Annotated in this window: 50 protein-coding genes and 1 pseudogene (1 of these 51 only partly in view); 35 read left to right on the top strand and 16 right to left on the bottom strand. The window is 70.5% G+C overall.

Features of this window, described 5'->3' with window-relative positions; translation table 11 throughout:
• The 6 genes from ABZ564_RS20225 to ABZ564_RS20200 form a co-directional block, all read left to right on the top strand.
• A protein-coding gene (locus ABZ564_RS20225) for a family 2B encapsulin nanocompartment shell protein (RefSeq protein ID WP_360858032.1) crosses the window boundary here: on the top strand, positions 1-391 show its 3' portion. 1016 nt of this gene lie to the left of the window's left edge; only the last 391 of its 1407 coding nucleotides appear in the window; the start codon falls outside the window, past its left edge; its stop codon occupies positions 389-391.
• A 130-nt stretch (positions 392-521) separates the two neighbouring features.
• Complete coding sequence (locus ABZ564_RS20220; protein WP_360858029.1) at positions 522-1565, top strand: family 2 encapsulin nanocompartment cargo protein polyprenyl transferase; 1044 nt, start codon at positions 522-524, stop codon at positions 1563-1565.
• A gap of 82 nt (positions 1566-1647) precedes the next feature.
• Positions 1648-2325 carry a DUF6304 family protein gene (locus ABZ564_RS20215; RefSeq protein ID WP_360858026.1) on the top strand — a complete coding sequence of 226 codons (678 nt, stop codon included), beginning with the start codon at positions 1648-1650 and terminating at the stop codon, positions 2323-2325.
• 313 nt (positions 2326-2638) lie between these two features.
• Positions 2639-3640 (top strand): NAD-dependent epimerase/dehydratase family protein, encoded by a 1002-nt coding sequence (locus ABZ564_RS20210; RefSeq protein WP_360858084.1) that lies wholly within the window; start codon positions 2639-2641, stop codon positions 3638-3640.
• Between the two features lie 174 nt (positions 3641-3814).
• Positions 3815-4171: a DUF952 domain-containing protein gene (locus ABZ564_RS20205; protein ID WP_360858023.1), complete on the top strand. Its 357-nt coding sequence runs from the start codon at positions 3815-3817 to the stop codon at positions 4169-4171.
• Entirely contained in the window at positions 4168-5103 is a 936-nt protein-coding gene (locus ABZ564_RS20200; RefSeq protein ID WP_360858020.1) for an SDR family oxidoreductase, read from the top strand. The genes ABZ564_RS20205 and ABZ564_RS20200 overlap by 4 nt, the downstream gene beginning before the upstream one ends.
• 90 nt (positions 5104-5193) lie before the next feature.
• On the opposite strand, the gene ABZ564_RS20195 is transcribed toward ABZ564_RS20200, so the two are convergent.
• A complete protein-coding gene (locus ABZ564_RS20195) occupies positions 5194-6204 on the bottom strand; it encodes a helix-turn-helix transcriptional regulator (protein ID WP_360858017.1) in 1011 nt (336 codons plus the stop codon).
• Positions 6205-6352: 148 nt separating this feature from the next.
• Between ABZ564_RS20195 and ABZ564_RS20190 the strand changes: the two genes are divergently transcribed.
• From ABZ564_RS20190 to ABZ564_RS20170, 5 genes are all read left to right on the top strand, one after another.
• Entirely contained in the window at positions 6353-9220 is a 2868-nt protein-coding gene (locus ABZ564_RS20190) for a M4 family metallopeptidase (protein ID WP_360858015.1), read from the top strand.
• A 332-nt stretch (positions 9221-9552) separates the two neighbouring features.
• Positions 9553-9990, top strand: a complete 438-nt coding sequence (locus tag ABZ564_RS20185; protein WP_360858012.1) for a hypothetical protein — start codon at positions 9553-9555, stop codon at positions 9988-9990.
• 144 nt (positions 9991-10134) lie between these two features.
• Positions 10135-10893, top strand: a complete 759-nt coding sequence (locus ABZ564_RS20180) for an ATP-binding cassette domain-containing protein (protein ID WP_360858009.1) — start codon at positions 10135-10137, stop codon at positions 10891-10893.
• Positions 10894-10946: 53 nt separating this feature from the next.
• A complete protein-coding gene (locus ABZ564_RS20175; RefSeq protein WP_360858006.1) occupies positions 10947-12233 on the top strand; it encodes a hypothetical protein in 1287 nt (428 codons plus the stop codon).
• Positions 12230-12817 (top strand): hypothetical protein, encoded by a 588-nt coding sequence (locus ABZ564_RS20170; protein WP_360858003.1) that lies wholly within the window; start codon positions 12230-12232, stop codon positions 12815-12817. Before ABZ564_RS20175 ends, ABZ564_RS20170 begins: the two co-directional genes overlap by 4 nt.
• Before the next feature lie 467 nt (positions 12818-13284).
• Here ABZ564_RS20170 and ABZ564_RS20165 read toward each other — a convergent pair whose 3' ends face one another.
• The 3 genes from ABZ564_RS20165 to ABZ564_RS20155 all read right to left on the bottom strand — a co-directional run bounded on the left by ABZ564_RS20165 (position 13285) and on the right by ABZ564_RS20155 (position 16924).
• Positions 13285-14880, bottom strand: coding sequence for a hypothetical protein (locus tag ABZ564_RS20165; protein WP_360858000.1), 1596 nt, complete (start codon positions 14878-14880; stop codon positions 13285-13287).
• Between the two features lie 156 nt (positions 14881-15036).
• The gene (locus ABZ564_RS20160) at positions 15037-15567 is read right to left on the bottom strand and encodes an NUDIX domain-containing protein (RefSeq protein ID WP_360857997.1); all 531 of its coding nucleotides are present in this window, start codon (positions 15565-15567) and stop codon (positions 15037-15039) included.
• Position 15568: 1 nt separating this feature from the next.
• Positions 15569-16924 (bottom strand): tetratricopeptide repeat protein, encoded by a 1356-nt coding sequence (locus tag ABZ564_RS20155; RefSeq protein WP_360857994.1) that lies wholly within the window; start codon positions 16922-16924, stop codon positions 15569-15571.
• A gap of 202 nt (positions 16925-17126) precedes the next feature.
• Here ABZ564_RS20155 and ABZ564_RS20150 point away from each other — a divergent pair, with 202 nt between their 5' ends.
• The 5 genes and pseudogenes from ABZ564_RS20150 to ABZ564_RS20130 form a co-directional block, all read left to right on the top strand.
• The gene (locus ABZ564_RS20150; protein WP_360857991.1) at positions 17127-17876 is read left to right on the top strand and encodes a hypothetical protein; all 750 of its coding nucleotides are present in this window, start codon (positions 17127-17129) and stop codon (positions 17874-17876) included.
• A gap of 76 nt (positions 17877-17952) precedes the next feature.
• A complete protein-coding gene (locus tag ABZ564_RS20145) occupies positions 17953-18864 on the top strand; it encodes an aminoglycoside phosphotransferase family protein (protein WP_360857988.1) in 912 nt (303 codons plus the stop codon).
• Positions 18865-19557, top strand: coding sequence for a class I SAM-dependent methyltransferase (locus ABZ564_RS20140; RefSeq protein ID WP_360857985.1), 693 nt, complete (start codon positions 18865-18867; stop codon positions 19555-19557).
• A gap of 15 nt (positions 19558-19572) precedes the next feature.
• Positions 19573-20118: an HAD domain-containing protein gene (locus tag ABZ564_RS20135; protein ID WP_360857982.1), complete on the top strand. Its 546-nt coding sequence runs from the start codon at positions 19573-19575 to the stop codon at positions 20116-20118.
• Positions 20119-20162: 44 nt separating this feature from the next.
• Positions 20163-20426, top strand: a pseudogene (locus ABZ564_RS20130) (tyrosine-type recombinase/integrase); the annotation flags it as partial.
• Positions 20427-20433: 7 nt separating this feature from the next.
• Here ABZ564_RS20130 and sodN read toward each other — a convergent pair.
• On the bottom strand, positions 20434-20829 hold the full coding sequence (sodN, locus tag ABZ564_RS20125; protein WP_360857979.1) for a superoxide dismutase, Ni: 396 nt from the start codon (positions 20827-20829) through the stop codon (positions 20434-20436).
• Positions 20830-21011: 182 nt separating this feature from the next.
• Here sodN and sodX point away from each other — a divergent pair, with 182 nt between their 5' ends.
• Positions 21012-21470 (top strand): nickel-type superoxide dismutase maturation protease, encoded by a 459-nt coding sequence (gene sodX / locus ABZ564_RS20120; protein WP_360858083.1) that lies wholly within the window; start codon positions 21012-21014, stop codon positions 21468-21470.
• Here the strand turns inward: sodX and ABZ564_RS20115 are convergent.
• Entirely contained in the window at positions 21374-22003 is a 630-nt protein-coding gene (locus ABZ564_RS20115; protein ID WP_360857976.1) for a CGNR zinc finger domain-containing protein, read from the bottom strand. The genes sodX and ABZ564_RS20115 overlap by 97 nt on opposite strands.
• Before the next feature lie 210 nt (positions 22004-22213).
• Between ABZ564_RS20115 and ABZ564_RS20110 the strand changes: the two genes are divergently transcribed.
• Both ABZ564_RS20110 and ABZ564_RS20105 read left to right on the top strand, forming a co-directional pair.
• The gene (locus ABZ564_RS20110; protein WP_360857973.1) at positions 22214-22702 is read left to right on the top strand and encodes a SigE family RNA polymerase sigma factor; all 489 of its coding nucleotides are present in this window, start codon (positions 22214-22216) and stop codon (positions 22700-22702) included.
• Positions 22699-23481, top strand: a complete 783-nt coding sequence (locus ABZ564_RS20105) for a hypothetical protein (protein ID WP_360857970.1) — start codon at positions 22699-22701, stop codon at positions 23479-23481. Before ABZ564_RS20110 ends, ABZ564_RS20105 begins: the two co-directional genes overlap by 4 nt.
• 62 nt (positions 23482-23543) lie before the next feature.
• Here ABZ564_RS20105 and ABZ564_RS20100 read toward each other — a convergent pair whose 3' ends face one another.
• From ABZ564_RS20100 to ABZ564_RS20090, 3 genes are read right to left on the bottom strand one after another with little or no spacing between them, the layout of a single operon-like run.
• Positions 23544-24305, bottom strand: coding sequence for an amino acid ABC transporter ATP-binding protein (locus tag ABZ564_RS20100; RefSeq protein WP_360857967.1), 762 nt, complete (start codon positions 24303-24305; stop codon positions 23544-23546).
• Positions 24302-25258 (bottom strand): amino acid ABC transporter permease, encoded by a 957-nt coding sequence (locus ABZ564_RS20095; RefSeq protein ID WP_360857964.1) that lies wholly within the window; start codon positions 25256-25258, stop codon positions 24302-24304. Before ABZ564_RS20095 ends, ABZ564_RS20100 begins: the two co-directional genes overlap by 4 nt.
• Before the next feature lie 28 nt (positions 25259-25286).
• On the bottom strand, positions 25287-26258 hold the full coding sequence (locus tag ABZ564_RS20090; RefSeq protein WP_360857961.1) for an ABC transporter substrate-binding protein: 972 nt from the start codon (positions 26256-26258) through the stop codon (positions 25287-25289).
• Positions 26259-26783: 525 nt separating this feature from the next.
• Here ABZ564_RS20090 and ABZ564_RS20085 point away from each other — a divergent pair.
• The 4 genes from ABZ564_RS20085 to ABZ564_RS20070 all read left to right on the top strand — a co-directional run bounded on the left by ABZ564_RS20085 (position 26784) and on the right by ABZ564_RS20070 (position 30063).
• Positions 26784-27995, top strand: coding sequence for an NADP-dependent malic enzyme (locus tag ABZ564_RS20085; protein WP_360857958.1), 1212 nt, complete (start codon positions 26784-26786; stop codon positions 27993-27995).
• 286 nt (positions 27996-28281) lie between these two features.
• A complete protein-coding gene (locus tag ABZ564_RS20080; RefSeq protein ID WP_360857955.1) occupies positions 28282-29253 on the top strand; it encodes a zinc-binding dehydrogenase in 972 nt (323 codons plus the stop codon).
• Between the two features lie 31 nt (positions 29254-29284).
• Positions 29285-29494: a helix-turn-helix domain-containing protein gene (locus ABZ564_RS20075; protein ID WP_018102716.1), complete on the top strand. Its 210-nt coding sequence runs from the start codon at positions 29285-29287 to the stop codon at positions 29492-29494.
• The gene (locus ABZ564_RS20070; protein ID WP_360857952.1) at positions 29494-30063 is read left to right on the top strand and encodes a Clp protease N-terminal domain-containing protein; all 570 of its coding nucleotides are present in this window, start codon (positions 29494-29496) and stop codon (positions 30061-30063) included. Before ABZ564_RS20075 ends, ABZ564_RS20070 begins: the two co-directional genes overlap by 1 nt.
• 30 nt (positions 30064-30093) lie before the next feature.
• Here ABZ564_RS20070 and ABZ564_RS20065 read toward each other — a convergent pair whose 3' ends face one another.
• Complete coding sequence (locus ABZ564_RS20065) at positions 30094-31077, bottom strand: helix-turn-helix transcriptional regulator (RefSeq protein WP_360857950.1); 984 nt, start codon at positions 31075-31077, stop codon at positions 30094-30096.
• A 1-nt stretch (position 31078) separates the two neighbouring features.
• Positions 31079-31936 carry a DUF4097 family beta strand repeat-containing protein gene (locus ABZ564_RS20060; protein ID WP_360857947.1) on the bottom strand — a complete coding sequence of 286 codons (858 nt, stop codon included), beginning with the start codon at positions 31934-31936 and terminating at the stop codon, positions 31079-31081.
• Between the two features lie 161 nt (positions 31937-32097).
• Here ABZ564_RS20060 and ABZ564_RS20055 point away from each other — a divergent pair, with 161 nt between their 5' ends.
• Positions 32098-32949 (top strand): hypothetical protein, encoded by an 852-nt coding sequence (locus tag ABZ564_RS20055; protein ID WP_360857944.1) that lies wholly within the window; start codon positions 32098-32100, stop codon positions 32947-32949.
• Positions 32950-32958: 9 nt separating this feature from the next.
• Here ABZ564_RS20055 and ABZ564_RS20050 read toward each other — a convergent pair whose 3' ends face one another.
• Positions 32959-33141: a DUF6104 family protein gene (locus tag ABZ564_RS20050; protein WP_003961784.1), complete on the bottom strand. Its 183-nt coding sequence runs from the start codon at positions 33139-33141 to the stop codon at positions 32959-32961.
• A 153-nt stretch (positions 33142-33294) separates the two neighbouring features.
• Between ABZ564_RS20050 and ABZ564_RS20045 the strand changes: the two genes are divergently transcribed.
• From ABZ564_RS20045 to ABZ564_RS20015, 7 genes are all read left to right on the top strand, one after another.
• Entirely contained in the window at positions 33295-33873 is a 579-nt protein-coding gene (locus ABZ564_RS20045) for a CU044_2847 family protein (protein ID WP_360857941.1), read from the top strand.
• Positions 33874-33929: 56 nt separating this feature from the next.
• Complete coding sequence (locus ABZ564_RS20040) at positions 33930-35936, top strand: trypsin-like peptidase domain-containing protein (RefSeq protein ID WP_360857938.1); 2007 nt, start codon at positions 33930-33932, stop codon at positions 35934-35936.
• Between the two features lie 130 nt (positions 35937-36066).
• A complete protein-coding gene (locus tag ABZ564_RS20035; protein WP_360857935.1) occupies positions 36067-37092 on the top strand; it encodes a MoxR family ATPase in 1026 nt (341 codons plus the stop codon).
• Between the two features lie 7 nt (positions 37093-37099).
• Positions 37100-40585 carry an SAV_2336 N-terminal domain-related protein gene (locus ABZ564_RS20030; protein ID WP_360857933.1) on the top strand — a complete coding sequence of 1162 codons (3486 nt, stop codon included), beginning with the start codon at positions 37100-37102 and terminating at the stop codon, positions 40583-40585.
• A gap of 151 nt (positions 40586-40736) precedes the next feature.
• Positions 40737-40925: an FxSxx-COOH cyclophane-containing RiPP peptide gene (gene fxsA / locus ABZ564_RS20025; RefSeq protein WP_360857930.1), complete on the top strand. Its 189-nt coding sequence runs from the start codon at positions 40737-40739 to the stop codon at positions 40923-40925.
• Positions 40926-41065: 140 nt separating this feature from the next.
• Positions 41066-42031 carry a transposase gene (locus ABZ564_RS20020; RefSeq protein WP_360857927.1) on the top strand — a complete coding sequence of 322 codons (966 nt, stop codon included), beginning with the start codon at positions 41066-41068 and terminating at the stop codon, positions 42029-42031.
• A 516-nt stretch (positions 42032-42547) separates the two neighbouring features.
• Positions 42548-43951, top strand: coding sequence for an IS1380 family transposase (locus ABZ564_RS20015; RefSeq protein WP_360857924.1), 1404 nt, complete (start codon positions 42548-42550; stop codon positions 43949-43951).
• A 313-nt stretch (positions 43952-44264) separates the two neighbouring features.
• Here ABZ564_RS20015 and ABZ564_RS20010 read toward each other — a convergent pair whose 3' ends face one another.
• Genes ABZ564_RS20010 through ABZ564_RS19995 form a run of 4 tightly spaced genes read right to left on the bottom strand, consistent with a single transcriptional unit; the run spans position 44265 to position 50087 of the window.
• Positions 44265-45476, bottom strand: coding sequence for an MFS transporter (locus ABZ564_RS20010; RefSeq protein ID WP_360857921.1), 1212 nt, complete (start codon positions 45474-45476; stop codon positions 44265-44267).
• On the bottom strand, positions 45476-46720 hold the full coding sequence (locus ABZ564_RS20005) for an HEXXH motif-containing putative peptide modification protein (RefSeq protein WP_360857918.1): 1245 nt from the start codon (positions 46718-46720) through the stop codon (positions 45476-45478). The genes ABZ564_RS20010 and ABZ564_RS20005 overlap by 1 nt, the downstream gene beginning before the upstream one ends.
• Positions 46717-48771: a M3 family metallopeptidase gene (locus ABZ564_RS20000; protein ID WP_360857915.1), complete on the bottom strand. Its 2055-nt coding sequence runs from the start codon at positions 48769-48771 to the stop codon at positions 46717-46719. The genes ABZ564_RS20005 and ABZ564_RS20000 overlap by 4 nt, the downstream gene beginning before the upstream one ends.
• Entirely contained in the window at positions 48768-50087 is a 1320-nt protein-coding gene (locus ABZ564_RS19995) for a tetratricopeptide repeat protein (RefSeq protein WP_360857912.1), read from the bottom strand. The genes ABZ564_RS20000 and ABZ564_RS19995 overlap by 4 nt, the downstream gene beginning before the upstream one ends.
• A 1127-nt stretch (positions 50088-51214) precedes the next feature.
• Between ABZ564_RS19995 and ABZ564_RS19990 the strand changes: the two genes are divergently transcribed.
• The 4 genes from ABZ564_RS19990 to fxsT all read left to right on the top strand — a co-directional run.
• Entirely contained in the window at positions 51215-52459 is a 1245-nt protein-coding gene (locus tag ABZ564_RS19990) for a transposase (protein ID WP_360857910.1), read from the top strand.
• A 305-nt stretch (positions 52460-52764) separates the two neighbouring features.
• A complete protein-coding gene (locus ABZ564_RS19985) occupies positions 52765-53931 on the top strand; it encodes an FxsB family cyclophane-forming radical SAM/SPASM peptide maturase (RefSeq protein WP_360858080.1) in 1167 nt (388 codons plus the stop codon).
• Positions 53928-55319: an HEXXH motif-containing putative peptide modification protein gene (locus ABZ564_RS19980; protein ID WP_360857907.1), complete on the top strand. Its 1392-nt coding sequence runs from the start codon at positions 53928-53930 to the stop codon at positions 55317-55319. The genes ABZ564_RS19985 and ABZ564_RS19980 overlap by 4 nt, the downstream gene beginning before the upstream one ends.
• Before the next feature lie 80 nt (positions 55320-55399).
• Positions 55400-57429: FxSxx-COOH system tetratricopeptide repeat protein (gene fxsT, locus ABZ564_RS19975; RefSeq protein ID WP_360857904.1), on the top strand; the 2030-nt coding region annotated here is incomplete at its 3' end.

Below are 57429 nucleotides of genomic sequence, written 5' to 3'. Positions count from 1 at the left end.
CAAGCTCTTCCTCGCCCACCCGCGCGCCATCGCCGCCTTCGGCCGCGAGTGCAACAAGCGCGGACTGGTGCCGGAGAGCGTCGACGTCGGCGGCCACCACGTGCCGGCCTGGCGCGGCGTCCCGATCTTCCCCTGCAACAAGATCCCGGTCAGCGACGCCCGCACCACGTCGATCATCTGCATGAGGACCGGCGAGTCCGAGCAGGGCGTCATCGGCCTCCAGCAGACGGGCATCCCGGACGAGATCGAACCCAGTCTCTCGGTCCGCTTCATGGGCATCGACGAGCAGGCGATCATCTCCTACCTCGTGACGGCCTACTACTCCGCGGCGGTCCTCGTCCCGGACGCCCTCGGCGTCCTGGAGAACGTCGAGGTCAGCCGCTGGCGGTGAGCCACGGGGCCCGGACCCTCCGCGGTCCGGGCCCCCGGCCGCCCGCCATCACAGCAACCACCCACGTCCCCGGCCCCCGCCGCGACAGCGGCCGAGGCGGGACGGCAACGACAGGGGTGACCGATTGACCATGACCCGAACAGACGCCGCGACCGAGGGCAACGAGGCCGCGGCGCTGCTGGAGTACACCCGGACCCTCGTCGACCCGCCCCTGCGGGCGGCGGTCGCCTCCCTGCCCGGATCGATCCGGCGGGTCGCGATGTACCACTTCGGCTGGCAGAACGCGGACGGCAGCCCGGCTACGGGCGGCGCGGGCAAGGCGATCAGACCGGCGCTCGTCCTGGCGGCCACCCGCGCGCTGGGCGGCGACCCCGAGCAGGCCGTACGGGCCGCCGTCGCCGTGGAGCTCGTCCACAACTTCACCCTGCTGCACGACGACGTCATCGACGAGGACCAGACCCGCCGCCACCGGGCCACCGCCTGGACGGTGTTCGGTGTCCCGGACGCCGTCATCGCCGGCGACGCCATGCTGGCCCTCGCCCAGCGGCTGCTGGCCGAGGACGACAGAGCGGTGTCGGCGCGCGCCTCGGCCAGACTCTCGACGTGTGTCATCGAGCTGTGCGCGGGCCAGCAGGCCGACTGCGCCTTCGAGGAGCGCGACCCGGACCAGGTCTCGCTCGACGAGTGCCTGACCATGGCGACGGCGAAGACGGGCGCGCTGCTCGGCTGTGCCTGTGCGTTGGGCGCGCTCTACGCGGGCGCCGACGAGCGGGCCGTCGGGGCCATGGACGGCTTCGGCCGGGAGGCCGGCCTCGCCTTCCAGCTGATCGACGACCTGATCGGCATCTGGGGGGACCCGGCCCAGACCGGGAAGCCGGTCGGCGCGGATCTCAGCGCCCACAAGAAGTCGCTGCCCGTGGTGGCCGCGCTCACCGCGGGCGGCCCGGCCGCGGCGGAGCTCGCCGCCCTGTACCGGGGCGCGTTGAACACCCGCGCCGAGGTGATCCGGGCCTCGGAGGCCGTGGACAGGGCCGGCGGCCGGGACTGGGCGCAGAGCTGCGCGGCGGACCGGATGGCGCGCGCCGTGCACCACCTGTCCCGGGCGGTCCCGGACCTGTCGGCGGCGGGCGACCTGCTCGCGCTGGCGGAATTCGTCACGCGCCGGACGCACTGAGGAGGAGGGCGGCAGAAGGGACGCCGGACCAAACGGAGGGCGGCACGGACCGTGTCGGAGGCAGGGGCTACAGTCCCTGCTCATGACAGATGAGTCGTGGGCAGGGTGGTACCGGGACCGGCAGGGCTCCGATGCCGTCATCCTCACCACCGACGGGCAGCAACTCCGCCTCCGGGTCCGGGGGGTGGACTTCGAGGGCGGCAGCTTCGACGCCCTGCGTCCGGTGGCGGCCGGGTCGGCGGAGAGCGGGATGTTCGCGCTGACGGACGGCGCGCTGGGCGACTGCGTCCTGGAGTGGGACCTGCCGTTCCCCGTCATGGCGGAGGGGGTGGAGCGGCAGGCGACCCTCAGCTGTCTCCTGTCGCTGCGCAGGCCCGACCCGTATCTCTACCTGGAACTCCGTTTCGGCGGGGCGGCCTTCGGTTCGCAGCGGGCCGAGAACGACTTCGGGTCCGCGCTGGCCACGATCCAGCGGGAGCTGCCGCCCGGGGTCAGCCTCCGGACCTGCATAGCCTGCGCCTTCTCCGACTACTTCCCGGCCCCGGACCCGGCCGGCCGCGGTCTCTCCGGCGGGCTCGCCTGCTTCCGGGGCGCCAAGGAGGAGTACCGGGACACGGCCGGCGAGCGGGACGTGCTCGGGCTGTGGGAACGGCGGACCGGATTCGTCCAGGAGGTCTGGAGCTGCCGGGAGTTCGAGCCCCGGCCGACGGAGGGCGCCGGTACGGGCCACCGGGGAGCGTTCCCGCTGGAAACGGCCTGACCGGCCGCCGTGGAGCCCCCGCCACGAGCCGTCCGGTCGGCTGCCGTGGGGCCTTCCCGCCACGAGCCGTTCGACCAGTTGCCGCGTAGCCTCCCCACCACGAGCCGTCCGACCGGCCCGGGGAATCGGGGTCCGGCCCGGTGGGTGGCCGGATACCACCCCTGGCCGCTGCGCCACCGCGGCCCGCTCGCCCGCCCCTGACGCGGGACGCGACCGGCCCGCGGGAGTTCCCCGTTCCGGCCGATTCAGCCGAGAGCGTGGACCGTTTCCCTTCCCCACGCCCCAGGGCAGAGTCACTGTCATGAGGCTTCTGATGCTGGGTGGTACGCAGTTCGTCGGCCGGGCCGTCACCGAGGCGGCCCTCGCGCGCGGCTGGGACGTCACGGTCTTCCACCGGGGCCACCACGCACCCCCGCCCGGAGCCGCCGGACTGACCGGCGACCGCACCGCCGAAGGCGGCCTGGCCGCGCTCGCCGCCACCGAAGCCCCGGACGGCGAGGGCCACACCTGGGACCTCGTCGTCGACACCTGGAGCGGCGCGCCCTCCGCGGTGCGCGACGCGGCCCGGCTGCTGTCCGCGCGGGCCGCCCGCTACACCTACATATCCAGCCGTTCCGTCTACGACTATCCCGCACCGGCGGGCCTCGCCGAGGACGGCCCGGTGGTGGCGGGCGCCTCACCGGACGCCGGTGACGACCAGTCGTACGCACTGGCCAAACGCGGCGGCGAACTGGCCGTGCTGGACGCCTTCGGAGACCGTGCCCTCCTGGCCCGGGCCGGCCTGATCCTCGGCCCCTGGGAGAACATCGGCCGGCTGCCCTGGTGGCTGAACCGGATCGCGCGCGGCGGCCCGGTCCTCGCCCCCGGCACCCCGGACACCGCCCTCCAGTACATCGACGTGCGAGACCTCGCCGACTGGGTGCTCGACGCGGCGGAACGGGACCTGCACGGCCCGTACAACCTGGTCAGCCGGCCGGGGCACACCACCATGGGCGGGCTGCTCGACGCCTGTGTGCGCGCCACCGGCTCCGACGCCGAACTGCGCTGGACCCCGGCGGACAAGATCCTCGCCGCGGGCGTCGAACCGTGGACAGACCTGCCGGTGTGGCTGCCGCCGGGGGAGCTGTACGACACCCTGCACCAGGGCGACGTCGGCCTCGCGCACGCGGCGGGGCTGCGCTGCCGCCCGGCGGAGGAGACCGTCGCCGACACCTGGACCTGGCTGCGTGAGCTGGGCGGTACGGCTCCGCAGCGCCCCGACCGCCCCACCGTGGGCCTCCACCCGGAGACGGAGGCGAAGCTGCTGGCGGGCTGAGGAGCCGGACCGCTCCGACGGACCTCACCTGCCCGGGAGGCGCCCGCGCACAGCGCATTTCCCGGGCACATGCACCCGGCCGGCCGCCGGGCCCGGTCCGGCGGACGCGCCGACGCGGTGAGGCGTTATCCGCGGGGGCGGGATCCGTGTCCGTCGCGGCGTTAGCCTCGGGCCATGGCCGAACTGCTGCACCTCACCGAAGGCCCGCTCTGGGAGGCGGCCCGCGGGATCGGGACGTACGAGATGTCCACCCGTGGCCGCACCCTGCACGAAGAGGGCTTCATCCACTGCTCGCTGCCCCACCAGCTCCCCGGTGTGGCCGAGATGCTGTACGGCGCGGGAAGCCGGGCCGGAGCCGTCGACCAGGACCTCGTGGTGCTCGTCATCGACCCCGGCAGGCTCCCGGCCCCCGTTCGGTACGAGGCCGCCGCGCCCGGCGGAGAGGAGTTCCCGCACATCTACGGCCCGCTCCCGGTCGACGCCGTCGTCGAGGTACGCCCCTGGCCGCCCGAGGAGGGCACCCCCGCATGAGCCCCACCACCGACCCCGCCTCCGCGTCCGACACCGTCACCAGTGGTCCCCTCACCGCCGTCACCGGGGCGAGCGGCGCACTCGGCGGCCGGGTCGCCACCCGGCTGGCCCGGGCCGGCGTCCCCGTCCGGCTGCTCGGCCGCGACCCCTCCCGGCTGCCCGCCCTCCCCGGCGCCGACCTCGCGCCGCCCGCCTCCTACGGCGACGGCGAGGCCATGCGCCGGGCCCTCGCCGGGGCACACACCCTGTTCCTCGTCTCGGCGCACGAGAGCCCGGACCGGGTGCGCGAGCACACGACGGCGGTGGACGCGGCCGTCGCGGCGGGCGTCGAACGGATCGTCTACGTCTCCTTCCAGGGTGCCGCCCCCGACGCCACGTTCACGTTCGCCCGCGACCACTGGCACACCGAGGCGCACATCCGGACCGCCGACCTCCGGTACACCTTCCTGCGCGACAGCTGGTATCTCGCCGGGCTCCCGGCCATGACCGGCACCGACGGCGTGCTGCGCGGCCCCGCCGGAGACGGCCGGGTGGCGGCGGTGGCGCACGAGGACATCGCCGACGCCGCGACCGCCGTGCTGCTCGCGGACACCGGTGCGACCGGCCCCTCCCACGACGGGCGCACCTACGACCTCACCGGCCCCGAGGCGTTCACCCTCGCCGAGGCGGCCGAGGAGCTGAGCCGGGTCACCGGAAGGACCGTCACCTACGTGCCGGAGACCCGCGAGGAGGCGTACGCCTCACGGTCGCACTACGGAGCCGAGGACTGGGAGGTGGCCGGCTGGGTCACCTCGTACGAGGCCATCGCGGCCGGGGAGATGGCCACGGTCTCGGACGCCGTGCCGGCCCTGACCGGCCGCCCCGCCACGGATCTGGCCGGCTATCTGCGCGAACACCCCGAGAGCTACCGCCACCTCCTCCGGACGGACTGACCACCCGTGCGTACGGAGACTCCCCGGACCCCCTGCTGACGCCGCACTTCCAGGAGGTCCTCGGGCACTCCACTCCCGCCGTTCAGGCGCTCAGAGGGTCAGCCAGCCGCGCAACGCCGCCTGTACGCCGGCCTGGAAGCGGGTCTCCGCCTTCAGTTCCTGCATCAGGCGGCTGATGCGCCGGCGGACCGTGTGGACGTGGATCTCCAGGCGGCGGGCTATCGCCTCGTCCTTCAGGCCCGAGGAGAGCATCGTCAGCAGCTCCCGGTCCTCGTCCGTGACCTGGTCGTCGGCGACCGAACCGATGGGCACGGCACGTTCCCAGACGGCCTCGAAGAGCGGGACGAGGGCGTTGCTCAGCAGGGCGTCGCTGACCACCAGGGCCGTGGCCGTGGGGTCGGCGGCGTCGGTCGGCGGCAGCAGGGTCATCCGCCGGTCGACCGTGATCAGCTTCGTGGGCAGGTCCATGCCGAGCCGGATCTGCACGCCCTGCGCGGCCAGCTCGTTCAGCCCGCGCGCCCGGCCCTGGAAGCTCAGGCCCTCCCGGTCGACGACGGCCCGCACCCGCACCCCGCGCCGTACCGGCTCGGCCATGTTGAGCGGGGCGGGCATGCCGTCCGGCTCGCTCGCGGCGTACGGGGGCCGGTCGAGCAGCGCCACCTCCTCGGTCGCCGACACCACCAGCGAGGTGACGCGCTCGGCGATCTCCGCACGGCCGCGCAGCGTCTCGATGCCGATGGTGCCGGCCGCGTGCGAGGTGGAGACGAGCTGCGCGGCGATCCGGTCGACCGAGCCGGTCAGCTCCTCCAGTTCGGCCTCGCGGCGCAGCAGCTCCGCCTGGCGCAGATGGATCAGGTTGCGCAGCGCGGTCGCGGGGGCGTCGGGGACCGGCAGCCCGGAGCTCCGGGCGGGCCGGGTGAAGCCGTGCCGGTCGAGGGATTCGAGGGCGCCGCGGAGCTGCCGGGGGGAGAGACCGAGGCGCTGGGCGAGAACTGCCCGGGTGCAGTCGGCGGGGGTGTCCAACAGGGCCTCGTACACCCGGAGTTCATCTGCTCCGAGGCCGAGGGCCTGCCATTGCGCGTCCAGATCAGCCCATGTCACGAGGCGATTTTCGCCGTTTCGCGTAGCCCACACAAGTGTGCACGTACAGAAGTCTGCAGGTGGAACGCATTGTTCACACAGTGCTGGCGGGTCTTCCATGTCGGCATCCGATATTCGTTCACGCATTCGTGGCATCCGGAGGAGCACCGTGCGGACTTCAGCACGCAGACGAGCAGTTGGTTCACAGGGCCGCCGTACCGGCGTCGTTGTCGGACAGGGCATAGCCGCGCTGCTGGCCACGGCGGGCCTGATGGCCACCGCCATGCCGGCAGCGCACGCCGACACCACGGCGGCCGCCCCCGCCGCGTCCGCCACCACGCCGGGCGGCGAGACCGACACCCCCTCGCTCGTCACCGGTCTGCATGAGGAGGTCGCCGCCTCCGGCAGCGCGGCCGACGCCGCCCGCGGCCACCTCAAGGCCAAGAAGGGCCGCTACCACATCGCCGACACCTCGGCCAAGGACCTGACCGCCGTCGGGACCACCACCGAGAAGGGCGGCAAGGAGACGGTCCGCCTCCAGCAGAAGTACAAGGGCGTCGAGGTCCTCGGCGGCCAGTACCTGGTCCGGATGACCAAGAAGGACGGCAAGCGCGCCGTCACCGGCACCTCGGGCAACTACTTCACCAAGCTGAAGCTCGACTCGGTCACCCCGAAGGTCTCCGAGAAGACCGCGATCGAGCGCGCCGTCGGCGCCGTCACCACCCAGTTCGGCGGCGGCCTCCTGCGCGCCCCGGCCAAGGGCGAGAAGCAGGCCGAGGCGGAGTTCACCGGCACGGCCGGCGACGTCACGATCCTCCCGCAGGGCACCGGCGTGCTGACCCGGCACATCACCGTCACGGGTGTCAACCCGGCCGACGGCTCGCCGGTCCAGCAGGAGGTGTACATCGACGCGCACTCCGGCTTCCCGGTCATGCAGTACAGCGGCATCAAGACCTTCGGTGCCACGGGCACGGGCGCCGGCGCGACGGAAGGCGTCGCGGCCCCCGCCGACGCCTCCACCGCGGCCGGCGACCAGCTCGTCGTCAAGGGCAGCGGCGTCCGCTACAACGGCCAGAAGGTCGACATCAATCTGTACAAGGACACCAAGGGTCTCCTGCAGATGATCGACTACAGCAAGCGGGACGCGGACGACTCCCCGTACGCGGGCCCCATGATCGCCACGTACGACGCCCGCGGCCGTGAGGCGGGCAGCGCCTCCGGTGTCTGGCCCGTCGGCATCAAGTACTTCCAGCCCGCCACCCCGGAGCTCGGCGAGGAGTACACCAACTCCGGCGCCGTGGACGCCCACTGGGCGGCCGGCAAGGTCTACGACTACTACAAGAACCACTTCGGCCGTGAGGGTCTCGACGGCAAGAACGGCTACATCTACTCCCTGGTCGGTGTCGTCCAGCGGGGCCAGCCGTACAACAACGCCTTCTGGGACGGCCAGAAGATGGTGTACGGCCAGGGCGGCGGCGACTTCCGCACCTTCTCCGCCGACACCGACGTCGTCGGCCACGAGATGACCCACGGCGTCGTCGAGCACACCGCGAACCTGGTCTACGTGGGCCAGTCCGGTGCCATGAACGAGGCCATCGCCGACTACTTCGGCAACGCCATCGACCTGGAGGCCAACGGCCAGTCGATGGACGACCCGAACGCCGGTCTCCTCGGCGAGGACCTGTGCACCACCGCGGGCCCCCGCGAGTGCGCCCTGCGCGACCTGAACGACGGCGCCACCACGTCGAAGAACTTCATCGGCGTCACCTACAGCGGTGACAACGGCGGCGTCCACCTCAACTCGACGATCTTCTCCGGCGCGCTGTGGGACCTGCGCGAGGACCTCGGCGCCGAGCTCGCCGACCAGATCGTCTACCGCGCCCTGTCCGCGTACATGACCCCCCTCGACGGCTTCACCGAGGGCCGCGCCGCGGTCATCGCCGCCGCGCAGGAGCTGGGCCTCTCCAAGGCCAAGCTGGCGATCGTCAAGCGGTCCTTCGACGCGCACGGCATCGTCCCCGGCTGGGAGAAGGCTCTCGGCGTCGACACCGACACGCTCGTCTCCAAGGTCAACATCGCCAGCACCGGCGTGGGCGCGGGCGGCGGCAAGTACGCCGTCTCCCGCTCCAACGAGGACGGCAGCGAGCCGTACTCGGTGTGGCTGGGCAACACCTCCGGCAAGGGCCAGCCGCAGCTGGTGAGCGCCAACAACGGCGACTACAACGTCTACGCCAACACCGACGGCAAGACGGTGGTGTGGGCCGACTACAGCAGCACGGGCATCAAGATCATGGCGCGCCCCGTCGCGGGCGGCCTCGCCAAGATGGTCGACGGCATCGGCAGCGACGTCAACGGCCTCGTGGTGGACGGTGACTGGGTCGCGTACACCGCCCTCAACCCGCAGTACGGCGTCACGAACGTCCGGTACGCCAACATGAAGACCGGCGAGACCGGCCTGGTCGACGGCGGCCGTCCGTACAACATCTCGGGCCTGGCCTCCATCAAGGACGGCAAGATCGCCTACGCCAAGGTGGCCCCCGACGCGAACGGCAACATGAAGGTCGGCGTCGAGGTCTTCGACACGGCGACCCACACCAAGACGACGATGCCCGCCTCGGACGACGCCATGGGCATCGGCCAGACCGCGATCACCGACGACGGTGTCTTCTGGATCGAGGACGACGACGCCACCGACACCGGCAAGGCCGCGGTGCGCCGCGCGAACCTCGACGGCTCCAACCCGGTCACCGTCACCCCGGAGGCGGGCGAAGGCTCCCTCTACGCCTACTCGCTGACGGCCTCGGACGACGCGGTCAGCATCTCGACCGTCCCGCCGGCCACCACGTGGGCCAACGACACGATGATGAAGCTGTACCAGATCGCCCCCGACGGCAAGGGCGGCGCGCAGCGCGTCTCCTGCAACCGCGGCGAGCAGACGTTCGGCGCGGCCGACGAGGGCCAGCGCGTCCTGTGGCTGGACGGCACCACCGGCTACACCAACCTGGTCAAGCGCGACCGCCCCGCGGGCAACTGCTGACCTGACCCCGTAACACCGCTGCGGCCGGGCCCTTCGGGGTCCGGCCGCTCGTGTTTCCGTGTTTCCCCGAACATCGAAGGGGTACGACCGCCGAGCGGTCGTACCCCTTCGGCACAGGGCCAGGAGAGCGCGGGCACGTAAGCAGAACTCCGCGAAGACCCAGGGCATACCCAAAACAGGGCACACCGCAATGAAAACCCAACTCCCGCTATTGTCAATGCTGTTGATGTACACTCAAGCGTTCTCGCGGGGGATTTCCGCCAATGCGGCCTTCAATCAATTCACCCCGTGATGCACACGCATGCCCACGATTCCAGGCGAGAGGTACAGCTATGAGTAAGTTCGGCACCCGTAATACTTGGAAGCGGATCGGTATGGTTGCTTCCATCGCGACCCTCCCGTTGGCCCTCGCAGGCCCCGCTTGGGCTGTCGTGAAGTACTCGTACATACAGGGTGGAGTCGCCGGCTTCACCTCGCATTATGTGACCGATGACGGAGGTACCGGCCCGAACAAGGTGGACTTCACCGGATGCCATACGGACTCGGGCTCGACTAGAAGTGTGACTGTTCAGCTGCGACGTGCTGTCGTCGGACCCGACACCGGATTCGACGAAAAGACCTACACGGCATGCTTCAACGGCGGAACATCCTCCGGCGAGTGGGGTGCCGGAAGCGAGGGCCACGACTACTACTTCCGCATTACCGAGGTCGGTGGAAGTTCGGTAGTCGGCCCGTCGATCAGCGTCGATCAGACCCGTATGTCGTTCTAAGGGCTGTCCCGCCAGGAATTGTGGGACATCCCTTAGACGACGCTGGATTCTGAATACCTGGGTGGAGACCTGAAACGCAGGTCTCCACCTGCCTCTTGTTGAAACAGACAGAGGTGCCCCCGCGCTGAAATGCCAAGGTGTCACATGCCCATTTCGATGTCCGAGTGTTCCTTCTCCTATCGGCGTAGACGCCCGGTGCTGCGTGATCTCAGCTATACGCTGCCGCCCGGGCGGACCGTGCTCCTGGGGCCGAACGGAGCAGGAAAGAGCACCCTGTTGGGCTTGTGCGCATCTGCGCTGCGCCCCGATTCCGGTTCCGTCACCTATGGCGACCTGAGCACCGGCCGGCGTCGCGCGCTGCCCGCGTTCCGTAGGCGTGTGGCATGGATGCCTCAGCAGGTGGAGCAGGTGCCGGGGCTCACGGCCCGGGATCAGGTCGCGTATTCCGGTTGGCTCAAGGGGATGGACCGGCGCGAGGCGTGGCGTGAAGCCCTCCAGGCCCTGGAACGCGTGGAGTTGGCCGATCGGGCGGATGACAAGGTCCAGGAACTCTCCGGGGGACAGCAGCGGCGCGTCGCAGTGGCCCAGGCGCTCGTGCATGACGCGGAGGTCCTTCTCCTTGATGAGCCGACAGCGGGCATGGATCCCCGCCAGCGGCAGGTCTTCCACCAGATTCTCGCCGATCTGTCGAAGGAGGTGCACATCGTTCTCTCCACCCATGACACCTCGGACATCGCCAACTCGTACGACTCGGTCGTGGTTCTGTTGGGTGGTCAGGTGCGCTTCTCGGGAACGGTGGTGGACTTCCTTTCCCACGCGAGCGCGACGGCGGCATCCGACGAGCAGCGGGCCACCTCCGCGTATCGGGCATTCACCGAGATCGATGGGGCGATCTCGTGGTGAACCGATTCCCCTTCGCTCGGCACTCGGCTGTCATCGGGCTCGGAGCCCCGACGGTGGCTCTTACCCTTTACTTCACCGCCTACCAGCCCAGGCCGTTGACCGGTGAGGATTCCATCGTCGTGGTGTCGGTGGCCCTGAGGATCGCCGCGCTGGGAATGGCCTTGGTCGCCGCCTGGGACGCAGGGAGGCTTCGCCAGGCCCGGATCACAGCCGCCCCGTCCAGCCGCCACCTGCTGCGCATATTTGTCGATGCGCTGGCCCCCACCCTGGCCCTGGTGATCATCAGCTGGGTGGCGTCCTTCCTGTTGGTGATCACCTATCTGGGAGGCCCCGTACCAGGGCTCCACGACACCGTCCCCGTGGTCCGGAGTCTTGCGGTCCCCTTCAGCGCAGTAGCAGTCGGCTTCCTCCTCGGGCTCTCCCTTCCGCCCGTCATCGCCCGCCCCCTTGCGGTGGTGATCACGGCGCTGTGGGTCTTCGTCGCCTATACGCTGGGTATCCCATGGCTGCGGGCGATATCCGGATTCGACATGAGCATTCCGACCTATACGGATGTCGTGGACCGCGCCTACCTCATGGCACCGGTGATCCTGGCTCTCGGGCTGCTGCTCGGTCTTGTCGCGCTCAGCCTGCTCTCACGTCCGGCGCTGCGCGCCGCCGCCGTGACCTGCTGCGTCCTCGCGGGCTTCGGGGCGTCGTATCCCCTGGTGAGTGGCGCCCCGCGCTACGCCGACCCCACCGTTCCCCGCACTTGGGCAACGACGTGTGAGCGAACCGCCCCGGTGATCTGTGTGCCCGGTGAGTTCGCCGACGACATCCCCGCACTGCACCGCTCCGCTCAACGCGCGCTGCCCCGCCTGCGAGAGGTCGGGTTCACCCCACCCCGGAAGCTGGCCTTCGTCTCGGAGGATCTACCGCTGGCACGCGACACCTGGCGAACCTACCTCCAGAAGCCGGTGACCCCCCACCGCAGCCGGGCCGTCTACGTCAGCGCCTTGGTTCCGTCAGGGCTCCACCACTGCCCGGACCTTCCCGATGACTACGTCTATCCGGGGCGCGGAGCCGCTTTCGCCTGGGTCGGCCTGACGGTCGGGATGTCGGAGGAAGAGGCCACCCGCAGTTACGGGCCCAGCGGTGTGTACCGGGCGCGCTGGGTGCGCAGCCTCCCCAAGGGGAAGCAGTACGCCTGGTACAAGCAGCAGTTGGGTTACCTCGAGTCCTGTGACGAGCAGGTCCACGAGAAGGCCCGGGCGGGGGCCAAGGCCGAGAGCGAGCGGGGCCGAGCGCTGGGCCCGCAGTTGGAGGATCCGGCGGACATGGCACCGGGGGTGGCTCGTTGACCCTCTGGGCGCGCGCACGAAGAATCTGGCTGCTGCCCGCGGCCCTGTTCGCCTGGACGCTCCTCCTCGTGCTCGTGCGCGACGACGTGGCGAAGGTTCCCCAGATCGCCGCTCAGGGCACCTTCTCGGTCAAGCTGATGAACTTCGTCCCGCTCATCCTGTGCATCCCCACGACGTACTGCATGAGCCGGCGCCTCGTCGCCACCGAAACCACGGCGGCGCGAGCGGTCGCCGTCGTCGACCGGCTGGCTCTCCTGCTTCTGGGGGTGAGCGCGGCGGGGCTGGGGTTTGCACTCGGGGAGTTCCTGGACATGCCGACAGCGGTGGCGGGCGGACGGAACACCGTCATGGTGCTGGGCCTCGCTCTCCTCGTACACAGCTGGTACGGGCCGATCGCCGGTGGCGCGGCGGCGACCATGTTCGTGATGGTCAGCATCGTCACCGGCCTGGCGGGAGACCAGAGGCCGTACCCGTGGGCGGTTCTCCTGATGGAGTCCACCAGCGTCGTGGCGGCAGTCGTGGCGGCGGTCGGTTTCGCTGCCGGTCTGATCACGATGTCGTGCCGCCGGCAGATACCGGGTTGACATGCCCCTTGGGCTGAAGCCCCGAGGAGTACCTGCACGGCTCGTTCGGCGCAGGTTCCTTCGGGGAACCACGCGCACCCGTGACCGGCGAAAACAAGACCGCACCCGGTCCGTCATGGACGCCACTCTCGGCGGCCGGCGGACCGGGTGCGGTCAGGTAGGCGATATGACCGGCGGAAGCGCAGGTCAGAATGCCCGACCAGGGATCAGGCCTTCTTGGTCTCCTAGTAATGGGCCGGGTCGGTGACCTGCAGGGATCTTCCCTGTGGGTCGCTGACCTGGCCTTTTGCTGATGGCTGGCGATGGGGTACGACGGTCCTGATTGGATGTCCTGCGGACTGTGTGCGGACTGTTTGACGCAAGTCGCCGCCCGTTGGAGGAGACCATCCTCCAAGTGTTGGCTGGAGAGTCTCTACGTGCAGTGACCCGGCCGCAGCCGGCGGTTGCCCGTCAGAGCAGTGCTTCTTTCACCGAGGCTCGACTTCGCTCGCCCATTCGCTCAGACCGGTCAGCATGGACAGAGCTGATGTGAAGAAAGTCTTGACGGCTGCTGGGCCCCGCAAGTCGCCGAAGACCTTTGTAAGTGTTTTCTCGTAGTCACTGCTCTTGCGGTGAGCCGTCGCCTTCGAACGGATCTCCTGGAGATTCCGCAAGAACTGCGTGTCCCGCTCGGCGTGCGGATAACCTTTCTGCTCCATCCAGCGCTTGAGCTTCGCGATGCCCTTTTCGTTATCAACGCGGTCCGGCAGGCGCTTCTGGATCTCCCGTTCATTGAGAGCGTCAACGAAGAGTTGCGTCATGATTCGAATGCTGGACTCGAATTCCGCCTGCGAATTATTCAACGGGAGGCGCAGCCGCTGTAGAAGTCCTGCATCAGCTTCCTCGGGCTTCCGGAAGAGCTCCCACCCGACGGCTTCCTCCCATGTGCGTCTGAACGTCACGTAGTTGGAGCGAACGAGCAGATCCTCGGAGGTCGGTTCGGCAGGCTGTCCCAGAAATGCTCGGCGAATCAGAGTCTCGCTAGGAGGCCCGTCTTCTGTAATGTTGAAACTCCGCCAGTAGTCTCGTTCCTGCCGAGGTAGATCGCGCCCAAGGTCTCCAAGGAAGACAACGATGTAATCCTGAGCGCTGTTATCCAGTCGCAGTCCCCATAGTGATGCGCAACTCAGATATCCGTCCGATACATTGTAGAGCTCGGGATTTTCGTAGTACTTATGTAGTACTTCCCGCCGGAAGTAGACTGGGGTGAGGTAGTGCGGAGCTTCGGGGTTTGCTCCGAAATAGTTGCTGAGAGAGTCGGGGTTGCAACTGTGCCGGATCTCATCCCCATCGGAGTCGGTTGCGATGATGAAATCAGGGAAGTGGGAGTCCTCCTCCTCGAATGGCCAGATCCCACTCTTCTCAATCGGTGGCGGTGGAACTACTCGGGTGCCGAGAAGGCGAGTGAACTTCCCAGTCCCAGCTCGATCTCCGGGGTAAAGAGAGATGCGGGCAGTTTCTGTGGTCAGGTCGAGAGCTTCAGGGAGTTCGTCACTCTTCTCGCCCATGCAAACAGAGTCGAGATAGAGGACAAGGTCAAGTCCTTGGGCTGCCTGGAATTGGCGTAGAAGTTTTGTGCGGACTTCGATCTTGGCCCCGGTCACCTTGACGGCGGCCGATGAAGTTCCGTCATCCAGGGGCTGCATGAACTGTGAACTGAGCTCATCCCAGTAGAGATTGTGGTATAGCCGAAAGTGTTCAGTCAGCTCTCGGGTTGACGGGACTGTGCCATGGTATTCGCGGCATAGAACCAGTGGCTCGATATCGTCGTCGATGCTGCTTCGGAAGTAGCTGGTTACGATTTCACCGTTCTCTCGATGCTGTGAGAAGCCGGGGCGAAAATCGCTCATGCTTACATCCCAGGTCGGGGACGTGAGGATTCTTGTGCGCATCGCGATCGGCGCGAAAGCGCAAAAGATTCCACCATTGCCTCCCCGCTCGCGCCAATCTTCGTACACGGTTGTCCACGAGCCCTGCTCCATGGAGGTGAAGTGCTCAAGCATCTCTTCTTGCCGCAAGTCCATTAACGCATATTAGGTGTGCCCGCAGGTTGCGGCAATAGGCTTACCTGGTGTCCGTTCTTTCGGTCTAGGGTCGCGATCTTGGTGTCGAGATCCGTTGGACCTGAATGGAGAGGGCGCCGAGGGCTTCCTTCTCGGGCCCGTAGATGGAGCGGACCTCTATTGCCAGCCGTCGAGGGAGACTTCCGGGCCGCCCGCGAGGTATCGGTGGAGGGCGCTTGAGGTGGTGTCCACGAAGTCCTCGGGGATGGAGTCGGCGTTGATCCAACGGACCTGGGAGTGCTTGTGAGGTTCGCGGTTTTCGGGTTCGCCGGTCCATTCGTGGGTTGCGAAGACGACCGTGAGGAAGCCATTGGGGGACTCAACGCCCCAGGCTCCGTGAATGATGTGCGCGACCTTGAGGGACTCGGGCTTCACCGTGAGGCCGGTCTCCTCGTAGAGCTCGCGGACCGCGGTTCCGGTGATGGGCTCGCCCGGTTCGCTCTTGCCGACGGGCAGGTCCCACATCCCCTGAGCGAACTTCGCGTTCTCGCTGCGCTGGAGGAGGACGACGCGGCTGGTGGCCTTGTCGTGGACGATGACGGCCGCGACGAGCAGCGTCATCGATTCGAGCGCCGGCTTGAGGGCTTGGGGGCGGTTGTCGGTCTGCTGGGCCACGGTGTTCCCTTCGGCGGGCGGGTTGTTGGGCATGTTAAGCGAGGGCCTCGCGGGCGCGGCGGGCGAGATCGGCGGCTCCAGGAACGCGGCGGCGCTGGTAGATCGCGAGCGTGGACCGGATCGAGGTGATCGCCTTCCGGGCGCGGTCGGAGGTCATGCCTTCCATGAGGACCAGGGCCTGGGTCCAGGCAGCGACTGCTTCGTCGGCACGGGCCTGGGCGGCGAGGCTGTCGCCGAGGTCGGCGTGAGTGAGGGCGTGGACGCGCTTGTACTTCTCCGGGTCCCAGCGGGTGAGTGCGTCGCGGTGCTGCTGTTCCGTACCGATGTGGTCGGCGAGGTCGGTCAGGGTGCGTGCGGTGTGGCTGGCCACGGTGCCGGCGGCGGGGCCGCTGACGCGGGAGAAGCTGGGCTGGGGACCGTCCTCGCGCAGGAGGGCGTCTTCGGCGGCGAGGAGAGCACGAGCGGCCAATGGGTTCTCGCCGACGGCTGCATAGGCGCGGGCGTGCGTGATGTGGAGGAGCGCTTCCGTCTGGCCGTCCACGTGGCCGAGGCCGCGGGAGAGGGCGCCTTTGACGAGGTCCACGCAGTGGTGGGGTTGCTTGAGGCTGAGGGACTGGTGGGCGAGGGCGCGCATCATCCATGCGGCGTGGCCGTGGGGGTCGGCTTCGCAGGCGAGCTGGTACCCGACCTGGTAGTAGCGCTGGGCAGCGCCTTCGTGGCCGAGGTCGTGGTGCTTCCACCCTGCGAGATAGGCGAGTTCGGCGACGGCGCCGAAGGCGGCCTGGCGTAAGGGTTCCGAGGGGAAGCGTCCACGGAGCATAGGTGCGGCTGTGTCGGCAAGGTACGCGGTGACCGTGGTCAGGCCATGGCCGCCGCCGAGCCTCTCGTCGGCGGCGCTGAAAGCTGCCGTGATCTGCCGTACGACGTCGATGTCGTCGCTGCCGACGAGGGAGCGTGCGGTGCGGGCACGAAGCATCCGCGAGGTGGCTTCGTGGTCGTGCAGGAGCGGCATGGCCACGCCGGCCGTGGTGAACGCGGCGATGGCGAGGAAGCGGCGGCGCTCGACGTCCGCGCGGCCGAGGTCGGTGACCGCGGTGACGGGGTCGGTTTCCGGTGGCGACTCCGTGTCGGGTGAGTGCAGGCCCAGCTCGGTTCGGGTGACGACCCGGCCCAACCGCCGGGAGAGGGCTTCGGCGAGGTACTGGCCTGCCTGGCCGGACGGCGTGCGGGCACCGCCCACCCAGTGAGAGATGGCCGACTTGTTGGTCTGGAGCAGTTCACCATTCTCGGCGGCGATGCGGCGTACGTCCTTGGCGAGCGCGTCGTACGTGCACCCGGCGGCGTTGATCGTGTCGCGCAGGCGAGAGTTGGCGCTGGTCGGTGCCGGCACGATCGCCTCCGCTCCGGATCCGTAAACCGCGTATACCGCTTGACCTCGGTCACACCGTACCCACTCTGCGTAGCGAGCGGTTCACTTATCGACAGCCGCCCCACTCACGGCATCGCGGGCCGGGCGGCCCCCAAGTTCCGTACGCCCCACCGGGCTCGGGCATTCCTGTGCCCCGGCCCGGACGATCAGAGACGGAGACACGGTGACCACCATCGACACCGCGACCATCACGGTCGAGCTGCCCGACGCCTTCGACCCGCGCTGGAACCGCCTGCCCGGCATCCAGGTGGACGGCCGGCGCATCACCATCAACCCGGCCGAGTACTTCTTCCGCTTCGAGTCCAGCACCTGGCTCGTCGCCGACTGGGACTTGGTGAAGGCCCAGCTCCTCGACGTGGACGAGACGACCGAGAGCGCGGTCGAGCAGCTCGCGCTCGGCTTCATCAAGAACCACGGCGAGTCCACCTCCGACGCGGCCCGCGTGCTGGCGACGGCGTACGGGGTGTACTCGTACCTCTTCCGCGAGGAGCACCTGGCCGGCCTCGGCCTCCCGCAGATCACCGCCGACCACCTGCGGATGCTGCGCGAGGCGGCCACGCTGATGGCGCTCAACAAGGTTGAGCTGGACGGGCACATCTCCAACGTCGGCCCGTGCTGGTTCTTCCCCGCGGCCACGTCCGTCGTCTTCGACCTGGACGACGCGACGGGCGGAATGCTGGACGAGATCTACCACGGCGGCTGGTTCAACGAGCACCGCCGCATCGAGTCCATCAAGGCCCACTCCGCGCTCGGCGGCCGGCTCGTGCACGGCTGCCAGTCCGTGCCGGACCAGTCCGGCGGCGTCGTCGCGCCCTACGGTGCCTCGATGACCAACTTCCGTGACGACCTGGCCGAGTTCAAGGCGGGCTGGATCGAGCAGGTCTACGCCCACCGCGTGCCCGCAGCCGAGTAACCCCACCCCAGTACGGCTCCGGGGCGGGCCAGCTCGCGCGCCCGCCCCGGAGCCCACCAGTCCCCTGGAGACCTCCATGGATCAGAGCCTGTCCGCCACCCTGCTGAACGACCTGTGCACTCTCGTCGGCAAGCCTCTCCCCGAACGTACCGAGATTCGCGTCTGGTGCATGTCCGGCGTCGAACGCGTCACCTTCCCCGACGGCACCACGGCCGTTTTCAAGTACGCCAAGGAGCCCTTCGACCGCGAGGCCCAGGCCCTGCGGATGGCATACCAGCGCGGGCTCCCGGTCCCCGCGCTCCACGCCACCGCGATGCAGGACAAGTGGCTCGGGATGCTCATGGACGACCTCGGCACTCCCGTACGGGACGCCGACGACCTCGACGGCGTCGCCGCCGCCGTGACGCTCCATGCCGCCCGCCCGGCCAGCGGTCTGCCCCTCCTCGACGGTGCCAGCCTCGCAGCCCTGCCCGGCCGAGCCCTCGATCACCTCCAGCGGCTGCGGAAAGCCGACCGATGGACGGACTGCGACGACATCGAGACCGCGCTGAGGAAGATCTCCGCCGCGGCCGAGACCCGCGTCCAGGGGGCAACGCTCGACCCGTTCGGCTGGGTCCACTCCGAGTTCCACCCCACGAGCGTCCACATCGGGGAGAACGGCTGGCACCTCCTCGACTTCGCCCGCGCCTTCACCGGACCCGGCCTGATCGACCTCGCCTCGTACCACGGCACCACCGACGTGCCGAGCCCCTTCCGAATGCGGGTGCTCCTGGAGCAGTACGTCACCGCAGGCGGTCATGAAGACGCCCTCGCCGCCCGGGGCGGCCTGACCGCCGAGGCATGGGCACTGGGCTGGCACCGCATGTGGGCCGTGGAGTGGTTCATGGAGCAGGCCATCCGCTGGATCGACGACCCGGCCAAGGACCCCGCGTACATCCCCGTCGTCCGCCGCCACCTCAACGACGTGGTCCAACTCCTGGAGGTTTAGGTGCTCGCCCAGGCCTCCCCCTGGTACGCCCACGCAGCCCAGCGCACAGCCGCCGCCCCCGCGCACGCCCTCACCGCGCCGGCCCGGATGGAATGGAGCACCCACGCGGGCATCGGTCCCGGCGCCGAGATCCTGGGCCGGGACCTGTGCGGCAAACGCGTCCTGGAGCTGGGCTGCGGCCCCGGCCACAACGTGGCCCACCTCGCAAAGCACCACCAGGCCCGCGTCACCGGCGTGGACCTGGTCGGCCTCCAGGTACGCCGCGCCCGCTCCCACTACGGCCACATCGACGGCGCCACCTTCGCCGCCGGCCACGCACTGCACCACCTGCAAGCCCCCGGACGGACCTTCGACGCGATCTACTCCGTCTTCGGCGCCGTCGGCCTCGTCGCCCCCGAGCTCCTCCTCACCGCCATTTCCCGACGCCTGAAACCGAGCGGTGTCCTGGCCTTCTCCGTCCCTCACCCGGCACGGGCCGGAAGACATCCATCCACGGACGACCGTCCGCGCGAGGACTACGTCACCATGCCCGACCGCACCCGACTGCCCCTCGCCCGATGGGAGTTCGACGCCCGCCGCTGGGGGTCCCACCTCTCCCGGGCGGGCCTGCGCATCACCTCGACGCTGGAGCTGCGGCACCCGCGCCGAGACCCGTGGCCCACCACCCTCCTGATCACCGCCCGCAAACGCTGACCGACGGAGGCAACGATGCCCTTGCCCTACCTGCTCCTGGACATCGACGGCGTCCTCATCCCGTTCCCAGCCGCCGACGGCAGCACCCCGCCCACCCACGTCCGCCACACCGTCCTGCCCACCGGCCGGCACCCCGACGACCCCGTGCCCATCTGGCTCGACCCGCGCCACGGCGGCCTTCTCACCGACCTCCTGACCAGCGGGCTCGTCACTCCCGTGTGGTGCACGAGTTGGCGCAGGGACGCCACCACGATCATCGGCCCTCTCCTGGGACTACCCGACTTCCCATATCTCGACCTGCCTCGTCCCCAGATCACCACCAGCCACCCCGACGGCTACCTCTGGAAACGCGACCACGTCGACACCTGGCTGGCAGACGCCCCCGCCGTCTGGATCGACGACGACTTCACCAGCCTCGACCACGACTGGGCGGCGGAGCGCACCTCCAGGGGAGCGCCGACCCTCCTCGTTCAGCCCGACCCACACCTCGGGCTGCAACCCGAGCATCTGACCGAGGTGACGAAGTGGGTCGCACAGTTGCCCGCAGCCCGCGCCGTCTGACGACTAATTCCTTTGCTGTCGCGAGCAGCGAGGGCATCAGGGTGCCCGTCGAGCTGCCGCACATGGTGACCCACGATCTGCGGCACTTCTACGCCTCCGCGCTCATCGCAGGCGGGGCGAGCGTCAAGCAGGTCCAGATGGTCCTCGGCCACGCGTCCGCCGTCATCACGCTGCGGATCTACGCGCACCTGTGGCCGGGAGAAGAAGACCGCACCCGGTCCGTGATGGACGCCGTGCTCGGCGGCCTGCGGACCGGGTGCGGACCGGTAGGGAGTCCGACCAGCGAAACCGCAGGTCAGACGGCCTAACTAGAGATCAAGCCTTCTTGGTCTCCCAGAAGATCTTGTCGATCTCCGCGATCAGGTCCAGCGCCTTCTGGCCGGTGGCCGGGTCGGTCGAGCCCTTGGCGGCCGAGAGGGCCTTCAGGGCGTCGTTGACCAGCTGGTGCAGCTGCGGGTACTTCTCGAAGTGCGGGGCCTTGAAGTAGTCGCTCCACAGCACCGAGACGTGGTGCTTGGCGAGCTCGGCGCGCTGCTCCTTGATGACCACGGCGCGGGCCCGGAAGTGCGGGTCCTCGTTGGCCTGGAACTTCTCCTGGACGGCCTTGACGGACTCCGCCTCGATGCGGGCCTGGGCCGGGTCGTACACGCCGCAGGGCAGGTCGCAGTGGGCGCTGACCTTCACCTTGGGGGCAAACAGGCGGGAAAGCATTGAGCTGTCCTTCCTCGTGATCGTCTTCTCAGGTGGGACATTACTCCGTGGGGAGCCTCTTTTCGCGAGTGCCCCCGGGGGCTTGGGCCAAAAGTCCGGGATGACGGTAGGACCAGTGGCCGAATGTACGAAATCCTGTGGTGGAGGGTGTACTGGACCGGACCGGGGAGGTGCCGGAGGAGATGAGGGAGGTGGCGGAGGTGCCGGAGCCGGCCGATGAGCAGCCCGCACGGGGGCTGGCGGCGCGGGTGCCCTTCCAGGTGGTGGAGGTGACGGGGCCCTCGATGGTGCCCACGCTCCACCACGGGGACTGGCTGCTCGTGCAGTACGGGGCGCCGGTGCGCCCCGGAGACGTGGTGATCCTGCGCCATCCGTTCCAGCAGGACCTGCTGGTGGTGAAGCGGGCCGTGGAGCGGCGGGCCGGCGGCTGGTGGGTGCTGGGGGACAACGGTTTCGCGGGCGGGGACAGCACGGATTACGGGACGGTGCCCGAGGAGCTGGTGCTGGCCAGGGCCCGGGTGCGGTACCGGCCGCTGACGAAGGATCAGCGCTCGCTGCGCGGGATGGCGGCCTGGGCGTTCTCCGCGGTGCGGCCGCTGTCGGCGGCGCGCTCGGTCTCCAGGCGCTTGCGGGCCCGGTAGGCGGCCACGTTGGCGCGGGTCGCGCAGCGGTCCGAGCAGTAGCGGCGGGAGCGGTTGGTCGAGGTGTCGAGGTAGGCGTTGCGGCACGGCGTCGCCTCGCACAGGCCGAGCCGGTCGACCCCGTACGAGGTGAGGTGGAAGGCCAGGCCCATGGCGGCGATCGCGGCGTAGCCCGCCGTGGCGTTGGACGGGTGGTCCGCGAGGTGCATGTGCCAGTCCGGCCTGCCGTCGGCGTCGCGGACGTCGTGGCCGGAGATCTGCGGGCTGACCGGGAACTCCATCAGCAGCGAGTTGAGCAGGTCGACCGCCAGCCGCTCGTCCCCGTCGTCGGCCGCCTCGAAGACCGCGCGCAGCCGGGCCCGTACGGACCGGAAACGGGTGACGTCGGCGTCGGTCGCGCGGCGGGCCGCCTGGCCGTTCGCGCCGAACAGGTCGCGGACCGCCTCGACCGAGGTCAGGACGTCCTTGTTGCGGGCCGGCTCCTCGGTGTTGACCAGGCGTACGGCGTAGTCCGAGTAATAGGCCAGTTCCACGAGTTGTCCTTACGGCGTCGGTCCAGGGGCGGGGCGGTGCGGCGTAATGGGTCGTTTAGCGTACAGGGTATTACGAACAGGGGGTGGGGTGCCGGGGCGGTCGCCGCGCCTCCCGAATTCCTCCCCCGCGTGCTGCAACCCGCCGTGCCGCCCACCGCACTGGAAGGGTGAGACGGTCCGCGCCTGCGGGCCAAGGGAAGGACACCGAGGATGCGGAGCGATGACCACGCCGCGCTGCACGCCTTCGTCGAGAGCAGACGGACCGCCCTGTTCCGCAGCGCGTTCCTGCTCTGCGGCGATCGGCACGAGGCCGAGGACCTGGTCCAGACGACTCTGGTCAAGGTGGTGCTCGGCGGGCGGCGGCACGGGCGGCTCGACAACATCGAGGCGTATGCGCGCAAGACCCTGGTCAACACCTTCATCGCCGCCCGCCGCCGGTTCTGGCGCCGCGAGCAGGCGTACGGGGAACTGCCGGAGCGGGCCGTCCAGGCGCCCGACACGGACACCGGCCTGGCGGTGCGGGCGGCGCTCGCCCGGCTCACGCCCAGGCAGCGGGCGGTCCTGGTGCTGCGCTACTGGGAGGACCTGAGCGTCGAGGCCACGGCCGAGACGCTCGGGATGCGGGAGAACACGGTCAAGAGCCACGCGGCTCGGGGGTTGGCGGCGCTGCGCGCCGAGATGGCGGAGGTACTGGTATGAGCGACGACGTGCGTGAACTGCTGGGGAAGGCCGCAGAGGACGCGGGGCGGCCGGGCGTCAGCACCGAGGCGGTCTACGCGAAGGCCGCACGGGTGCGGTGGCGGCGCCGGGCCGCGGTGTCGGCGGCGGCGGTCTGCGCGGTGGCGGCGGGGGCGTTCGTCGTGCCCCAGCTCTCCTCGGCGCCGGCCGACCCGCAGACCTCGTCGGTGGCGTCCCTGGCCGGCGGCGACATGCCCCGGGAGGTGGCCCTGGTCGAGCTGCTGCCCCAGGACGTCGGCACGGTCGATGAGGTCTCGTTCGTCGAGATCATCAAGCACGTCTCGCCGCCGCCGGACGAGCCGCCGAGGACCGGGCCGCTGGACGGGCAGTACGCGGTCCGCCGGGACGGCGGTGTCGGCTACCTGAGCATCGGCGTCATGGACGCGGAGGCCGTGCGGAGGAAGATGGGCGGCGGCGCGCCGTTCGACGACCTGTGCAAGCCGGGGAACGGGGAGCCGGCCCGTACCGACTGCGTCCGCGAGGAGCTGTCCGGGGGGCGGGTGCTCACCATCTGGAGCGACGACATGGACTACGGCGACGGCACCCCGCAGTGGGGCCCCGAGCTGACAGCCCGGCTCGTCCTCGCCGACGGGAGCCTGCTGGCCGTGCGGGACAGCACCGGCTTCGAGGACGACAGCGCGGCCGGCACCCCACAGGGCCCGCTCCTCAAGACCCCGCCGCTCGACCGTGCCGAGCTGCGGGAGCTGATGCTGCGTCCGGAGCTGCTGCCGCAGAAGTGACCCCGGGAGGGCGAAGGGGCGGTACGGACCGCGCTGGTCCGTACCGCCCCTTCCCGTACCGCTTAGAGCACCTTCGACAGGAACGACTTCGTCCGGTCGTGGTGCGGGTTGGTCAGGACGTCGCGGGGGTGGCCCGACTCGACCACCACGCCGTCGTCCATGAAGACCAGCGCGTCGCCGACTTCGCGGGCGAAGCCCATCTCGTGGGTGACGACGATCATCGTCATGCCGTCCTCGGCGAGGCCCCGCATCACGTCGAGGACGTCACCGACCAGCTCCGGGTCGAGCGCCGACGTGGGCTCGTCGAAGAGCATCAGCTTCGGCTCCATGGCCAGGGCCCGGGCGATGGCCACCCGCTGCTGCTGGCCGCCGGAGAGCTGCGAGGGGTAGTTCCCCGCCTTGTCGCCGAGGCCGACCCGGTCGAGCAGCCGCTCTGCGCGGGCCCGGGCGACCGCCTTGGCCTCGCGCTTCACCTGGACGGGCGCCTCCATGACGTTCTCCAGCGCCGTCATGTGCGGGAACAGGTTGAAGCGCTGGAAGACCATGCCGATGTCCCGGCGCTTCAGGGCGACTTCGCTGTCCTTGAGCTCGTAGAGCTTGTCGCCCTTCTGGCGGTAGCCCACCAGCTCGCCGTCGACGTACAGCCGTCCGGCGCTGATCTGCTCCAGGTGGTTGATGCACCGCAGGAACGTCGACTTGCCGGAACCGGACGGGCCGATCAGGCAGAAGACCTCCCGCGGCGCGACCTCCAGGTCGATGCCCTTGAGGATGTGCGCGGCGCCGAAGGACTTGTGGACACCCTCGGCCTTCACCATCGCGGTCATGCGATGCCTCCCTTCGGGCGGCCCACCGAGAGCACGGTGGCCCTCAGTTTCTGGAACGGGGTCGGCGGCAGGCTGCGGCTCGATCCACGCGCGTAGTACCGCTCCAGGTAGTACTGCCCGACGCTCAGCACCGAGGTCATGATCAGGTACCAGGCGGCGGCGAGGAAGTACATCTCCACCGGCGCCCCGGACGCCTGCCCGATGTCCTGGGCGTTCTTGAAGAGTTCGTAGAACTGCACGGCCGCCACCAGCGAGGTCGTCTTGAGCATGTTGATGACCTCGTTGCCCGTGGGCGGCACGATCACCCGCATGGCCTGCGGGATCACGACGCGCCGGAGGGTCTTGGCGTGGCTCATGCCCAGCGCGTGCGACGCCTCGGTCTGGCCCTCGTCCACCGACAGCAGACCGGCCCGGCAGATCTCCGCCATGTACGCGGCCTCGTTGAGGCCGAGCCCGAGCAGCGCCGTCAGCAGCGGCGTCATGAAGCTCGACCAGTAGTCCTTGTAGATCGGCCCGAGGTTGATGTACTCGAAGACCAGACCCAGGTTGAACCACACGAACAGCTGGACCAGGACCGGGGTGCCCCGGAAGAACCAGATGTAGAACCACGCGATGGACGAGGTCACCGGGTTCTTCGACAGGCGCATGACGGCGAGCAGGACGCCGCCGACCACGCCGATCAGCATCGACAGGGCGGTGAGCAACAGGGTCTGGCCCACACCGTCGATGATGCGGTCGTCGAAGAAGTAGTCCGGGATCGCGCCCCAGTTGATCCTGCCCTGGCTGAAGGCGTAAACGATCGAGGCGAGTACGGCGATGGCGACCAGCGCCGAGACGTACCGGCCGTAGTGCCGGACCGGGATGGCCCGGATGGCCTCCGGTACGGGCGCCGCCGCCGTGGCGGAGGATGCGGGCGGCTCGTCGGCCGGTCCCGTCTTCTTGATGTCAGTCACGGCTGATGCCTTTCAGCGCGGGATCCGGTCAGGACCCGCCGTTCACCTTGGCCTCGGTGACCGCACCGGCCTCGACGCCCCACTTGGCGATGATCTTCCCGTACTCGCCGTTCTCGATGATCTCGTCCATGGCCGCCTTGATGGCCTGGGTGAGCTTGTCGTTGCCCTTGGCGATCGCGATGCCGTACGGGGCCGCCTCGACCTGGTCGCCGACGATCTGGAAGTCCTTGCCGCCGCCCGAGGTCTTCACCGCGTACGCGGCGACCGGGAAGTCGGACGAGCCGGCGTCGGCGCCGCCCGAACGGATGCGGGTCTGGGCCTCCAGGTCGGTGTCGTACGCCTCGATGGCGATCTTCTTGCCACCGGCGCACTTCTTGGACTCGTCCTTGGCCAGGTCGTGCGAGACGGTGTTGCGCTGGACCGCGATCTTCTTGCCGCAGAGGTCGGCCCAGGTCTTGATCCCCTGGTCGTCACCCTTCTTGGTGTAGATCGAGACGCCGGCGGTGAAGTAGTCGACGAAGTCGACGCCCTCGCCGACCTTCTTCTTCGTCTCCGGGTCGATGCCCTCCTGGCGCTCCTTGCTGTCCGTCATCGCCGACATCGCGATGTCGTACCGCTTGGCGCGCAGGCCGGTGACCAGGGTGTCGAACGTGCCGTTCTCGAACTTGAACTCGACGCCCAGCACCTTGCCGAGCGCGGCGCCGAGGTCGGGGTCGATGCCCGCGGTGTTGCCGGACTTGTCCTTGAACTCGACCGGCGGGTAGGCGATGTCGGAGCCGACCCGGATGACGCCCTTGGCCTTGATGTCCGCGGGCAGCAGGTCGGCGGGGGAGGACGTCCCGGCCGAGGCGCCGGTGCTCGCCTTGGTCGATTCCTCGGCGCCGTTGTTCTTCGTCTGGTCGCCACAGGCGGTCAGCAGCATGGTGCCCGCGACCGCGAGGGCGCCGACCGCGGCGATGCGGGTCGTCGCGGCCGTACGACGGGTGAAACGTGCGGTCATGTTCGGGTTCCTCCGGCAGGTGGGGGTGGGTCGCCAGGCGGTATTGGCACACGGCGTCGGGTGTCGCCGCCTTGTGTGATTACGGCATGTTGCCATGCGGATTAGCCCGAACAGGGGGCCCGGCATGTCAAAATCGGGTAACGGGCGATCCCCGAACCTCTTGAGGCCGGCACACCACGGCCGGACCTTTTATGGGGTTTCCTTCTTGCGGCCGGAGGATCTGCGGCGTGTCCCGCGTGGCGGACTCAGGCCCGACACAAGGCTGACCTGTTGGAATGGCAGTTCACTATGAGCCATGTCACGGAGCGGATATGGACTCGTCCGTGACCAGGACCGTCCGGTAAGAAAGACCTTTACACCCCTCATCCGGGGCTCAGGGCGCGTGTGCGGCGCGCCCGCGCGTACGTATCTCCCCCTGCCGGTGCGGGCCAACCGCCGGGCGCAGGGCATGTACGCGGGTCCGCCCACCCCTCCTCAACCAGGAGTGGCCACCCTCAAACGATGAAGACTTAAGGGGTCAACACCATGGCAGCGGAGATCGTCAATCCTCGCAGCGACAGCACCACCGACAGCACCACCGACGAGCCGTTCGATCCGGCCTTCGCCCTCCACCGGGGCGGGAAGATGGCCGTGCGGGCCACCGTCCCGATCCGGGACAAGGACGACCTGTCCCTCGCGTACACGCCCGGCGTGGCGAAGGTGTGCAGCGCGATCGCCGAGAACCCCGAACTCGTTCACGACTACACCTGGAAGTCCCAGGTCGTCGCCGTCGTGACGGACGGGACGGCGGTGCTCGGCCTCGGCGACATCGGTCCCGAGGCGTCCCTCCCCGTGATGGAGGGCAAGGCGATCCTGTTCAAGCAGTTCGGCGGCGTGGACGCGGTGCCGATCGCGCTCGCGACCACCGACGCGGACGAGATCGTGGAGACCGTCGTCCGGCTCGCCCCCTCCTTCGGCGGGGTGAACCTGGAGGACATCTCGGCGCCGCGCTGCTTCGAGATCGAGCGCAAGCTCCAGGAGCGGCTCGACATCCCCGTCTTCCACGACGACCAGCACGGCACCGCGGTGGTCACGCTGGCCGCCCTGCGCAACGCCGCGAAGCTGTCCGGGCGCGGCCTGGGCGACCTGCGCGCCGTCATCTCCGGCGCCGGCGCGGCCGGTGTGGCCATCGCCAAGTTCCTGCTGGAGGCGGGGCTCGGTGACGTGGCCGTCGCCGACCGCAAGGGCATCGTCAGCCGGGACCGCGAGGACCTGACCGACGTCAAGCGGGAGCTGGCCGAGCTCACCAACCGGGCGGGCATCTCGGGCCCCCTGGAGGTGGCGCTCGCCGGGGCGGACGTCTTCATCGGCGTCTCCGGCGGTACGGTCCCGGAGGCGGCCGTGGCGTCGATGGCGCCCGGCGCGTTCGTCTTCGCGATGGCCAACCCGAACCCCGAGGTCCACCCGGACATCGCGCACAAGTACGCGTCCGTCGTGGCCACGGGCCGCTCGGACTACCCGAACCAGATCAACAACGTGCTGGCGTTCCCGGGGATCTTCGCGGGCGCGCTCCAGGTGCGGGCCTCCCGGATCACGGAGGGCATGAAGATCGCCGCGGCGAACGCGCTGGCCGACGTGGTCGGCGACGAGCTGGCGGCGGATTACGTGATCCCGTCGCCGTTCGACGAGCGGGTCGCCCCGGCGGTCACCGCGGCGGTGGCGGCGGCGGCGCGTGCGGAGGGCGTGGCCCGGCGCTGAGGTGTGCGGCGGGGGTCCGGAGGCGTGGCCCTTGCGGGGGCGCTGCCCCCGGACCCCCGCTCCTCAATCGCCGGAGGGGCTTGATTTCGCCGGTGTCGCCGCAGATCCGCAGCGGCAGAAGCGAAATGTAGCCTCGCCGGCGATTGAGGCGCGGGGGCCGGGGCAGAGCCCCGGTTTCGGGAAGGGGCGGGGTGGGGAACCGGCCCGCCGCAGGTGTTCCCGGTGCGCGGCGCGTCACACCCGCAGCCGGTTACGCGCCGGTATCCCGCCCCCTATCGTCGGCGGCATGTTCGCCGCCTACGCATCCCGCCTGGACCCCGCCCACCCCCTCGACGGCCTCGAACTGGGCGACCGCCCGGCGCCGCAGGACCGCCCCGGGTGGACCACCGTGAACGTCCGGGCCGCCTCCCTCAACCACCACGACCTCTGGTCCCTGCGCGGCATCGGCCTCGCCGAGGACAAGCTGCCGATGACCCTCGGCTGCGACGCCGCCGGAGTCGACCAGGACGGCAACGAGGTCGTCCTGCACTCCGTCATCGGCCAGACCGGCCACGGGGTCGGGCCGGACGAGCCCCGCTCGATCCTCACCGAGCGCTACCAGGGCACCTTCGCCGAGCAGGTCACCGTCCCCGCCCACAACGTGCTGCCCAAGCCCAGGGAGCTCAGCTTCGAGCAGGCCGCCTGCCTGCCGACCGCCTGGCTGACCGCGTACAGGATGCTCTTCACCAACGCCGGGGTCCGCCCCGGGGACTCCGTGCTCGTCCAGGGCGCCGGCGGCGGGGTCGCGACCGCCGCCATCGTGCTCGGCCGGGCCGCCGGGCTGCGGGTTTACGCCACCAGCCGCGACGAGGCCAAGCGCCGGCGGGCCGTCGAACTCGGTGCCGTGGAGGCGTACGAGCCGGGTGCGCGGCTGCCCCACCGGGTCGACGCCGTCATCGAGACGGTCGGCGCCGCCACCTGGTCGCACTCCGTCAAGTCGCTGCGCCCCGGCGGCACCCTGGTCATCTCCGGCGCCACCAGCGGCGACCGGCCCTCGCACGCCGAGCTCACCCGGATCTTCTTCCTGGAGCTGAAGGTCGTCGGCTCGACCATGGGCTCCAAGGACGAACTGGAGGACCTCCTCGCCTTCTGCGCCACCACCGGCGTGCGTCCCGTCATCGACGAGGTGCTGCCCCTGGACCGCGCCCGGGAGGGATTCGAACGCCTCGCGGCCGGCGACCAGTTCGGGAAGATCGTGCTCACTGTCAACAATGGTTGACATGGCCGGGATGTCAACGTAAGTTGACATCATGACCGAAGCGACGGATCTCGCCGAGCGGGCGGGCGACCGCGACCCCCGGGTGGGGCTGCGGTCGGTCGCCGCGCTGCGGCGGCTGCTGGAGCAGCTGGAAGCCGTACAAGTCAGGAGCGCCCGGGCCAAGGGGTGGTCATGGCAGGAGATCGCGGCCGAACTGGGTGTCAGCCGACAGGCCGTGCACAAGAAGTACGGGAGGCACTGATGTTCGAGCGATTCACCAAGGACGCCCGGGCCACGGTGACCGGTGCCGTGGAGCATGCCGAGCGGACCGGGGCCGACACGGTCGCCGAGGAACATCTGCTGTTCGCCCTGCTGGACCGGGACACCGGCCGGGCCTCCTTCGCGATCGCCGCGCTGGGCCTCGCGGACCGCAGGGACTCGGTGGCCGCCGCGCTCGCCGAGGTCCGCCGGCGCGGCGGCATGACCAGGGCCGACGCCGACGCCCTCGCGGACATCGGCATCGACCTCGCCGCGGTGGTCTCCCGCATCGAGGAGGCGCACGGAGAGGGGGCCCTGCGCGGGGGCGGCGGGGGCCGACGGCGGTGGACGGGCGGCCGTCCGTTCAGCCGGGAGGCGAAGAAGATCCTGGAGAAGTCGCTGCGCGTCGCGCTCGGCCGCGGCGACCGGTCCATCGGCGGGGAACACCTCCTGCTGGCACTCACCGCTTCCCCCGGCCCGGTCGCCGACGTGCTCGCCGACCACGGGGTGACGTACGCGTCGGCCGAGCGCGCGCTGTACGGGGCCGGGGCCGGCGACCGCGAGGCGGGCTGACCGGCGGGGGCCGGTCCGTCGGCCCCGTACCTACTTCTCCCCGTCCCCCCGCAGCACCGCGCCCATGCGCGCCGCCGCCGTCGCCAAGTGCCGGCGGACCTCCGCGAGCTGGGCCCCCGTCACCCCGTGGTCCCTGGCCGCGTCGCGGATCTCGTCGCGGAAGCGGTCGAGCAGCCGGTCCAGATCGCGGGCCGGGTCGCCGGTGCCGCCCGTGTCCCCGCCCCACTCCGGGTCGGTGTCCGCCGGCTCCGGCTTGACGTACGGCGCCCGGCTTCCCGTCCGGGCGAAGCCGCCCAGCTGGCCGGTGATCTCGGCCAGGCCCTCCCGGACCCCGGCCGGCCAGTCGCCCCGGGCGAAGTGCTCCTGGACCTGGCGTGCGGCGTTCTGCATCTGCTCGCGCGCCCTGTCCTGGGCCTCCTTGGCCTGGCGGCGGGCCTGCTGGGCGTCCTGGCGGGCCCGACGGGACTCGTCCTTCGCGCGGCGGGCCTGCTCCTTCCACTCCTGCCTGGCCTTGCGCAGCTCCTCCTTCGCGGTGTTCCACGCCTCCTTGTCGCGCAGGTCCGCGAAGTCGCCCAGGTCGCCGAGACCGCCGAACGGCGGCTTCTCGGCGCCGCCGCCGGACGGGTGGCGCGACTCGTCGGCGGCCGCCCGCATCTCGCTGCGCAGCTTGCCCGCCGCTCCGCGCACGTCGTCGCGCATCTCGGCGGCCAGCTCGGAGACGGACTCCCGGATCTCCAGCTCCAGGTCGGCGAGTTCGCCGGTGCGGCCGGCCAGTTCGGCGCGGCCGGCCTCGGTGATCGAGTAGACCTTGCGGCCGCCCTCGGTGGCGTGCGTGACCAGGCCCTCGGCCTCCAGCTTGGCCAGCCGGGGGTAGACCGTGCCGGCCGAGGGGGCGTAGAGGCCCTGGAAGCGCTCCTCCAGCAGCCGGATCACTTCGTAGCCGTGCCGGGGTGCCTCGTCGAGCAGTTTCAGGAGGTACAGCCGCAGCCGGCCGTGGGCGAATACGGGGGGCATGTCAGAGCACCTTTCCGGTCGGCTCGCCGTCGTACGGTTCCTCCTCGGCCGACGGGCGGCGCAGGAGCGCGATCGACCCCGAAACGGTCGTCGCCTTGAGGGTGCCGGCGCCGGAGCCCAGCGTTCCGGTGATCTTCTTCGCGCCCCACTGGCCGCTGACCCGCAGGTCCTCGAAGCCGTTGGAGACGGAACCGCTGGCGGTGTTCGCCTCGACCGTGGCGTCGGCGGGGTGGGGCAGCCGGATGGCGATCTCGCCGGAGACCGTGGTCAGCCGGATGTCGGTGGGCTTCCCGGCCGCGTCCACGTCGAGCACCATGCCGCCGCTGACGGACTCGGCCTTCACGGAGCTGCCCGCCCCCTCGACGACCGTCAGATCACCGGAGACCGACTTGAAACGCAGGTCGCCGGTGACGGACTGGGCCTCCACGCTGCCGGACACGGTCTCCGCGCCGACCGGCCCGGAGAGGTTGACGAGCGCGGTGTCGCCGGTGACGCCGCGTACCTCCGTACGGCCGCGGACCCCGGAGACGAAGGCCCCGGCCCCGACCGTGCCGACCTCCACCGCCGAGCCGGCCGGGACCGCGAGCGAGACGACCGCGTGGCGGCGCCATTCCCTGCGGTCGAACCACTTCAGCAGGTTCTGCCAGGACAGGTCCTCGTAGGCCACGGTCAGGACGCCGTCCTCCAGCGTCACGAGCAGCGGCGGGCCGTCGATCGCGGAGACCTCCAGGCGCGCGGCCGGCTCGTCGGTGCCGACCACGTTGACCGTGCCGTTGACGACGCGCACCTTCAGCGCGGTCACCGGTTCCTCGAAGGTCAGCTTCCGGGGCTCGGCGACGGACCATGTCGGGACAGGCATGGATCTGACCTCCTGGACGGCGCGGACGACGCAACATATCGCGTCTCTTGAACAACACGATATATCGCGGATTCGGGAAGTCAAGGAAGAGTGGAGGCCGGGGCATGGCTCGAAGGGTGCAAAAGCCCCGGAGATGGGCAAAGTGACCTACCGTGTGACCCATGGACGCGAGCTCACCCGCGGGTGCCCTGCTGCTGTGCCGGACCGCGCCGGACGCCGTGCGCCCGGTCGCGCAACTCCTGCGCGAACCGCTGCTGCTCGCGCCGGCCGGGCAGAGGTGGAGCGTTCTCGTACCCGAGGGCGAGCCCTGGCGGGGCGGCCGCCGCGCACGGTCCGGGGCGGGCGGGGCCGCCGAACCGGTCGACCGGGTGCTGGGCGGCTGGGCCACCGCGCTCGCGGTCGGCTCCACCTGGCCGGTGCTCGCGCTGTGGTGGGACGGCGACCGGGCCGGATACACCCTCGCTTCGGGATTCCGCCGCCCGGTGGGCTACGTCTGGCTCGCGGACGGCACCCCGGCAGGCGAGGACGAGGCGATGCGTACGTTCGCCGAGCGGCTCGGGCTCGACCCCGTACTGGACGTGCAGTCGCTCGAAGCGCTCACCCGCGCCGATCCGGACGCCGACGCCCGGGCCCGGCTGCGCGGGCTGCTCGCCGTGCTCACCCGCACCGGCCTCGCGCTCCCGGCCGGACTCGAGCCCGGCGTCCGGCCGGTGCCGGGGAGCGGGGCGTGGGAAGGGGCCGAGCGCATCGAGTGGGCCGGCTGGCGCGACGCGGTCAGGGTCGACCTGGGTGCGGTGGAGAGCAGCCGGCTGGGGCCGTGGGTGCGCGGCCCCCGGGCGCGGGCCCTGGCGGGCGCCCAGCTCGCCGCCGGACTGCCGCTCGCCCTGTGGGGAGCGGCCCGGCGCAGGGGCGGCTGGGCCTTCGCCGGGGCGCTTCTGACGGCGCACGGGGCGCTGGGTCTCGCGTACGACCGCGTCCGCGACGGCGGCCCCGGCGGGGGAGGGACGGACTGACCGGACCGGCTACTCGTCCTCGTCCTCGTCGTCCAGCCGGGCCAGCCAGGTCGCGAGGCGCTCGACCGGCACCTCGAAGTCGGGATTCAGGTCGACGAACGTACGAAGCTGCTCGGCGAGCCACTCGAACGTGACCTCTTCCTCGCCTCGCCGCTTCTCCAGCTCCTCGATACCGCGGTCGGTGAAGTACATGGTGCAAGTCTAGTGCCGTGGCAAACCCTGGCTGCGCGGCACCGGAACGGTCTCCGAGGGCTTCTCCCGCCCGCTGCCCCTCCTCGTCGATCTACCCCTCCTCCGCCGACTACGGCCGTTAATCTGCGGGTAGTTGGCGAACGGGGGGTTGTCATGAGCGACAGTAGGTCCCGTATTACGCGCATTGAGCTGCCGGACGGCACGCCGGTCTGGGCCAGGATCTCCGGGGCCGAGGAACTGACCGGTCCGGCGCCCGGCGGCGGGCCGACCTACACGGACACCGGCTTCGGGGACCTCGCGGACCAGGTGCAGGCCCGCGTCGAGAGCCTGCACTCCGTGGTGACCGGCGTGGCGCGCTCGCTCGCCGTGCCGCTGCGCGCGGTGCGGCCGGACGAGGTGAGCGTCGAGTTCGGCATCGAGCTGACCGCCAAGTCCGGCAAGATCGTCGGACTGCTCGCGGACGGCGAGGCCAAGGCCGCCATCACGGTCACGCTCACCTGGAACGGCGGCGGGCCCCCGGTCGACGCGCCGCCGCCCGCCCCCGTGCCCGCGCCGCCGCCCGCCCCGGACCCCGCGCCCGTGCCGCCGCCCGTCCCCTTCGCGCCCCCCGTACCCCCGCCCGCCGCGCCACCGGGCGCGGGCGCACCTCTCGGCTTCCCGCCCGCCGGGGCATCCCCCGGCGCACCGGCACACCCGGGCGGAGCGGACGGCACCGACGGCGGCGGGGCATGACCTCCGAGGACCGAGGGGGCGCAGAGGGGGTACTCGGCCCCGCCCAGGCTGCCCTCATGGACCTCGTGCAGGACGCCACCGTACGCATCCATCGCCCGCCGTCCGGGTATGCCCAGGACGGGCCGGAAGGGGACTTCCTGGGCAGCGGCTTCTTCGTCGCACCCAGCTGGGTCCTCACGTGCGCGCACGTGGCGATGCGGGGGGAGGGCGGCATGGTGGGCGTGTGGTTCAAGGAGGACAGCTACAGCACGGAACTGACCGAGGTGCCCGGCAAGGTCGTCGCCGCCATGCCCGGCACCCGGCCCCCGGGAGCGGGCGGCTGGCCGGCCCCCGACCTCGCGCTCATCCAGCTCCAGCGGCCCGTGGAGCACCCCTGTGTGTACGTCACCGAGCGGTCCGAGGCGATGCTCCGCAGCCGCGAGGTGCGCTGCGTGGGCTGGGTGCCCGGACAGGGCGGCGGTCTCCGGAACCGCAGCGGCGTCTGCGTCGTGAAGGGTTCGTACGGGGGATCGGGCGACGCCGAGCAGGTGGTCAGGCTCGACGGTGACTGGGTGGAGCTCGGCATGTCCGGCGGCCCGCTGGTCGACCTCGCCCGGGGCGAGGTCGTCGGCGTCATCAAGTCGCAGATCAACGGCCACCAGGGCGGCACCGCCGTCGGCATCGAGCGCCTGCGCACCCTGGAGGTGCCGGCCGGTGCCGTCGAGACCGAGACCGACGACATCTACCAGTCCGTCTTCCACGCCCACGACCGCTACCACGCCGACCGGCACACCAGCTCCGCCGGGACCGAACGGACCTGGACCGACGCGCAGAGCGACCTGCCCGCCCCGCCCGGCGGCGTCCTCGGCCCCAAGGTGCGCGCCGAACTGCTCGGCCGGCTGGCCGAGCTGCCGCCCCCGGCGAGCACCCGCGCCCTGCTGACGCTGCTCGACCGGCTGCCCGGGGTGTACGCGCGCGGCCACCGCCCGGCCCCGCGCGCCTGGCGCGACGGACTCGGCGCCCTGTACGACGCCCGCGCCCGCGACCGTGAGGCCAGGTTCGAACTAATCGTGCGCTACTGCATGGGCGTCCTCGCGGCCGACCGGCCCTGCGGCCAGCTCTCCGTACGGAACGCCAAGGCGCTGTGGGGCTGGGTCAAGCGCGTCGCGGAGGTCGAACTGCCCAGGGACCTGCGCCGGCAGCTCGGCGTGGAGTGGGCCGAGATCCGGCTGCGCCTGGAGCAGAACCGCCAGCAGGCCGCCCGCGCCCCGGCGGGCGAGCCCGTCCTGTACGGCGAACGCGACTGCGTCGTGCTGCACGTGGACGTCCAGTACTGGGCCCCCGACCAGTACGACTGGCGGGTCGCCGTGGACCGCCGGGCGGGGGAGGCGGAGCCCGTCGACGAGGACAGCCGCGGCGCCCCGCTCGGCACCGTCCCGGACCGGCTGGCCGCCGCGCTCACCGAGGCGTTCCGCCGGTGCGACGAGCCGGGCAGCCCGGCCATGCTCCAGGTCGTCGTCGCGCCCACGCTGTTCGGACTCCCGGTCGACGACTGGGTGCTGCCGCCGTCCGGGCAGCGGCTCGGAGCCGTACGCCCGGTGGTGCTGCGCAGCCCGTACCAGGGCGCCGCCGACGAGCGGCCGGCCCGCTGGGCCGCCGGGCTCACGACGGACATACAGGCCGAAATCGTCGACTGCGAGGACGAATTGAGGGTACGAGTGCCTGAGGCGGCGCGGTTGCGCACCCTGGCCCACGAGACCGTGCCCGTCCTGTGCCGCTACGGAAGCCGGCCGGACCCCGACATCACGGCCGGGGTGGTGCGGCTGCTCGACAGCGGCTTCAAAGTGGCCCTGCTCCAGCGGCGGACGGCGGAGGCCGGCACGGTCTGCAAGGAGTTCCACCGGCGCGTGGCCGAGGCGGTGTCGGACACCCGCACCCACGACCGGCTGCCGTGGAAGATCCATGAACTGAGAAGAGGGGTGAGCGCGGGGCGGACGGAGATGTACTGGTCCGCCGGCGCCGCCCTCTACTACGACGACCCGCACCGTCCGCTGCCTGGCTCCGACTTCCTGGAGGCGCCGTGAGCCACCGCCCGCCGCACCACCCGCGCTTGCGAACCGGGCTTCCCCTTACGGGGGTTGGGCCGGATCGCTACGGTAAGGCACGTTCGACGGATGCCGCCCGTGGCGGACGAGTGACGACGAGGAACACGCTATGAGCGAACCGAGCGAGTGGCTCATCTACCGTGGCATCGGCGAACCGCACGACGAGGTGCCGCGACTGCCGCCCCCGCCGCCCTGGCGCGACTTCACCGGAGGACGCGGCCCCGGCGGCGCGGACGGCGGCGACTCCGCCGACCGCCGGCTCGGCATCCCCGGGCGCGTCGCCGAGGAGCACCGGCCAGGCGCCGAGGAACTCGAGATGATCAACGCGGCGCTGTACCTGCGCCGCCCGCTGCTGGTCACCGGGGACCCGGGCGCCGGCAAGAGCACCCTGGCCCATTCCGTGGCCCGGGAGCTCGAGCTCGGCAAGGTGCTGCGCTGGCCCGTGGTCAGCCGCACCGCACTGCAGGACGGCCTCTACCACTACGACGCCATCGCCCGGCTCCAGGACGTGCAGATCGCCTCGCACGCGGCGGCGGGCGGTGCGCCCGCCGCCGACGCGGTGCAGAGCGTGGGCAGTTACATCCGGCTCGGGCCGCTCGGCACCGCGCTGCTGCCCTCGGACCGGCCGCGCGTCCTGCTCATCGACGAGCTGGACAAGAGCGACATCGACCTGCCGAACGACCTGCTGAACGTGCTGGAGGAGGGCGAGTTCGCCATCCCCGAGCTGGAACGGATCGCCGACCGCCTGCCCGACGGCGAGGCGGACGTCCTCGACCACGACGGGAACAAGGTGCGCGTCAAGGGCGGCCGGGTGCAGTGCCGGGCCTTCCCCTTCGTCGTGCTCACGAGCAACGGCGAGCGGGACTTCCCGGCCCCGCTGATGCGCCGCTGCATCCACCTGGAGCTGGGCCGCCCCGACCACAAGCGGCTCGCCTCCTTCGTCAAGGCCCACCTGGGCGAGGAGGCCGCCCGCGCCAGCGACGACCTCATCGCCCACTTCCTGGAACGCTCCCGCACCGAACTCCTCGCCACGGACCAGCTGCTGAACGCCATCTACCTCACGCACGCCGCGTCACCGGCCGGCCGCGACCGGCTGGCCGACCTGCTCATCCAGCGACTCGACCGGCCGAGGTGAGGATCTGATGCCCGGTTCGGCGGACGGGACTGGTGGGGCGTCCGGGCCCCCGGGCGTGCCCGGGTCCGGCGGAGTGCCCGGTGCCTCGGAGCCGTACGACGTCGGGTTGCTGCCCGAACTGGTCGCGCGGCTGCGCGGAGCCGGGCTCGACCCGGACGTCGAGCAGCTCTGCGACGCCCTCTGGTTGGCCCGGTGGACCCGCGGCGCCGACGCGGCCGACGAGGACCCGGACGCCGCGGGCCGCTCCGGCGCCCGGACCTCCGACGAGCGCACCGATCCCGCCGGTACCGCGAACCGGTCCCCCCGGGACGTACGCACTTCGGAGGCGGACCGGGAGGCCCGGCGCGAGGAGACCCGCCCGCCCGGCGACGGCGAGCGGATCTCCCTGCACCCCGTCCCCGGCCGCACCCGGACCGGCGACGGCACCCCGGCACCGGACGCCGACGCCACCCGGCCCGACGCCGACGCCCGCGCCACCGTGCTCCCCCTCGGCGTCCCGGCCGCCCCCGTCCTGCCCGCCCCCCTCGAACTCAGCCGCGCGCTGCGCCCGTTGCAGCGCTACCGGCCGGTCTCCGCCCCGCTGCGCCGCGTCCTGGACGAGACGGCGACCGCCGAACGCAGCGCCCGCGCGGGCGGCGTGATCATGCCGGTCTTCCGGGGGGTCCGGCGGGGCGACGCCGTCGTGCAGTGCGTGATGGACGCCTCCTCGTCGATGCTGGTGTGGGACCGGATGTTCGAGGAGCTCCAGCAGATATTCGCCCAGCTCGGCGCCTTCCGGGACGTACAGATGCGCTACCTGCACCCCGGGCCCGACGGCGGCTGCACGGTCAGCCGCAGCCCCGACCCCGCCGCCGCCCCGCTGCACTCGGCGGACCGGCTCAGCGACCCCACCGGCCGCCGGGTCACCGTCGTGGTCAGCGACTGCGCGGGCCCGCTCTGGCGCACCGGACACGCCCACCGGCTGCTGCACCAGCTCGCCCGGCTCGCCCCGGTCGCCGTGCTCCAGCCGCTCCCGCAGCGCATGTGGAACCGGACCAGGCTGCCGGTCACCTTCGGCTCGCTCACCCGGGGCGAGGGCCCGGCCGGCGCCACCCTGCTGAAGGTCACGGGCGACACCGGAACGGGCCCCGCCGCCCACCCCGGCGCCCTGGCCGTACCGGTCCTGCCCCCGATGGCGGACGCGCTCGCCGCCTGGGCGAGACTGCTCTCCGGCACCGGCGCGGCGTCCGTACCGGGCGCGGTCGGCTGGGTCAGGGCCGACCAGCCGGCGGCCCCCGCCCGCCGCCGGGGCGAGGCCCTGTCCTCGCTGCACCTGGTCAGCCGGTTCCGCTCGACGGCCTCCCCGGCCGCCGGACAGCTCGCCGTCTACCTCGCGGCGGCCCCCCTCTACCTGCCCGTCATGCAGCTCGTACAGCGCACGATGCTGCCCCACTCAGGCCCCTCCGAACTGGCCGAAGTCCTGCTGAGCGGACTCCTCAGGCGGACGGAGGGCGGCACCGGACGCGGCCAGTGGTACGCGTTCGAGCCCGACGTGCAGGAGGCGCTGCTCGGGCCGCTCGGCCGCGACGAGGCTCTGCTCGTACTCAAGCACTGTTCGCAGTACATAGAGCAGCGGTTCGGCAAGGGCGGGCCCAACTTCCCGGCCCTGGCCTACGCCCAGCTCGGCGACGGCACCCCACGCGACGCCGCCCGGCGCCCCGGCCCGGCCACCGCCTGGCCGGTCCCGGGCGCGCGCGGCGCGACCCCGGACGCCGACGGGGACACGGACGCGGAAGACGCCGACGACAGTGAGGAGAACGAGGGGAACGGGGGGAACGACGGACGCGGTGGTCCGCGCGTCCCCCACGCCTTTGCCGAAGTCGCAGCACGCGTACTGGAGCGATTCATGCCCGTACCCCCCAGATTCGTGACCCGGGAGCCCACGACCTCCCCCGATTCCCAGGCCGGCGGCCTCGCCGTGCGGCGCGCCCGTGAACTCGTACGGCACTTCGAGGCCGACAAGATGGTGCAGCGCCTGATCGACGCCGTGCAGCTGCTCAGGGGCGCCGCCGAGCACAGTCCGGCCCCGGCCGACGACACCGAACTCTGGGCGGAGTACGCGCGCTGCGTGCTGCGGCTGTGGGAGGTGCAGGGCGGCGCCGACCTCCTCGACGAGGCCGAACGCGCCGCCGAACGGGCCGCCGCCCGCCCCGGCGCCGTACGCGAACGCGCCGTCCTCGCCAAGGTCCTGCACGCGGCGGCCGACGACCGGCGCAGGCGCGGCGACCGGCGCGGCGCGCTGGAGCTGCTGCGGCGCGCCGACCGCGAGTACACCGCGGCCTGCGCGAGCCCCGGCCTGGAGCCCGGCGAAGCCCTGCGGCTCACCCTGGAACGGGTGCGGGCCCTGGAGGCGCAGTGGCGGCTCGACGGCGACACCGCGCTGCTGCAGAGCGCCTGCGGGATGCTGGAGGCCTTCGCCGACGCCTGGCCCGACCAGGAGAACCGCCCCGCTGTCCTGCCCCTCCAGCACGGCCGCACCCTGCTGAAACTGGCCCGCGCCACCCAGGACGGCGAACAGTCCCGCGAGTACGCCCGCCAGTCGGCCCGCTCGCTGCGCACCGCCTTCGCCCAGGGCGGCCGGCACACCCTGGGCACCGAGGTCCGCATCGTCCTCGACCTCGTCGACGCGCTGCTCGCCTCGGGCGCCGAACCGGAGGAGGCCGCCACCCTCACCGCCCAGGCCCTGGAGACCGTACGCGACCAGCGCCGGCGCGCCCAGCTCCAGACCAGGGCCGGCCGCGTCCGGGTCGCCCGCTACGAGCACACCGGCGATCCCGCCGAACTCCTCGCCGCCACCGAGTGGTTCGCCCGGGCGGCCCGCGGCATCCCCCGCGACTCCCGCGCCTACACCGACCTGCTCGCCGAGTGGGGCGCCACGCTGCTGCGCCGCGCCGAACTCCCGGACGGCCGCGAGCACATCGGCGCCGCGGTACGCGTGCTGCGCGACTGCCGCTCCGAGACGCCGGCCGGCGGCGCCCACCAGTCCGAGCGCCTGCTGATGCTGGGCCGCGCCCTGATGCTGCGCCACCGCGCCACGGCGGACCGGGTCGACCTGCGGGAGGCCGAGTACCTCTTCAAGCTGGCGGCCGAGGAGGCCACCGACCCGCTCACCGCCGCCCGCTGCTGGCTGGAGCTGGGCCGGGCCCTCCTCCAGGCCGCCGGCGTCCTCGGCCGTCCGGCCCGGCGCGACGAGGCGGCGGAGGCCTTCCGTTCGGCCGCCGACTCCGCGGGCGACGCGCAAACGGAGCTGGAGAGTCCACAACATCTCCGGGAAGCCGTGGAGTTGGCTGCTACAGCCAACCACTGGCGGGGTATGACGTACGAGAGGGCGGGCCGCCCCCGGGCCGCGCGGGACGCGTACCGGGCGGCCCGGCAGGAGTGGCGCAAACTGCCGGACGACGGCGGCGCGGCGGGCGAAGCGACCGCTGCGCGGCTGGCGGAGTTGGAGCGGTGAGTGCGGCGCGCTCGACGGCGAGCGGGTCCGCGCTCCGGCACGCACCTCCGGCAGGCGGGAACAGGGCAGGTCAGGGATGCGGGACCGACAGGACGCGCTCAACGGCGAGCGGGTCACCGGCCGGCCCGGTGCTGGGGTACGGGGAGGCGTGATGAGCGAGTCGACACGGAACGGCGGGGCGGGCGCGACGGGCGCGGGTGAGCTGCCGGACCTGCTGGGCCTGGACCTGGCGACCCTGCGGACGATGGACCACCCGGTGCTGGCGGAGGTGGTGGCGGATCTGCGGGGGCGGGCGGAGCAGCCGAAGGAGATGTTCTGGGGGTTCACCAACGCCTTCTGAACTTGAGATTTATCCTCGTCGGCTCGGATTCGAATGCGATACGAGGGTCCGCGGGGATCGGTGCCGGCAGAGCCGTGACATGAAGACGGCCGTCCCTGTTCTCGGAGTGACTAACTCCCGGAACCAGAACGGCCGTTGACATGAGTATTGCGGACTGCCTGTGCGCTGTCGAACCGGCAGGAGCACTGTCCCGCTTCCGCCGGGGCTACTACGCCTGCCTCTATCGGCGCGCGGACGCGCCCTTCGAGCTGACCGACGCCGTACTGTGCGCGGACGGGCCGGTGCGCTCGCTGGTGGAGCTGGCGCTTGAGCCGGAGTTCAGGCGCGGACACGGCGCCCTGTACGACGCGGTCAACACCGGATGGGTGGAGATCAGCCGCCTGCGCGCGTTGCTGGCGACCACCCCGGTGCCCAAGGACGGCGAGGGGCGCATCGTGCTGGCCGTGGACGTGACCTCCTGGCTGCGCCCAGACGCCGACACCAGCCCGGAGCGCAGGTTCTGCCACGTCAGCGGCTACGGGGCGAACACCGGACAGAACGTTCCGGGCCGGCCCTACTCCTTCGTCGCCGCCGTCGAGCCCGGCCGGACCTCCTGGACCACTGTCCTGGACGCGGTCCGTGTGAGGCCCGGTGACGATCTCACCGAGCTGACCGCCGACCAGATCCGTGAGGTCCACGCCCGGCTCACCCGGTCCGGACACCTCGACCAGGACGACCCTGAGCTTCTGGTCGTGCTCGACTCCGGCTACGACGCCACCCGTCTGGCCTGGCTCCTGGCTGACCTGCCCGTCGAGCTCGTGGCCCGTGTCCGATCCGACCGCGTCTACTACGACGACCCCGGTGAACCCGCCTACCGGCCCAAGGGCGGCCGCCCCGCCCGCCACGGCCGCCGCCTCACCCTCGCCGACCCCGCCACCTGGCGCGAGGCGGACCTGCGCACCCGTAACGACACCCGCCGCTACGGGGCGGCCACCGCGGCCGGCTGGGACCGCATGCACCAGCAGCTCCAGCGACGCGGCCCCTGGGCTGGACAGCACCCCGCGTCCGAGACCCGCAGCCGGCCGACCTGTGGACCTGGCTCGTCATCGCCGCCTACACCCAGCTGAGGCTGGCCCGCCCTCTCGCGGAGGATGCCCGGCGCCCCTGGGAACGGCCCAAGCCCGCCCGGAAGTTGTCGCCCACCCGAGTACGGCGCAGGTTTCGGCACATCCGGCCCGGCATGCCCAGCCCCGCCGAGGTGAGGAAACCCACCACACCGGGACCCGGCCGACCCACCGGTCGCCGCAACACGACCCGCGCTCCACGACCTGACGTGGGACAACACCACCGACACGGAGCGGACCATGACCGCACGGCCCTTTCGAATCCGAGCCGACGAGGATAAATCTCAAGCTAAGTCAGAAACGTGTCTGCGGGCTCCGTCGCGTCGTACATGTGCCCCCATCCGGCAGCGGCACTGTGGCTGCCCGCTGCCCTGGCGGCTCGCAGGTCCAAGAGCTTAGCCTCGCCGTTTCAGTTGGCGTGAGACCGGTTGCTGGCCGTGAACGCGAAAGTGCCTTCCGAGCTGGGACGATGAACCTTGTCGAGGGGTTCTGTCGGTCCGGGTGGAAGGCACTTTCTGCGTGCAGGGTATCGGTTCGCGTCTCAGGCTTCATGTCTCCGCCGACGGTTCGGGGGTGGTCAGTCATGCCGGGGCACGGCTACTGGCTGATCTCGCCGATGTCACCGGACTGACCAGCGCGTACTCCACCGCGCTCGGACCGCTTCGGCCACGAGGCACTGGTCATGACCCGGGCCGGATCGCCACCGACCTCGCGGTGATGGTGGCTGACGGCGGCGAGGCCATCACGGATCTGGCCGTGCTGCGCGACCAGCGCGAGGTGTTCGGCCCCATCGCCTCGACACCGACTGCCTGGCGGCTGCTGGCCGCCGTCGACGAACGCGTACTGGGCCGTCTGCGCTCGGCCCGCGCTCAGGCCCGGGAAGTGGCCTGGCTGCAGGCATCCGAGACCCGCGGCGGCATACCGGCGGCGAAAGCCGGTGGCCGGGAAGTGCCCGGACTGGTCCTGGACATCGACGCCACGCTGATCACCTGCCATTCAGAGAAAGAGGCGGCCGCACCCACCTACAAAGGCGGCTTCGGCTTCCTCCCCCTGCTGTGTTTCCTGGCCAACACCGGCGAGGGCATGTCCGGGCGCCTTCGGCCCGGGAACTCCGGAGCCAACACGGCCGCGGATCACATCGCGGTGCTGGACGACGCTCTCGCTCAGATCCCCGACGCCCACCGGTACGGCACCGGCATCCTCGTCCGCACCGACAGCGCCGGATCCGCAAAGTCCTTCCTCAGCCACATCCGAGACCTGCGAGCACGCGGAATCCGCACCTTCTTCTCGGTCGGACACGCCATCACCGAGCCGGTCCGCCGCGCGATCCGGGCCCTGCCCGAGCAGGTCTGGCACCCCGCCCTGGACCAGGACGGCACCCTGCGTGAGTCCGCCGAGGTCGCCGAACTGACCGGCATGGCCGACCTTGCCGGCTACCCGGCCGGCACCCGCATCATCGTCCGCCGCGAACGTCCCCACCCCGGAGCCCATCTCTCGCTCTTCGACCGGGACGAGGGCATGCGACACCAGGTGTTCCTCACCGACACTCCGTTCACCTCCGGCTCGGCCCAGTTCCTGGAGGTCCGCCACCGCGGACATGCCACCGTCGAGGACCACATCCGGTGCGGCAAGACCACCGGCTTCGGCCGCTTCCCCTCCCGCCTCTTCGGCGTCAACGCCGCCTGGCTCGAACTCAGCCTCGCGGCAATCGACCTCCTGGCCTGGACCCGCGTCCTCCTGCTGGACGGCGAACTCGCGACGGCCGAACCCAAGAAACTCCGCTACCGGATCCTGCACGTCGCCGCCAGGATCACCCGAGGCGGCCGCCGCCTCCGCCTCCGGATATCGGCGACCTGGCCCTGGCGACATGAACTCACGGCCGCATTCCACCGACTGGCCGCACTGCCCCGCCCCGCCGGCTGACCCGCCGCCCCGCCCACCTCGACTCAAGGACCTCGGAGAACCCGACCCCGCGCCGGGCCCTCACCATGCCCACCGGCCGACCCAGCCTCAAACACCATCGCTCGGCCGCCCAGCAACCCCAACTGAAACGGCGAGGTTAGGCATCGCCTGGGCCGAGCCGGAGTGGCAGGGGACGCGGGTCCAACAGCGAAGTGGAGAGCTGGTAGTTGCACTCCGCGGGGCCAGCCCCGGTCGTGGCGGCGAGGGCGGTGGTACCTGGGGAACTTTCCCGACACGTGCTGGCAGACGGTGCAGTCGATCACCGCCCTCGCAGTCATGATTGCGTTCCTGGGAGCAGAGAACGGGAGCGCAGCACTGGCCAGGCCGCGAAGGAGATCACGGCCATCACGCCGAAGTAAGCCCAGGTCCCGTCGCCGAGCAGTGCGCCACCGAGGATGGGGCCGGCGAAGAAGCCTAGGTATCGGATTTCCAGAGCCCCGAAGAAGGCCCCCTTCTCCGTGTCTGGCGCGATGCGGTGGGTGATGAGGTCGGCCATCGGCATGAGGATCGCCTCTCCAACCGTCCAGGCGAGTACACCGGCCAGCAGTACCCACAAACGGCCCTCGGATGCTCCCCAGCAGACGAAAGACACTGCAAAACCGATACAGCCGAATCCTGCCTGTGCGGGCATGGATGCGCGCCTTGCGAGCCATTCCGCCGGCCACTGGTAGACGAAGCCGAGGACAGCATGCACAGCGAAGACCACCGCGAACAGCGTGGGCGCATTATCTCCGGCCTCGCCCTCCAAATAGAGGGGGATCATGGACTCGAATTGGGCGAAGACCAGGGTTATCAGCACGGCTGCGACCAGCACCAGCCGGAACCGCCCGTCGCGCAATGACCGCGTCCACAGCCAGCGCTCCTTGCGAGGGGCCTCCGATCGGACATCCAGCGCCCTCAGCACACCTTGCCTGACATGCACAAGGACTAAACAGAGAGCAAATAGGACTGCGGAGACCCCGAACAGGGCTCGGTGGGACACGCTATAGGCGGCCGCGCCCAGCAGTGGGCCGAGTGCGGCGCCGACCGACAGGGTCATAAACCGCATGCGGAACACGAGTCCGCCACCCTCGCCCGCAGCGAGGCTCATGAGCTTCTTCAAGGACGGCCCGACCAGCATTAGTGCGCCGCCCAGGCACACGATCAGCGGCAACACCACGACCGGCGTGGTGACCACCGCAAGCGCCGCACCCAGCAGTGTGTAGGTGGCGAAGCCGACGCGCAGCAGGCTTCCTGCACCGGCCCGGTCGGTGATTACGCCTCCGGCGAGGGCGCCCACCGCGCCGACCAGGGCGATGGAGCCGGTGAACGCGCCGATCACGGCTAGCGGCAGTGAAGTGATGTCGGCAAGGTAAAGCGCGAGGAAGGGCATCATTGAAAAGAAGCCCACGGAGTTGACCAGGGAGCAGATCATAATGAGCCTCACGGTTCTGTCCGCGATGAGGTCTCTGAAGCCTGCTTGTTGGATCCGGGTGGTTTCTGCCATCAGGCGGCCTGCTCCGTCTCTGCCCGCATCTGAGCCCACAGCACCTTGCCTGCCTCAGTGAATGCCGCCGAGGGCTCGCTTTCAATTTCATCCAGGCCCTTCTTGAGCAGAGCGGCATTCTGCTGGGTCAGCTCGCGGTGGATTTCCAGGCCGGTGTGTGCGTGGGCTCGGCGGTGGAAGGCGGTGATACGGGCGAAGGCATGGACGGCCATGAGCATGCCCCACAGGGGCCGTGCGTCCTTGCGGACGGGAGAGTTGAACGTGGCTCCTTCGGCAACGGTCACCAGGGGGTCGAGTTCCAGAAGCAGCATCAGCCGCAGGTGGGAGGTCTCATGCAGGAGGTGCTCGGCTGTGTAGTGGACGGCGTCGAAGGGCCGAGCCGCCTCGGAAAGGAAGACTGCCCCCATAAAGATTGCTTCAGTGAAGGACGAATGGAATTCGGATGCGTAAGGGACACACATGCGGGTGTAGGTGCGGATCTCGGACGCGAGTTGGGGCCAGACGTCTTGTATGAGGGCGAACGCCTGGGAGATGTAGGCGATGTCTTCCTGGCTGACGTCCCGCACGGTGAGGTCGGAGCGGGGATACCCGGGCTCCGGTTCGTGCGAGTTCATTGATGCGAAGTGGCGGGGGATCCACGGGTCGGTGTTGTCGATCTCGATGTCGGTGCCGGCGATGATCGGGCGCTGCACGCGCAGCACGTTCCCCAGACGGGGCTCCCCCTCGCCGAAGATGTAGGAGGCAGGGACCACCGCGGAGCCGTTGCGGATGGCGCCGTCGCCGCCATCGCCGATCGTCAGCCGGTCCACGGCGGTATCGAAGACCAGATGACGCCGCTCACCGGGGAAGCGTACTTCGGTGACCAGCCCGGGAAGAACCAGTTCGGTGCCTGCGGTGTTCGATCCGGGGCCGATGACGTAAGGCAGTACGACGAATCGTGCGAAGTGCCGGGACCAGGTGCGGACGAAGTCGGCGTCCTTGCTCTGAGTCGCGCGCATCAAGTAGAACCACAGGTAAGGGAAGAACGGGTGGGAAACGATGCGAATGGCTTGGCTGTCATCCAGAGCCGAGAATCGTTCCTCCCACAGCGCCAGTTCAGTTTGAGTCTGCTCTCCCCCGAGCTGCCCGAGCCGCTTGAACACCCTCGGAACGGAGGCGCGGATCTTCGCCACGTAGGCATCCAGGACGGGATCGTCGTCCTGAGCGAGTGCCAGCTCGCCACCGAGGAAGTGGGTGCTGCTCATGATGGTGTTCCTTTCGTAGGGTGTGGCGAGGGGGAGGTGTCTGAGAGGCCGCGCCTGCGAAGGAAGGGCTCGATGCACGGTCGCTCGGTACCTGTGAGTTCGCGAAACATGGCCATCGCGTCGCGGGATCCACCAGCGGCAAGCATCCTGCGGAACAGCTCGCCACCTTTGCGGGTGAGTCCGCCCCGCTCCTCCAGCGCCTCGACGAGATTTGCGGTGATGATCTCCGACCACAGGTAGGCGTAGTAGCCGGCGCCGTATGGGCCGTGGAAGACGTGGTCGAAGTAGCCGGACCGGTAGCGGGGCGGAATCTCGGACAGTGTGTCCAGGCCCCAGCGGGCGGCACCCTGCGCTTCGATCCGGGCGGCATCACAGCCGGCTAGTTCACCCTCAGGCAAGGTATGCCACGCCCAGTCAACCACGGCTGCTCCCAGTATTTCCAGGAGCATGTGCACGCCACCTGTGTGGCACTGCTCCCGCAGGTGCTTGCGCCAACTCTGCGGGAGCGCCTCGCCCGTGTGGTGGTGCCGGGCGTAGTGCTCAAGGAGCAGGTCGTGGAAGGCCCAGGATTCGTGGACCTGCGCAGGCGCTTCCGAAAAGTCGCGTGGTACTCCTGGAGCCGAATGCGTCGGGTATTGGACGTTGGAGAGCAGGGCGTGCAGGGCGTGGCCGAATTCGTGGAAGATGGTTATGACTTCGGATGCCTCCAGCAAACAGGGACGTCCTGGCCCAGGCAGCGCGATGTTGAAGGTGTTCACCACGACCGGCTGGGTCTCAGTGGCGTGTGCTTGGGCGCGGAGTAGGCCTGTCCACGCGCCGCCTCTTTTGCCCGGCCGGATGTGAGCATCTATCAGGTAGAGGCCGACCGGGTTGGCGTTCTCGTCTACGACGTCGAAGACGCGGGCACCCGGATGGTGTGCTGTGATGTCGTGCCGCTCTGTGAATTCTAGCCCGTACAGGATGCGGGCGCTGCGAAAAATGCCGCTGACGATAACGGAATCTAGCTCGAAATAATCGCGGAAGTCAGGCCCTGTTCGCTCGGAACTTTCTCCGGACTTCGCTGCCGCGTAGTGAGCCCAATCCCACGCCTGGACCTGGTGTCCGGCTGTGGTTTCCAGAGCTTGCCGCTCTGCGTATGCCGCGCGTAGGAGTGGCCCGGTCAGGTGCTGGAACATGGCCTCCACAGCATCTGGAGTACCCGTCGTCTGTTCCTCTGTCGCCCACGCAGCGAATGTCGGATAGCCCAGGATTCGGGCTTGGCGCGCTCGTAGTAGCGCGATTCGCCCCGCCCGCTTCTCATTGTCCGTACCTCGACTGAGCGAGGTCTCCAACAGCAGCCTGCGGGTATCGCGATCTCGGAGGTAGACGAGTGCTGGCTGGCTGGTGGCCGATGCGAGCGGCAGCACGTGCCAGGACGGAGGTTTCCCTCGACGGGACGCCTCTTCGGCCGCGGCCGTCAGCTTGTCGTCCGGGAGGCCCCGCAGGGCGACGTGGCCTTGTACCGCCAGGGCGTGGGCGTGCGTGGCCCGAACCAGTTCCTGCCGGTAGTCGGCGCACTCACGGGAGAGTTCTCGGTTCACTGCGCCCAGTTCCCGGGCAGCGTCGGTGGGCAGCGTGGCCCCAACCCGTCGGGCTCTCCGCCACCAGAACTCGGTGAGTGCGCGAGCCTGAGGGGCAGCGATCCGATGACGCTGGGCGTAGACGACGTCGATGCGAGAAATCAGCTGCTGGTTACGGATAATCCGCCCTTCGTGGCGGGAGAGCAAGACCACGATGTCCTTTTCCAGCCCGGTCAGCTCGGGACAACCCTCGGCGGAAATCTGAAGAGAGAACGCATTGTGGATGTACTGGACACGGGCGCCGGAGAGTTCGACTGCTTCGATCGTGTTGGTGAAACTGGGAGGCTCCGCACTGCCAGCGATAGCAGTGACGCGGCTCTCGCGCTCAGCGATGGCCTGCTTCAGTGCCGGCACATAGTGCTCAGGGCGGATCTCCGCGAATGGATGGATCCCGTACTCGCCGGACTCCTGCAGGAGCGGGTTCCAGCTCAACGGGCTTCCTGCATGCGTGCGGCCAGTTCGTCCACTGCCCACTTCTTCAGCGCGGCGAGCGAGTCAGCGGCGCATACGTCCCGCAGCACAATGAGCGGGGACAGGGCCCGCCGGTCAAGCGTGGCCGAAGCCACCAGCGCTCCGTAGGCATGTTCAGTCTGATCGAGGCGTATGGAACAGCGAGCGGCCTGGCAGTGGGCGTATGAGGCATATGGTGCACCGAGGCTCGCCGCGGTGCGGTAGGCGTCGCGGGCCTCAGCGACGCGGTTCTCACCCATGAGGAAGTCGGCTAGGCGCACGTGCACCTTGGAGTCGCCCGGGTCCCACTCGGTCAGGCGCCGGTAGAACTGCTCGGCGCCCTCGATGTCCCCGCGAGCCCGTGCGGAGCGTCCGGAGGTCTCTAGCACGGGGTGGACGTTCTCCAGCGCCAGCAGCCGGCTATCGGCGTCTGCAGCCCCCACGGCTTCCATGGCGTACTTCTCAGCGAGTTCCAACTGTCTCTGCACCTCGGCGTGGTTTCCCTCGAAGAACGGGATGAACGCAACACCGCGCCAGTAGATCGAGATATGCAGAGGCCCGATCTCCTCCTCCCCAGCTCGGGCAGCTACCTCATCGGCCGCCTTGAGCCAGTGGCGCATGTCAGCCAGTGCCTGCCCCCTCTCGCCCTTCGCGCACAGCACGATCATGTGCGCGGCGGCCCCGTACCGCACGGCTGGGTCGAAGTCCTGGCTCCAGGCGATAGCCTCCATCACCTTGCGCGCCTGCATGAACGCCACTGCCGCGCTCTTAGCGTCCGGAGCGAGCTGTGCCTCGGCGTTGTGCCGGAAGTAGGCCATGCGGAGGGCGTCAAGGCTGGAACCGCCTCCGCCGGCGGGTACAAGGTCCGCGATGGTCCTCCAGAAACCAAGCTTGGCCAGCGCAGTCACCAGGCGGGATCGGTCGGCCGTGGAGATGTCGGCCCAATTGTCGGCCATCTCGCATGTCTGCTGCCAGGGAGACGACCTCATGACCTGGGGAAGGTCACGGGGGTCGTCCGGGTTGGGCTGCTTGGGCTGCTCGGTCTTCAGGGCTTCGCGCAACAGTCCGAGAGAGGCGATCTGGTAAACGGGAATGGGCAGGCCCTCCGCCAAACGCCGACCGACATCGGCGGTGCATTGGGCGTGCAGGGGCCCTTCAGGGGTCTCCAGATCGAAGTAGGCGGTGAGAAGTTCACGCGAGCGTGGCATCGACTCAGGAGCGAAGGCGTCCTGCGGTGGCTCCTCCATCGGCCTGTCAAAGTGTTGGATGGGCCCCTTGGTGCGCAGGAACTTTTCCACCGGCAACTCCTCCACCTCTCGCTGTAGACAAGGAAGCGTGATGGCCACCAAGAGGGAAATATCCTCTTGGTGGCCATCAGCGGGCCCGCCCGCTATGGGCTAGTGGGCGACGTCATCTGATCGAAGATCAGACGGACGGAGCGAAGTAGGCCACGCCCGAGACCGTGAGACCGAACTCCTCGGCCAGCTCGTCGTCGACCTCGACCTCAACCTCGGTGATCTGCTCGGCGTCCATCTCTGAACCTCCTGAAACGAGAAGTACCTCCGGGGATCCGGAAGTGCCCCGAACATATGCAGCGATCTTCACCGTCGCAAGTGACCGAAAATAAGTAGGAGTTGACGGAAGGTTTGGCCTCGGACGGGGGCGTGAAGAGGGGTGCTGTCTCGGTTTGATCGCGTCCTCTATGTTGCGATTCGGTAACGAGCCACCTTGCCGCGAGTCAGGTGGCTCCCGGTAGGGCATCAATGTCCACCCTCCATCCAAACGCCAGGAGCAGGGGTCAATGCACGCCACGCATCGCGACGGGTGAGCCGAAGGCAAGAAAGTGATGCTCGACACACCTGCTCTGTCTCCACGTCCTGCCCCGGAATCCCCAGCGGCCCGGCGAAACCGCTATTGACCTCGTGGGCGTGGGTGTCGTCGGCCGAGTCCGGTGCTGGTCGGGCATTCGTCGATTGTGTCGCTGAGGTACTGAATCTGGCGGCGGCCGTGTCGCAGTCGGCGTATCAGGTGGGCACCGGGCCAGCCGCGGTGTGTTTCGCCCGGCCGTCGCCGATCTCCTGCCCGACCACGCCGCCACCGAGCTGGAACCCGCCGAGCGCGCCGTGCTCGACCAGGGCGTGACCGTACGCGCGGCCAGGGCTACACCCTGCGCGTCACCGCCGTCCCCGCCGTGCACCCAGGGCTCCTCGCCCGCTGCCAGCCCCTTCGGCACCGCTTCGGCGTCACCGGTTCGGGTAATCGGCACCCTCTGGAGCCCGGTCTCACCTTGAGATTTATCCTCGTCGGCTCGGATTCGAATGCGATACGAGGGTCCGCGGGGATCGGTGCCGGCAGAGCCGTGACATGAAGACGGCCGTCCCTGTTCTCGGAGTGACTAACTCCCGGAACCAGAACGGCCGTTGACATGAGTATTGCGGACTGCCTGTGCGCTGTCGAACCGGCAGGAGCACTGTCCCGCTTCCGCCGGGGCTACTACGCCTGCCTCTATCGGCGCGCGGACGCGCCCTTCGAGCTGACCGACGCCGTACTGTGCGCGGACGGGCCGGTGCGCTCGCTGGTGGAGCTGGCGCTTGAGCCGGAGTTCAGGCGCGGACACGGCGCCCTGTACGACGCGGTCAACACCGGATGGGTGGAGATCAGCCGCCTGCGCGCGTTGCTGGCGACCACCCCGGTGCCCAAGGACGGCGAGGGGCGCATCGTGCTGGCCGTGGACGTGACCTCCTGGCTGCGCCCAGACGCCGACACCAGCCCGGAGCGCAGGTTCTGCCACGTCAGCGGCTACGGGGCGAACACCGGACAGAACGTTCCGGGCCGGCCCTACTCCTTCGTCGCCGCCGTCGAGCCCGGCCGGACCTCCTGGACCACTGTCCTGGACGCGGTCCGTGTGAGGCCCGGTGACGATCTCACCGAGCTGACCGCCGACCAGATCCGTGAGGTCCACGCCCGGCTCACCCGGTCCGGACACCTCGACCAGGACGACCCTGAGCTTCTGGTCGTGCTCGACTCCGGCTACGACGCCACCCGTCTGGCCTGGCTCCTGGCTGACCTGCCCGTCGAGCTCGTGGCCCGTGTCCGATCCGACCGCGTCTACTACGACGACCCCGGTGAACCCGCCTACCGGCCCAAGGGCGGCCGCCCCGCCCGCCACGGCCGCCGCCTCACCCTCGCCGACCCCGCCACCTGGCGCGAGGCGGACCTGCGCACCCGTAACGACACCCGCCGCTACGGGGCGGCCACCGCGGCCGGCTGGGACCGCATGCACCAGCAGCTCCAGCGACGCGGCCCCTGGGCTGGACAGCACCCCGCGTCCGAGACCCCGCAGCCGGCCGACCGGTGGACCTGGCTCGTCATCGCCGCCTACACCCAGCTGAGGCTGGCCCGCCCTCTCGCGGAGGATGCCCGGCGCCCCTGGGAACGGCCCAAGCCCGCCCGGAAGTTGTCGCCCACCCGAGTACGGCGCAGGTTTCGGCACATCCGGCCCGGCATGCCCAGCCCCGCCGAGGTGAGGAAACCCACCACACCGGGACCCGGCCGACCCACCGGTCGCCGCAACACGACCCGCGCTCCACGACCTGACGTGGGACAACACCACCGACACGGAGCGGACCATGACCGCACGGCCCTTTCGAATCCGAGCCGACGAGGATAAATCTCAAGCTGAACCGGGCGGCTCCGCCGATGCCCGCCACGGGCGCAACGGGACGGCACCGCACCATCGGCCGGTCCACCGCATGGTTTCGGCCGGGGGTGTGCCCGATCAGGACATCATGGCCCGGGACGGGCCTGCGCCCGCCGTACCCCGGGGACACTCACCCCGGGCCGGCGGCGGGGGCTCCCCCGGCCGGCGTACCGCACGGGGGTGCTCGATTGGCTGGACGGACGACGCCTGGGGAGGAGAGCGCTGCGGGGACCGCGCCGCGGAGAGATTCCCGTGCGCGCAGCCGCGTGAGCCCGGTGCCACCGGTCCCCTTCGGTCAGTTCATCGTGAAGGTGCACGGCCGCTGCAACCTGGCCTGCCGGTACTGCTACCTGTACGAGGGCCCCGACCGCACCTGGCGCGACCGCCCGGCCGCCGCGTCGCCCGCCGTCCTCGACCGCACCGCCGGCCGGATCGCCGAGCACGTCGCCACCCACCGGCTCGGCAGCATCGCCCTCGTCCTGCACGGCGGCGAGCCCCTGCTCGCCGGACCCGGCCGGCTGGCGGCCCTCGCCGACGCGGTGCGTGAACGGGTACCGGCGGGCTGCGCGGTCCACACCACCGTGCAGACCAACGCCACGCTACTCACCGACCCCGCCGTCGCCACCCTCGCCCGGCACGGCATCCGCGTCGGCATCAGCCTCGACGGCGGCCTCGCCGCCCACAACACCCTGCGCACCGACCACGCGGGCCGCCCCTCCTGGCCCGCCGCCTCGCGCGGCGCCCGGCTCCTGGCCGACCACCACCCCGACGCCTACGCGGGCATCCTCACCGTCGTCGACCCGCGCACCGACCCGGTGGAGATGTACGAATCACTGCTCGCCCTGCGCCCTCCGGCCCTGGACCTCCTGCTGCCGCACGGCAACTGGTCGAGACCGCCTCCCGGACTGCCCGACCTTGCGGACACGGTCATGGGTCCTCGATCAGGCCGCGCCACTCCGTACGGCGACTGGCTGTGCGCCGTCTTCGACCGCTGGTGGCGGGCCCCGCGGCGGGAGACCCGCATCCGGCTGTTCGAGGAGTGCGTCGCGCTGCTCCTCGGACTGCCCGCCGCCACCGAGTCCCTCGGCCTCGACCCGCTCAACGCGGTCGTGATCGAGACGGACGGCTCCATCGAACAGGTCGACTCCCTCAAGTCCGCGTACGACGGCGCGGCCGCCACCGGCCTCGACGTCTTCCACCACACCTTCGACGAGGCGCTGCGCCACCCCGGCGTCGCCGCCCGCCAGGCGGGAGCCGGCGCGCTCGCCGCCGCCTGCCGCGCCTGCCCGCTGCTGACCGTGTGCGGTGGCGGCCACTACGCACACCGCTATCGCGCAGACAACGGCTTCCACAACCCCTCCGTCTACTGCGCCGACCTCGAACGGCTGATCCGCCACATCGCGGACCGGCTCGCCGAAGCAACCGCTGGAGACCCCCCATGAGCACTGCCGTCCCCGACCACGTCCTGCGCGAACTCGGCCGCACCGAGGGCGACGCCGACTCTCTGGGCCTGCTCGTCCGCGACCAGGACACCCGCCGCCTCGTCCTCCTGCGGGCCGTGCTCGACGCGGCGGAGGCCGCCCCTGCGACGGTGTGCCCACCCGCGCTGCTGGACCGGCTGCGGGAGGACTGGGCCCTCCTCGAAACCGCCGAGCGCGCGGACCGGTCCGCCGTGCGCACCGTCCTGTTCCACCCCCTGGCCGGCCCCTGGGCGCAACGCCTGCTGGGCGGTCTCACCACCGACATCCCCGCCGGCCCGGACCTCCGCGCCGACCTGGCCCACCTGACGGCCCTGGCGGTTGCGGCGGCGGTGCGGGCGGGGGTGGGGTTCGATGTCCGGCTGGGCCCCCGTGGCAGGCTTCTGCCGCTGCCCACCCTGGGAGCTGTCCGCGTGGACACCGGACCGGTCGAACTGGCCTTCCTCGCAGGGGAGCTGACGGTACGGCCTGCCGGTGGCCCGGCCCTGACCGTCCGCGCCCAGCAGGACGGGACCACGAGCTCGGCGGACCCACGCTGGCTGCCCGTAGCCATGCTGCCCGCGGTATTGCCCGGGGCGAGTCCCGTAGCCCTGGACGACTTGGACCCGTACCGGACACTCGGCAGCGGGCTCGAGGAGCACGGGCTGAGCGGTGACACCCAGATCGACGACTGGGAGCGCAAGGCATGGATCGAGTCCTGGTCCGGAGTGGAACGGCTACTGCGCATGGGCGGCGAGCACCGCCTTGCCGAGGCTTCCGTCCTGCTGCGCTGCATGGTTCCCCTCGGCCCGCCGCCCGGCTCCGGACCCACCGGCCGGAGCGCGGCACACTGCAGCGGTACCAGGCGCGAGGCATTCGGCGCCGTCCTCAGCAGCAAGCCCGCGACCTCGGCCTACTTCGCCTCGACCCTCGTCCACGAACTGCAGCACACCAAACTCGCCGCACTCGCCACCATGGTGCCGCTTCACCGGGAAGGGGCGGCCGAGCGGTACTTCGCCCCTTGGCGCGCCGATCCCCGGCCCTTCGACGGCCTGCTTCAGGGCGCCTACTCGCATGTGGCGCTCGCGGACTTCTGGCAGCGGTTCGCACTGCACACACACCGGTCCGCCCACCGCGACCTGGCCTGGGCCGAGCACGCCCGCTGCCGGGAACAGGTCGGCGCCGTACTGCCCGTGCTGGCCGGCTCGGCGGCGCTGACCCCCGAAGGCCGGACGCTGGTCAACGAGATGATCTCGGTCTACCACCGTCTGGACGATTCTCCGCCTCCCCCGGGGCACCTCGCGCGTGCTCAGGCGTACGTGAGTACCGCCAAGGTGATATGGCAGCAGAGGAACGGCTCGCGAAGGCAGTGAACATCGCCCGGATTCCAGTCGGAGCACCCACGCTCCGGGGTATGTTGAAAAGGCTCGTATCGAGGCAGGGAGACGGCTGAATGCCCGGAACGCGTAAGCCAGTTGGAGTAGCCGGGGCGAACACCGTCACGATCAGTTTCGCCGGTTTCAACCGCGCCTGGGCGGCGTGGATCGCGGACCGTCTGGAGCGGCGTGGTGTGGAGGTCGTCCAGCAGCGGTGGGACCCCCCGGTCTCGATCCCGCTGGAGGAGTCGCTGCGGGACCTGAGGCTCGCACGGGGACGCGTTCTGGTGGTCCTCAGCGACTGGTACTTCCAGCTCGGACCCCGCAGCCACGACGAGTGGAACCGGGCACTGCGCTCCGAAGTCGCCCCCGACCCGGACCGGTTCGCGGCCGTGTGCGTCACCACGTCGGCGCTGCCCGGAGCCACCTCCGCCTTCGGCGCGGCCGACCTCACCAACGTCGGCGCCGAGGAGGCGGAGCGACGGCTCCTCGTACGGCTGGGGCTGCCCACCGACCCGCTGCCCGACGGCACTCCCTCGGGCCCGCGGTTCCCGTCCGACACCCCGCAGGTGTGGGGCGGGGTGCCGCGCCGCAACATCCGGTTCACCGGGCGCGAGCAGTTGCTCACCGACGCCTACCGGGCGCTCCAGGAATCCGGACCGGGCGCCGGGGTCGTGACCCTGCACGGTATGTCCGGCGTCGGCAAGACCCAGCTGGCCGCGGAGTACGTCTACCGCTTCGGCTCCGAGTACGACGTGGTGTGGTGGGTGCCCGCCGACCGGCGTGCGCTCTACCGGCAGAAGCTCGCCGAACTCGCCCCGGAACTCGGCCTGTCCACCGGCCCCGAGTACGGTGAACGGCTCCGTGCGGTCCGCGACTCGCTGCGCCGGGGCGACCCGCACGCCCACTGGCTGCTGATCCTGGACGGCGCCGACGAACCCGACCAGATCTGGGACCTGGTGCCCACCGGACCGGGGCACGTCCTCATCACCTCCCGCAACCCGGAGTGGAGCGAGCACAACAGCAACCTCGTCGAGGTGCCCGTCTACCGGCGCGACGAGTCCGTGGCCTTCATCCGCCGCCGCGCCCCGCGCCTGGCCCCTGCCGAGGCCGACCAGCTCGCCGAGGCCCTTGAAGACCTGCCGCTGCTCCTCGACCAGACCGCCGGCTGGCTCAACGACTCGGACCTGTCGGTGGAGGAGTACATCGAACTCCTCGAAGGCGGCATCGACCAGGACGTCGTCAAGGTCTCCGCCGACTTCCCCCTCGCCTTCCAGACCGCCTGGTCGATACTGCTGAACAAGCTCAGGGACACCGTCCCCGAGTCCGTCGACCTGCTGCGCCTGTGCAGCTTCTTCGCACCCGGCTCCATCCCCGTGAGGCTCCTGAAGGACATGCCGCCCGGGGACCTGCCGGAACAGGTCTCCGGGCTGATGAGCGACCCCCTGCTGTGGAACAAGGCGATCAACCAGCTCCGTCAGTACTCCGTGGTCCGGCTGGAATCCCACGAGTCGGTCGTCGAGGCCGCTTCCTCCGGGGAGTCCATCTACATGCACCGCATGGTCCACCAGATCGTGGGCCACGACATGTCGGAGGAGAACCGGCAGGAGTTCATCGACGTCGTCCGGCGCGCCCTCGCGGCGGCGGACCCCGGCCGGCCCACCGACACCCGCCTGTGGCCCGCGTACGCCGAGATCACTCCGCACCTCAAATGGGCCGACGTACTGAAGAGCACCGATCCGGCGGTGCAGACGCTGGTCCTCAACTGCCTGCGCTACATGTACCTGTCGGGGGAGTACCGGGCCGGCATCAAGCTGGGCGAACGCGCCATGTCCGCCTGGCGGGAGCTGTTCGGCGAGAACCACGCCAGAGTCTGGGACCTCAGCTACCACTACGCCAACCTGCTCAGGTCCGTCGGTGACTACGCGGCCACCGAGGTCATCGAACGCGCGGCGGTGGAGCATCTGCGTGCCGAACGCGGGACCCACGACCTCGAACACCTGCGTGCCGCCACCGGACTGGCCGCCGACCTGCGTGGCCTCGGGCGGTACGACGAGGCGCTGGAGATCTCCGGCCGGGTACTGGCCGGCTACCAGGAACTGCTGGG

The organism is Streptomyces sp. NPDC019224 (assembly GCF_040632605.1).
GTDB lineage: Bacteria > Actinomycetota > Actinomycetes > Streptomycetales > Streptomycetaceae > Streptomyces.
The sequence above is the reverse complement of the archived record's forward strand: the minus strand, read 5'-3'. Positions and strand labels throughout refer to the sequence as shown.

Coding starts and splice junctions, on each gene's coding strand:
- ABZ564_RS20085 (WP_360857958.1), top strand. CDS start 26,784: ATGGCAGCGGAGATCGTCAATCCTCGCAGCGACAGCACCACCGACAGC.
- ABZ564_RS19990 (WP_360857910.1), top strand. CDS start 51,215: ATGAGTATTGCGGACTGCCTGTGCGCTGTCGAACCGGCAGGAGCACTG.
- ABZ564_RS20205 (WP_360858023.1), top strand. CDS start 3,815: ATGGCCGAACTGCTGCACCTCACCGAAGGCCCGCTCTGGGAGGCGGCC.
- ABZ564_RS20090 (WP_360857961.1), bottom strand. CDS start 26,258: ATGACCGCACGTTTCACCCGTCGTACGGCCGCGACGACCCGCATCGCC.
- ABZ564_RS20215 (WP_360858026.1), top strand. CDS start 1,648: ATGACAGATGAGTCGTGGGCAGGGTGGTACCGGGACCGGCAGGGCTCC.
- ABZ564_RS20210 (WP_360858084.1), top strand. CDS start 2,639: ATGCTGGGTGGTACGCAGTTCGTCGGCCGGGCCGTCACCGAGGCGGCC.
- ABZ564_RS20045 (WP_360857941.1), top strand. CDS start 33,295: ATGAGCGACAGTAGGTCCCGTATTACGCGCATTGAGCTGCCGGACGGC.
- ABZ564_RS20220 (WP_360858029.1), top strand. CDS start 522: ATGACCCGAACAGACGCCGCGACCGAGGGCAACGAGGCCGCGGCGCTG.
- ABZ564_RS20030 (WP_360857933.1), top strand. CDS start 37,100: ATGCCCGGTTCGGCGGACGGGACTGGTGGGGCGTCCGGGCCCCCGGGC.
- ABZ564_RS20135 (WP_360857982.1), top strand. CDS start 19,573: ATGCCCTTGCCCTACCTGCTCCTGGACATCGACGGCGTCCTCATCCCG.
- ABZ564_RS20145 (WP_360857988.1), top strand. CDS start 17,953: ATGGATCAGAGCCTGTCCGCCACCCTGCTGAACGACCTGTGCACTCTC.
- ABZ564_RS20070 (WP_360857952.1), top strand. CDS start 29,494: ATGTTCGAGCGATTCACCAAGGACGCCCGGGCCACGGTGACCGGTGCC.
- ABZ564_RS20055 (WP_360857944.1), top strand. CDS start 32,098: ATGGACGCGAGCTCACCCGCGGGTGCCCTGCTGCTGTGCCGGACCGCG.
- sodX (WP_360858083.1), top strand. CDS start 21,012: ATGAGGGAGGTGGCGGAGGTGCCGGAGCCGGCCGATGAGCAGCCCGCA.
- ABZ564_RS20065 (WP_360857950.1), bottom strand. CDS start 31,077: ATGCCCCCCGTATTCGCCCACGGCCGGCTGCGGCTGTACCTCCTGAAA.
- ABZ564_RS20035 (WP_360857935.1), top strand. CDS start 36,067: ATGAGCGAACCGAGCGAGTGGCTCATCTACCGTGGCATCGGCGAACCG.
- ABZ564_RS20050 (WP_003961784.1), bottom strand. CDS start 33,141: ATGTACTTCACCGACCGCGGTATCGAGGAGCTGGAGAAGCGGCGAGGC.
- ABZ564_RS20075 (WP_018102716.1), top strand. CDS start 29,285: ATGACCGAAGCGACGGATCTCGCCGAGCGGGCGGGCGACCGCGACCCC.
- ABZ564_RS20180 (WP_360858009.1), top strand. CDS start 10,135: ATGCCCATTTCGATGTCCGAGTGTTCCTTCTCCTATCGGCGTAGACGC.
- ABZ564_RS20185 (WP_360858012.1), top strand. CDS start 9,553: ATGAGTAAGTTCGGCACCCGTAATACTTGGAAGCGGATCGGTATGGTT.
- ABZ564_RS20005 (WP_360857918.1), bottom strand. CDS start 46,720: ATGAGCAGCACCCACTTCCTCGGTGGCGAGCTGGCACTCGCTCAGGAC.
- ABZ564_RS20165 (WP_360858000.1), bottom strand. CDS start 14,880: ATGGACTTGCGGCAAGAAGAGATGCTTGAGCACTTCACCTCCATGGAG.
- ABZ564_RS20010 (WP_360857921.1), bottom strand. CDS start 45,476: ATGGCAGAAACCACCCGGATCCAACAAGCAGGCTTCAGAGACCTCATC.
- ABZ564_RS20100 (WP_360857967.1), bottom strand. CDS start 24,305: ATGACCGCGATGGTGAAGGCCGAGGGTGTCCACAAGTCCTTCGGCGCC.
- fxsA (WP_360857930.1), top strand. CDS start 40,737: ATGAGCGAGTCGACACGGAACGGCGGGGCGGGCGCGACGGGCGCGGGT.
- ABZ564_RS20020 (WP_360857927.1), top strand. CDS start 41,066: ATGAGTATTGCGGACTGCCTGTGCGCTGTCGAACCGGCAGGAGCACTG.
- ABZ564_RS20080 (WP_360857955.1), top strand. CDS start 28,282: ATGTTCGCCGCCTACGCATCCCGCCTGGACCCCGCCCACCCCCTCGAC.
- ABZ564_RS20040 (WP_360857938.1), top strand. CDS start 33,930: ATGGACCTCGTGCAGGACGCCACCGTACGCATCCATCGCCCGCCGTCC.
- ABZ564_RS20160 (WP_360857997.1), bottom strand. CDS start 15,567: ATGCCCAACAACCCGCCCGCCGAAGGGAACACCGTGGCCCAGCAGACC.
- ABZ564_RS20200 (WP_360858020.1), top strand. CDS start 4,168: ATGAGCCCCACCACCGACCCCGCCTCCGCGTCCGACACCGTCACCAGT.
- sodN (WP_360857979.1), bottom strand. CDS start 20,829: ATGCTTTCCCGCCTGTTTGCCCCCAAGGTGAAGGTCAGCGCCCACTGC.
- ABZ564_RS20060 (WP_360857947.1), bottom strand. CDS start 31,936: ATGCCTGTCCCGACATGGTCCGTCGCCGAGCCCCGGAAGCTGACCTTC.
- ABZ564_RS20105 (WP_360857970.1), top strand. CDS start 22,699: ATGAGCGACGACGTGCGTGAACTGCTGGGGAAGGCCGCAGAGGACGCG.
- ABZ564_RS20110 (WP_360857973.1), top strand. CDS start 22,214: ATGCGGAGCGATGACCACGCCGCGCTGCACGCCTTCGTCGAGAGCAGA.
- ABZ564_RS19980 (WP_360857907.1), top strand. CDS start 53,928: ATGAGCACTGCCGTCCCCGACCACGTCCTGCGCGAACTCGGCCGCACC.